54 protein-coding genes (2 of these 54 only partly in view) are annotated in these 57,671 nt (G+C 44.4%); 8 read left to right on the forward strand and 46 right to left on the reverse strand.

The window, feature by feature from the left end; translation table 11 throughout:
- The 12 genes from L1999_RS28585 to L1999_RS28640 all read right to left on the reverse strand — a co-directional run.
- Nucleotides 1–133: the beginning of a GNAT family N-acetyltransferase gene (locus L1999_RS28585; protein WP_235741603.1), read on the reverse strand. It extends 314 nt beyond the left edge of the window; only the first 133 of its 447 coding nucleotides appear in the window; its start codon is at nucleotides 131–133; the stop codon falls past the left edge of the window.
- A gap of 111 nt (nucleotides 134–244) precedes the next feature.
- Nucleotides 245–1,132: a stage II sporulation protein R gene (gene spoIIR, locus L1999_RS28590; RefSeq protein ID WP_235744494.1), complete on the reverse strand. Its 888-nt coding sequence runs from the start codon at nucleotides 1,130–1,132 to the stop codon at nucleotides 245–247.
- 578 nt (nucleotides 1,133–1,710) lie between these two features.
- Nucleotides 1,711–2,667, reverse strand: a complete 957-nt coding sequence (gene prmC, locus L1999_RS28595; RefSeq protein WP_235741604.1) for a peptide chain release factor N(5)-glutamine methyltransferase — start codon at nucleotides 2,665–2,667, stop codon at nucleotides 1,711–1,713.
- Nucleotides 2,660–3,733, reverse strand: coding sequence for a peptide chain release factor 1 (prfA, locus tag L1999_RS28600; protein WP_235741605.1), 1,074 nt, complete (start codon nucleotides 3,731–3,733; stop codon nucleotides 2,660–2,662). Before prfA ends, prmC begins: the two co-directional genes overlap by 8 nt.
- A 148-nt stretch (nucleotides 3,734–3,881) precedes the next feature.
- Complete coding sequence (locus L1999_RS28605; protein WP_235741606.1) at nucleotides 3,882–4,376, reverse strand: hypothetical protein; 495 nt, start codon at nucleotides 4,374–4,376, stop codon at nucleotides 3,882–3,884.
- Between the two features lie 79 nt (nucleotides 4,377–4,455).
- Nucleotides 4,456–4,608, reverse strand: a complete 153-nt coding sequence (locus L1999_RS28610; protein ID WP_235741607.1) for a hypothetical protein — start codon at nucleotides 4,606–4,608, stop codon at nucleotides 4,456–4,458.
- Between the two features lie 159 nt (nucleotides 4,609–4,767).
- Entirely contained in the window at nucleotides 4,768–5,364 is a 597-nt protein-coding gene (locus tag L1999_RS28615) for a thymidine kinase (RefSeq protein ID WP_235741608.1), read from the reverse strand.
- 167 nt (nucleotides 5,365–5,531) lie between these two features.
- Nucleotides 5,532–5,744 carry a 50S ribosomal protein L31 gene (gene rpmE / locus L1999_RS28620; RefSeq protein ID WP_160724203.1) on the reverse strand — a complete coding sequence of 71 codons (213 nt, stop codon included), beginning with the start codon at nucleotides 5,742–5,744 and terminating at the stop codon, nucleotides 5,532–5,534.
- A 207-nt stretch (nucleotides 5,745–5,951) separates the two neighbouring features.
- Complete coding sequence (rho, locus tag L1999_RS28625; protein WP_235741609.1) at nucleotides 5,952–7,214, reverse strand: transcription termination factor Rho; 1,263 nt, start codon at nucleotides 7,212–7,214, stop codon at nucleotides 5,952–5,954.
- Between the two features lie 370 nt (nucleotides 7,215–7,584).
- A complete protein-coding gene (locus tag L1999_RS28630) occupies nucleotides 7,585–8,871 on the reverse strand; it encodes a UDP-N-acetylglucosamine 1-carboxyvinyltransferase (protein ID WP_235741610.1) in 1,287 nt (428 codons plus the stop codon).
- Nucleotides 8,872–9,331: 460 nt separating this feature from the next.
- Nucleotides 9,332–10,186, reverse strand: coding sequence for a class II fructose-bisphosphate aldolase (locus tag L1999_RS28635; protein WP_235741611.1), 855 nt, complete (start codon nucleotides 10,184–10,186; stop codon nucleotides 9,332–9,334).
- A 248-nt stretch (nucleotides 10,187–10,434) separates the two neighbouring features.
- Nucleotides 10,435–10,806 (reverse strand): response regulator, encoded by a 372-nt coding sequence (locus L1999_RS28640; protein WP_215045456.1) that lies wholly within the window; start codon nucleotides 10,804–10,806, stop codon nucleotides 10,435–10,437.
- Between the two features lie 151 nt (nucleotides 10,807–10,957).
- Here L1999_RS28640 and L1999_RS28645 point away from each other — a divergent pair, with 151 nt between their 5' ends.
- A complete protein-coding gene (locus L1999_RS28645) occupies nucleotides 10,958–11,488 on the forward strand; it encodes a DUF2529 domain-containing protein (RefSeq protein WP_235741612.1) in 531 nt (176 codons plus the stop codon).
- Between the two features lie 204 nt (nucleotides 11,489–11,692).
- Here L1999_RS28645 and L1999_RS28650 read toward each other — a convergent pair whose 3' ends face one another.
- The 9 genes from L1999_RS28650 to L1999_RS28690 all read right to left on the reverse strand — a co-directional run bounded on the left by L1999_RS28650 (nucleotide 11,693) and on the right by L1999_RS28690 (nucleotide 26,076).
- Nucleotides 11,693–13,288: a CTP synthase gene (locus L1999_RS28650; protein WP_235741613.1), complete on the reverse strand. Its 1,596-nt coding sequence runs from the start codon at nucleotides 13,286–13,288 to the stop codon at nucleotides 11,693–11,695.
- 321 nt (nucleotides 13,289–13,609) lie between these two features.
- Nucleotides 13,610–14,212 carry a DNA-directed RNA polymerase subunit delta gene (gene rpoE / locus L1999_RS28655; RefSeq protein WP_235744495.1) on the reverse strand — a complete coding sequence of 201 codons (603 nt, stop codon included), beginning with the start codon at nucleotides 14,210–14,212 and terminating at the stop codon, nucleotides 13,610–13,612.
- A 580-nt stretch (nucleotides 14,213–14,792) separates the two neighbouring features.
- A complete protein-coding gene (gene icmF / locus L1999_RS28660) occupies nucleotides 14,793–18,041 on the reverse strand; it encodes a fused isobutyryl-CoA mutase/GTPase IcmF (RefSeq protein ID WP_235741614.1) in 3,249 nt (1,082 codons plus the stop codon).
- A 27-nt stretch (nucleotides 18,042–18,068) separates the two neighbouring features.
- Nucleotides 18,069–18,725, reverse strand: coding sequence for a TetR/AcrR family transcriptional regulator (locus L1999_RS28665; protein ID WP_235741615.1), 657 nt, complete (start codon nucleotides 18,723–18,725; stop codon nucleotides 18,069–18,071).
- Between the two features lie 65 nt (nucleotides 18,726–18,790).
- Nucleotides 18,791–19,930: an acyl-CoA dehydrogenase gene (locus L1999_RS28670; protein ID WP_235741616.1), complete on the reverse strand. Its 1,140-nt coding sequence runs from the start codon at nucleotides 19,928–19,930 to the stop codon at nucleotides 18,791–18,793.
- 123 nt (nucleotides 19,931–20,053) lie between these two features.
- Nucleotides 20,054–21,184: an acyl-CoA dehydrogenase gene (locus L1999_RS28675; protein ID WP_235744496.1), complete on the reverse strand. Its 1,131-nt coding sequence runs from the start codon at nucleotides 21,182–21,184 to the stop codon at nucleotides 20,054–20,056.
- Between the two features lie 264 nt (nucleotides 21,185–21,448).
- Complete coding sequence (locus L1999_RS28680; RefSeq protein WP_235741617.1) at nucleotides 21,449–22,300, reverse strand: 3-hydroxybutyryl-CoA dehydrogenase; 852 nt, start codon at nucleotides 22,298–22,300, stop codon at nucleotides 21,449–21,451.
- A 227-nt stretch (nucleotides 22,301–22,527) separates the two neighbouring features.
- Nucleotides 22,528–23,715: an acetyl-CoA C-acetyltransferase gene (locus L1999_RS28685; protein WP_235741618.1), complete on the reverse strand. Its 1,188-nt coding sequence runs from the start codon at nucleotides 23,713–23,715 to the stop codon at nucleotides 22,528–22,530.
- Nucleotides 23,716–23,964: 249 nt separating this feature from the next.
- Nucleotides 23,965–26,076, reverse strand: coding sequence for a (Fe-S)-binding protein (locus L1999_RS28690; protein ID WP_235741619.1), 2,112 nt, complete (start codon nucleotides 26,074–26,076; stop codon nucleotides 23,965–23,967).
- Between the two features lie 185 nt (nucleotides 26,077–26,261).
- Between L1999_RS28690 and cls the strand changes: the two genes are divergently transcribed.
- Both cls and uvsE read left to right on the forward strand, forming a co-directional pair.
- Entirely contained in the window at nucleotides 26,262–27,464 is a 1,203-nt protein-coding gene (cls, locus tag L1999_RS28695; protein ID WP_235741620.1) for a cardiolipin synthase, read from the forward strand.
- A gap of 15 nt (nucleotides 27,465–27,479) precedes the next feature.
- Nucleotides 27,480–28,436 carry a UV DNA damage repair endonuclease UvsE gene (gene uvsE, locus L1999_RS28700; protein ID WP_235744497.1) on the forward strand — a complete coding sequence of 319 codons (957 nt, stop codon included), beginning with the start codon at nucleotides 27,480–27,482 and terminating at the stop codon, nucleotides 28,434–28,436.
- Nucleotides 28,437–28,467: 31 nt separating this feature from the next.
- Here the strand turns inward: uvsE and L1999_RS28705 are convergent, their stop codons facing one another.
- The 5 genes from L1999_RS28705 to speE form a co-directional block, all read right to left on the reverse strand.
- Entirely contained in the window at nucleotides 28,468–28,647 is a 180-nt protein-coding gene (locus L1999_RS28705; RefSeq protein WP_215045444.1) for an H-type small acid-soluble spore protein, read from the reverse strand.
- A 137-nt stretch (nucleotides 28,648–28,784) separates the two neighbouring features.
- The gene (gene argS, locus L1999_RS28710; protein ID WP_235741621.1) at nucleotides 28,785–30,455 is read right to left on the reverse strand and encodes an arginine--tRNA ligase; all 1,671 of its coding nucleotides are present in this window, start codon (nucleotides 30,453–30,455) and stop codon (nucleotides 28,785–28,787) included.
- A complete protein-coding gene (locus L1999_RS28715; RefSeq protein ID WP_235741622.1) occupies nucleotides 30,452–30,877 on the reverse strand; it encodes a YwiB family protein in 426 nt (141 codons plus the stop codon). The genes argS and L1999_RS28715 overlap by 4 nt, the downstream gene beginning before the upstream one ends.
- 294 nt (nucleotides 30,878–31,171) lie before the next feature.
- Nucleotides 31,172–32,044: an agmatinase gene (gene speB / locus L1999_RS28720; protein ID WP_235741623.1), complete on the reverse strand. Its 873-nt coding sequence runs from the start codon at nucleotides 32,042–32,044 to the stop codon at nucleotides 31,172–31,174.
- Between the two features lie 245 nt (nucleotides 32,045–32,289).
- A complete protein-coding gene (gene speE, locus L1999_RS28725) occupies nucleotides 32,290–33,117 on the reverse strand; it encodes a spermidine synthase (protein WP_235741624.1) in 828 nt (275 codons plus the stop codon).
- A 251-nt stretch (nucleotides 33,118–33,368) separates the two neighbouring features.
- Here speE and L1999_RS28730 point away from each other — a divergent pair, with 251 nt between their 5' ends.
- Nucleotides 33,369–35,435 carry a transglycosylase domain-containing protein gene (locus L1999_RS28730; protein ID WP_235741625.1) on the forward strand — a complete coding sequence of 689 codons (2,067 nt, stop codon included), beginning with the start codon at nucleotides 33,369–33,371 and terminating at the stop codon, nucleotides 35,433–35,435.
- 179 nt (nucleotides 35,436–35,614) lie between these two features.
- Here L1999_RS28730 and L1999_RS28735 read toward each other — a convergent pair whose 3' ends face one another.
- The gene (locus L1999_RS28735) at nucleotides 35,615–36,127 is read right to left on the reverse strand and encodes a YwhD family protein (protein WP_235741626.1); all 513 of its coding nucleotides are present in this window, start codon (nucleotides 36,125–36,127) and stop codon (nucleotides 35,615–35,617) included.
- Nucleotides 36,128–36,141: 14 nt separating this feature from the next.
- Complete coding sequence (locus L1999_RS28740; protein WP_235741627.1) at nucleotides 36,142–36,795, reverse strand: site-2 protease family protein; 654 nt, start codon at nucleotides 36,793–36,795, stop codon at nucleotides 36,142–36,144.
- Between the two features lie 193 nt (nucleotides 36,796–36,988).
- Here L1999_RS28740 and L1999_RS28745 point away from each other — a divergent pair, with 193 nt between their 5' ends.
- A complete protein-coding gene (locus L1999_RS28745; protein WP_235741628.1) occupies nucleotides 36,989–37,174 on the forward strand; it encodes a 2-hydroxymuconate tautomerase in 186 nt (61 codons plus the stop codon).
- A gap of 122 nt (nucleotides 37,175–37,296) precedes the next feature.
- On the opposite strand, the gene L1999_RS28750 is transcribed toward L1999_RS28745, so the two are convergent.
- The 3 genes from L1999_RS28750 to L1999_RS28760 all read right to left on the reverse strand — a co-directional run bounded on the left by L1999_RS28750 (nucleotide 37,297) and on the right by L1999_RS28760 (nucleotide 39,683).
- Nucleotides 37,297–37,800, reverse strand: a complete 504-nt coding sequence (locus tag L1999_RS28750; protein ID WP_235744498.1) for a YwgA family protein — start codon at nucleotides 37,798–37,800, stop codon at nucleotides 37,297–37,299.
- A 104-nt stretch (nucleotides 37,801–37,904) separates the two neighbouring features.
- A complete protein-coding gene (locus L1999_RS28755; protein ID WP_235744499.1) occupies nucleotides 37,905–39,206 on the reverse strand; it encodes an HD domain-containing protein in 1,302 nt (433 codons plus the stop codon).
- 255 nt (nucleotides 39,207–39,461) lie between these two features.
- Nucleotides 39,462–39,683, reverse strand: a complete 222-nt coding sequence (locus tag L1999_RS28760; RefSeq protein WP_040206858.1) for a YuzB family protein — start codon at nucleotides 39,681–39,683, stop codon at nucleotides 39,462–39,464.
- 324 nt (nucleotides 39,684–40,007) lie between these two features.
- Between L1999_RS28760 and L1999_RS28765 the strand changes: the two genes are divergently transcribed.
- Nucleotides 40,008–40,778: an RsfA family transcriptional regulator gene (locus L1999_RS28765; RefSeq protein ID WP_235741629.1), complete on the forward strand. Its 771-nt coding sequence runs from the start codon at nucleotides 40,008–40,010 to the stop codon at nucleotides 40,776–40,778.
- Nucleotides 40,779–41,181: 403 nt separating this feature from the next.
- Here L1999_RS28765 and L1999_RS28770 read toward each other — a convergent pair whose 3' ends face one another.
- On the reverse strand, nucleotides 41,182–42,021 hold the full coding sequence (locus L1999_RS28770) for an octanoyl-[GcvH]:protein N-octanoyltransferase (protein WP_235741630.1): 840 nt from the start codon (nucleotides 42,019–42,021) through the stop codon (nucleotides 41,182–41,184).
- Nucleotides 42,022–42,129: 108 nt separating this feature from the next.
- Nucleotides 42,130–43,101 carry a phosphate acetyltransferase gene (gene pta, locus L1999_RS28775; protein WP_235741631.1) on the reverse strand — a complete coding sequence of 324 codons (972 nt, stop codon included), beginning with the start codon at nucleotides 43,099–43,101 and terminating at the stop codon, nucleotides 42,130–42,132.
- Nucleotides 43,102–43,361: 260 nt separating this feature from the next.
- Between pta and hemQ the strand changes: the two genes are divergently transcribed.
- On the forward strand, nucleotides 43,362–44,105 hold the full coding sequence (gene hemQ, locus L1999_RS28780) for a hydrogen peroxide-dependent heme synthase (protein WP_215045433.1): 744 nt from the start codon (nucleotides 43,362–43,364) through the stop codon (nucleotides 44,103–44,105).
- 264 nt (nucleotides 44,106–44,369) lie between these two features.
- Complete coding sequence (gene gerQ / locus L1999_RS28785; RefSeq protein WP_235741632.1) at nucleotides 44,370–44,849, forward strand: spore coat protein GerQ; 480 nt, start codon at nucleotides 44,370–44,372, stop codon at nucleotides 44,847–44,849.
- 50 nt (nucleotides 44,850–44,899) lie between these two features.
- On the opposite strand, the gene L1999_RS28790 is transcribed toward gerQ, so the two are convergent.
- The 13 genes from L1999_RS28790 to fdhD form a co-directional block, all read right to left on the reverse strand.
- Entirely contained in the window at nucleotides 44,900–45,271 is a 372-nt protein-coding gene (locus L1999_RS28790) for a DUF423 domain-containing protein (RefSeq protein WP_215045431.1), read from the reverse strand.
- A 17-nt stretch (nucleotides 45,272–45,288) separates the two neighbouring features.
- Entirely contained in the window at nucleotides 45,289–45,597 is a 309-nt protein-coding gene (locus tag L1999_RS28795) for a YwdI family protein (protein WP_235741633.1), read from the reverse strand.
- Between the two features lie 212 nt (nucleotides 45,598–45,809).
- Nucleotides 45,810–46,829 (reverse strand): thiazole biosynthesis adenylyltransferase ThiF, encoded by a 1,020-nt coding sequence (locus L1999_RS28800; RefSeq protein ID WP_235741634.1) that lies wholly within the window; start codon nucleotides 46,827–46,829, stop codon nucleotides 45,810–45,812.
- A gap of 68 nt (nucleotides 46,830–46,897) precedes the next feature.
- Nucleotides 46,898–47,131: a molybdopterin converting factor subunit 1 gene (gene moaD, locus L1999_RS28805; protein ID WP_235741635.1), complete on the reverse strand. Its 234-nt coding sequence runs from the start codon at nucleotides 47,129–47,131 to the stop codon at nucleotides 46,898–46,900.
- Nucleotides 47,124–47,591, reverse strand: a complete 468-nt coding sequence (locus tag L1999_RS28810) for a molybdenum cofactor biosynthesis protein MoaE (RefSeq protein WP_235741636.1) — start codon at nucleotides 47,589–47,591, stop codon at nucleotides 47,124–47,126. The genes moaD and L1999_RS28810 overlap by 8 nt, the downstream gene beginning before the upstream one ends.
- Nucleotides 47,588–49,525, reverse strand: a complete 1,938-nt coding sequence (locus tag L1999_RS28815; protein ID WP_235741637.1) for a molybdopterin biosynthesis protein — start codon at nucleotides 49,523–49,525, stop codon at nucleotides 47,588–47,590. Before L1999_RS28815 ends, L1999_RS28810 begins: the two co-directional genes overlap by 4 nt.
- Before the next feature lie 13 nt (nucleotides 49,526–49,538).
- On the reverse strand, nucleotides 49,539–50,771 hold the full coding sequence (locus L1999_RS28820) for a molybdopterin molybdotransferase MoeA (protein ID WP_235741638.1): 1,233 nt from the start codon (nucleotides 50,769–50,771) through the stop codon (nucleotides 49,539–49,541).
- 27 nt (nucleotides 50,772–50,798) lie between these two features.
- Complete coding sequence (gene mobA / locus L1999_RS28825) at nucleotides 50,799–51,407, reverse strand: molybdenum cofactor guanylyltransferase (protein WP_235741639.1); 609 nt, start codon at nucleotides 51,405–51,407, stop codon at nucleotides 50,799–50,801.
- A gap of 16 nt (nucleotides 51,408–51,423) precedes the next feature.
- The gene (locus L1999_RS28830; protein WP_345790869.1) at nucleotides 51,424–52,248 is read right to left on the reverse strand and encodes a formate dehydrogenase accessory protein FdhE; all 825 of its coding nucleotides are present in this window, start codon (nucleotides 52,246–52,248) and stop codon (nucleotides 51,424–51,426) included.
- Between the two features lie 84 nt (nucleotides 52,249–52,332).
- Nucleotides 52,333–53,046, reverse strand: a complete 714-nt coding sequence (locus L1999_RS28835; RefSeq protein WP_235741641.1) for a formate dehydrogenase subunit gamma — start codon at nucleotides 53,044–53,046, stop codon at nucleotides 52,333–52,335.
- On the reverse strand, nucleotides 53,039–53,863 hold the full coding sequence (locus L1999_RS28840; protein ID WP_235741642.1) for a 4Fe-4S dicluster domain-containing protein: 825 nt from the start codon (nucleotides 53,861–53,863) through the stop codon (nucleotides 53,039–53,041). Before L1999_RS28840 ends, L1999_RS28835 begins: the two co-directional genes overlap by 8 nt.
- 2 nt (nucleotides 53,864–53,865) lie before the next feature.
- On the reverse strand, nucleotides 53,866–56,841 hold the full coding sequence (gene fdnG, locus L1999_RS28845; protein ID WP_275677745.1) for a formate dehydrogenase-N subunit alpha: 2,976 nt from the start codon (nucleotides 56,839–56,841) through the stop codon (nucleotides 53,866–53,868).
- A 129-nt stretch (nucleotides 56,842–56,970) separates the two neighbouring features.
- A protein-coding gene (gene fdhD, locus L1999_RS28855; RefSeq protein WP_235741645.1) for a formate dehydrogenase accessory sulfurtransferase FdhD crosses the window boundary here: on the reverse strand, nucleotides 56,971–57,671 show its 3' portion. It continues 76 nt past the right edge of the window; only the last 701 of its 777 coding nucleotides appear in the window; the start codon falls outside the window, past its right edge; the stop codon is at nucleotides 56,971–56,973.

Genomic DNA, 57,671 nt, shown 5'->3' on the forward strand with positions numbered 1-57,671 from the left:
CTTCGTTTTCTAGCAGGAGAAAATAGTCTATGGTTTCTGCGGTTAGTCCATCGGTCCCAAGATTGGCTATTGTCAAAAACGCCTGTAAATTTTCCAAATCCTCTTGATTAGCCTTGCGAATTAATGCCTGCATCCCATCCACCTCGTTTAAAAGATTCTACTCTATTACTATGAAAAACTAGTGATAATAGAACAGCAGGATGGGCGATTTCATCAAAAAAACTAGTCCGGCGCTGGACTAGTTTTAGTTAAACATTTTCTCCCACATTTCTACCACGAAAAACTTAACCTTTACTGGTTCTTCGTCTTTAGCGGTATAGACAGGGGCTTCCTTCTTTACTTTCTTCTTCGCCTTTTTTACTTCTTCAACAGGCTTCTTCGCTATTTGTACGTCTTTATCCAAGTTTTCAGTGTTAACTTCTTCTTCAACTGGTTTCTTTATTTCTTCTACAGATTTTTGGGGTGCTTGAATCACTTTTTTTACGGGCTGTTCTACTTCTTTTACGGTCTTAGATGGTTTTTCTACCGGTTCGCTTACTATGCTTTCCGCTTGTTCTTTTTCTTCCACTGGTACAGGTGCAGGTGTTTCTGCCTCTTCTTCTGTTTGACTTTCATTTTGCTGTTCTTTTTCACTAATGGTTTCTGCTTTTGCTACGTGTTTTTCCTCAAAGCCATCGCTCACTGCAACACCATTTGAAAAATCAAGGAAGCATAATGGCGGGTATAATACGCACCACCAGTTTGCGCCTTCGCCTTTGCCTAATGTAATCAGGATTGCTTGATACTCGCCAGCTGGATATAAGTACTGGCCATATAATTTGGTAGGAAACTGAACTTTTCCAAACTCAACCTTCACCGACTGGTTCGATCCTTGTTCATGAACTACTTTTTCAGCAATGGTCTGGATTTCAGGAAGCTTGCTGTTGATGACCTTTTTTGCTTCGTTCATTGACGTTAAATCTTGTACCCACAGTGTAATTTGTGCATTTACAGCATCACGTACCTGGCGTTTGATTGCTTGATCTTGTTCAAAATCACTGTTTGCCAAAATCCTTAAGCGGATGGCTTCCCCCGGAATGACAATTGATTCCTTTGCTGCGGCTTCGGTCTTTGGCATATATAAATTCAACATTGTCCCCAATGATAAAATGACTAAGTATCCCCAAACGATTAGTTTTCCTCTCAACTTAGCACAACCCCTTTGCCCTTCGATACTTCCATTTTGGACAAAGATGAAGAATCTTAAACTAGTAAATTTGAAAAACTCTATTAAATTTTTCCAAGGTAAAAATTTGTCTTTCTGATAGGAGTGGTCTATTGGACAAAATTAAAGATGGCTTGTGTGTTTTCGTCTAATAGCAGCGGCTCTATTGAACAAAATTCATTTAAAAAACGAGGATTTGTCCATTGGCAGGATTCTATTGGACAATCTTCATTTGCAACCTCTCCAATTTGTCCAATAGAAAGGCTCTATTGGACAAAATTCACTTAAAAAGCGAGGATTTGTCCATTAGAAGGGCTCTATTGGACAATCCTCTATTGCAACCTCTCCAATTTGTCCAATAGAAGTGTCCTATTGGACAAAATCCAACTCCAACCTCTCGAACTTGTCCAATAGCACGTAGTTTATGGATTTCACGAAGCAGCACAAGGTTTGTAATTTTATCATTTCCTGGTAAACGATAAAAAGAGTGTTAAACCAATTCCGGCTTAACACTCTTTAATTTCGGCAAAAACCATCCGATCCCTGCCATTAATATCATTAACAATTTCAACCTTAACCTTTGGGAAGGTTGTTCGGAACAGCTCCGCTACCGCTTCACCCTGCCCCATGCCGATTTCAAAACAGACAAGGGCCGTTGGCGCTAGAACCAGTGGCAATTCCGTCATAAAACGGCGGTAGAAGTCGAGGCCATCATCACCCGCAAACAAGGCACGATGCGGCTCATGCTCCGTCACCACCTCAGACATCGTTTCCCTATCAGCAACCGGAATATAAGGCGGATTTGACACCACCACATCCAGTTTCTCGCCATTCTCGATAAACGGCCCGAGCAAATCCCCCTGCATAAAGCGAACATCCGCCCCAAGCCGGGCAGCATTCTCCCGCGCCACCGCAAGCGACCCCTCCGCAATATCAGTGCCTGTCACCTTTAACACCTGCTTCACAGTGTTATCAGTGCCTGTCACCGTTCCTACCATCTCCGCAGTATTATTGGTGCCTGTCACCTTTTGCACTGTCGTCGGTTGGTATTCTAATTCCAAGGTGATGGCGATGGCACCGCTGCCTGTGCCGATGTCGGCTAAACGGATTTCCTGGTGGCTGGTGAAGATCTTTTTCATGCGCTGGAGTGTCCCGTAGACAAGTTCTTCTGTTTCCGGGCGCGGAATGAGAACCTCCTCATTCACCACAAAGGTCCGGCCATAAAACTCTTCAGAACCGATCAAATATTGGACCGGGACACCTTCTTCGACATGTGCCCGTACTGCCCCTTCAAACGCTTCCCAAACACTCAGCTCTATATCCTCACGCATATTGGCAAACAATTGCGCACGTGACATTCCAGTAAAATGCCGAAGCAAAAGTTCGCCGGCATTGTCATTACGACCTGCTTCAACTAAAAAAGAAGAAGCCCATTTTAGGGCCTCAAATACTTTTTTACTCATTAGATGCCTCTTCTAGTCTTTTTGCCTGTTCATCCATTACCAATGCATCAATAATTTCGTCCAGCTTACCTTCAATAATTTGATCAAGCTTTTGAAGGGTTAAGCCAATGCGATGATCGGTTACCCGATTTTGCGGGAAATTATAGGTGCGAATTCGTTCTGAACGGTCACCTGTTCCAACTGCGGATTTACGAACCTGATCATATTCAGCCTGCGCTTCCTGTTGGAACTTATCATAGACACGTGCACGTAAAACCTTCATCGCTTTATCCCGGTTCTTGTGCTGTGACTTTTCATCCTGGATCGATACCATGATTCCAGTTGGTAAGTGTGTCAACCGAACGGCTGACATTGTCGTGTTAACGGATTGTCCGCCGGCACCACTTGAAGCAAAAGTATCAAAGCGGATATCTTTATCATGGATTTCATATTCAAACTCTTCCGCCTCTGGCAAACACACAACCGTTGCAGTTGAAGTATGAATCCGGCCGCCAGATTCTGTTTCTGGCACACGCTGAACACGGTGGGCGCCGCTTTCAAACTTTAATTTAGAGTATGCACCTTGACCATTAATCATAAAACTGATTTCTTTATAGCCGCCAAGGCCTGTTGGGCTGGCATCAATCAAGTCTGTTTTCCAGCCCTGTGCTTCCGCAAATCGGCTGTACATCCGGTAAAGCGTACCAGCAAACAATGCCGCCTCTTCCCCGCCAGCTGCACCGCGGATTTCAAAGATAACGTTTTTGTCATCGTTTGGATCCTTTGGAACAAGGAGAATTTTCATTTTTGCTTCAAGCTCTTCAATTTGAGCCTCAAGCTCATGAACTTCTTCCTTCACCATTTCACGCATCTCGGCATCAAGCTTCTCTTCAAGCATAGCCTTTGCATCCTGAAGCTGCGCACGAGTCTCTTTATATTGGCGGTAGGTTTGTACAGTTTCTTGTATATCACTTTGTTCTTTTGAATATTCGCGAAGTTTCTTTGAATCATTAATTATTTCTGGGTCGCTTAAAAGTTCGTTCAACTTTTCGTAGCGATCTTCCACGGATTGAAGACGATCAAACACAGTTCATTCACCTCGAGTTTTAGTCCATAACATTCTAATTATAGTATAGGTGAAAACCGCCGTCAAAACCAAATTGAGGGAGAAATATTTTATTTATGCCAAGCCCTTTTTTTCCACACAAAAAAACATGCCCTAAAATCAGAGCATGTTACCTGCGGTCCTCCTGGACGCGGACTTCCATATTATAACGTGGAAGTGCTTTTACCAGTTTCCGGTGAAGGCGCGCTTCCGCTTTGTTTCTTTCTTGATCAGACAGCATTCCTTTTTTATAAACAGTTACCCACATACGATCGCCGTTAATCCAGACAGAATCCGTCCTAAATTCATTCGTTTGGGCAATGACTTGTTTTGCTTTGTTGATATCATTGCCATGATTGGTCGCACCTGCTTCCCCACCGCTGCCCGTCCGTTTTAAATCAAGAAAGTTCGGGTTTTGGTTGGTGATGTCATCTTCGACCATATGCTGCTTGTTCTTACGGCGATCATTGATACTATCAGGTCCACCATTGTTTAGGCTGGACATGTTCGTATGTTGCGGATTATTGTGGCGAAGGTCATTGGCCGAACGATCATTTTGCCCTTGACAGCCGCTGACGATTAACAAAAACATGATACCCATAAGGGACATCCACTTTTTTACCATACTTACACCTCCCATTACTATCATGCCCGGAGCTGAGTTGTAATGAGCTAGTGAAATCTTTCCAAAGCTTCATGTCTAGCTAGGAGTAAAAATGACGAAGATAAGTAATTCCGTGGGTTTCCAACTTATTTCCGCGCATTTTATCAATAATTCCGTGTAAAACGACGATAATTCCGTATAAAAACCTGTTAATCCCGCGCAAAAGCCAGATAATCCCGCGAACCTTTCCCATTTTCCCGCTAACTCCTCAAAAATCCAAACACTGATCCAAATAAACCCACAAAAAAAACTGCCTGAGAACCAACTCCCAGACAGTGTTAACGGTGACAGGCACCATTTATTATATTAGTACATTGCTAACCACGTTTTCGGTGTCAGGCACCATCGCAACTTAGCGCGAGTTGACAGGTGTTGTTTTTGGGACTTCGTGGTGGTGACGGCAGCGCGGTTCGTATGCTTCCGAAGCACCGACCAATATAACCGGGTCATGGTAAGAGGCTGGACGGCCATCAATCAGCCGCTGCGTTCTGCTGGATGGTGAACCGCACACAGTACAAACTGCCTGCAGCTTTGTTACCGACTCTGCTACCGCCATTAACGCCGGCATCTGCCCGAACGGCTCACCGCGGAAATCCATATCAAGCCCGGCGCAGATCACGCGGTGCCCGCTGTCTGCCAGCTGCTGAACAACTCGGACAATTCCTTCATCAAAAAACTGAACTTCATCTATCGCAATAATATCGATATCCGCCTCTACATGATGCAAAATCTCAATAGAATGGGAAATTGGCGTCGCATGAAAAGAAGAGCCATTATGGGATACGACTGACTGCTCACTGTAGCGATTATCAATTTTCGGCTTAAACACAGCTATATTTTGTTTTGCAAACTGAGCCCGCCGAACCCGACGAATCAATTCCTCTGATTTCCCGGAAAACATACTGCCACAGATAACCTCAACCCATCCGCTTTGTTTCATTAAATACATAAACGGCGTCTCCTTCCTATAACGAACCCTAGAACGATTTATAATATATTTTAAGCTGAATTCTCAACTATATTTAAGTATTTTTCCTGCCTATCTATGTCAATCCACTAATTTTTTTCAATAAAAAACAGGCAAGCCATAGGTTCTCTTGCCTGTTCCTTGAGTAATTATTGTTGTTGTGACTTAAGGCCGTATTTTTTGTTGAAACGGTCAACACGTCCGCCAGCTTCAGCGAATTTTTGACGACCAGTATAGAATGGATGACATTCTGAACAAGTTTCAACACGGATCTCATTTTTAACAGAACCTGTTTCAAATGTATTACCGCATGCACAAGTCACCTTTACCATTTTATAATTAGGATGAATTCCTGCTTTCATTTCTTTTCAGCTCCTTCCGCCCTGAATCATTCGAAACAGAGTTATATAAATGCCTGTCTTTACAAACAAGCACCAATTACATAAAAGACACTGCACCCATTATAACAAGGGTATCCTATTTTTGCAAGCTGGGATTTGTTGGCTTCTTTTTAAAAAAGGAACGCAAATGGAACCCCCAACCAATCTAGTCCAAAGCAACATCTTCTACTACCGTCTAGTTTTCAACTCTTCCCCTAATTGGGCGAAAAATTCTTCATTCGACTTTGTTTGGCGTAATTTTTTCAAGAAGCGCTCAGCAAAGTCTGGTGAATCGGACATCGATTTGCGAATCGCCCATAACTTATCCAAATGGTCCTTCGGAATAAGTAATTCTTCTTTACGAGTACCGGAACGGCGAATGTCAAGCGCAGGGAAAATACGGCGCTCCGCCAATTGACGGTCAAGATGCAGTTCCATATTACCTGTCCCTTTAAATTCCTCATAAATAACATCATCCATCCGTGAACCCGTATCAACAAGAGCCGTAGCGAGAATGGTTAAGCTGCCGCCCTCTTCAATATTACGGGCAGCCCCGAAGAAACGCTTCGGACGGTGGAACGCTGCCGGGTCAATACCACCTGAAAGCGTCCGGCCGCTTGGCGGGATGACTAGGTTATAGGCACGCGCCAAACGCGTAATGCTATCCATCAAAATCACGACATCACGCTTGTGCTCAACCAAACGCATTGCCCGGTCAAGCACGAGCTCGGCCACTTTAATATGGTTTTCAGGAACCTCGTCAAACGTCGAGCTGACTACGTCACCTGCAACAGAACGTTCAATATCGGTTACCTCTTCCGGACGTTCGTCGATTAACAACACGATTAACTCGACATCAGGATGGTTCGTCGTAATGCTGTTGGCAATTTCTTTTATCAGCATCGTTTTTCCGGCCTTTGGAGGGGCCACGATCAGACCACGCTGACCAAAACCGACCGGTGCCACAACATCCATAATTCTCGTCGACAGATGTTTTGGTGTTGTTTCGAGCTTCATTTGTCTATCTGGATACAACGGAGTTAAAGCTGGGAAATAAACACGCTCTTTCGCAGATTCTGGGTCTTCCCCGTTGACCGCCTCCACATGGAGCAAACCATAATAGCGTTCGTTTTCTTTTGGAGGTCGAACCTTACCGGACACCTTGTCCCCATTGCGAAGATCAAAACGGCGGATTTGCGAAGCGGAAATATAAATATCCTCTGAGCTTGGCGAATAATTGATTGGCCGTAAAAATCCAAAACCCTCTGATTGTATAATCTCGAGAACACCTTCCATGAAGAAAAAGCCCTGTTGTTCAGCGCGAGATTTTAAGATTGCAAAAATTAATTCTTTTTTCGTTAATTTGCTGTAGTAGGTTACTTTATATTCGCGAGCAAGCTCATAAAGTTCCTTCAGCTTCATATTCTCTAAACTTGAAATAGTTAAGTCCATTTGTACACCACTCTTTAAAATTTTTCCAGCAAATCCGCTAGTTGAAAGCGGGAGATTGTCTAGTTAGATAATAATCAGAAATTAGAGGAATTGAAATAGAAGTAGATAAAAGAAATGAATAGGATTGCAGAATAGATGCATAATAAAAACAATTACTATTTTACCCTCTCTACAAAAAATTAATCAACTAAAAAATAATAATTCCATTATTGGTAATTATTCCTTATCCTTGTGAATTAAACGAAGAGACTAGATGCATTAATCTAGCCTCTTCTGTGTGGTGCCTGACACCATTTGTACTGTCTACGTCTACTTTATTTAATTACTAGATTTTCTTTTGAGGCTGTTTCGGTAAAGACCGCGTTGTTTTTTATGTGTTCTTAAGGTGTTCGAGCTCGTCCTTTGTTAGTGCTTCCCGCCAAACAGTGGCACCGAGTCCGTTTAGTTTTTCAACTAAATTGCTATAACCACGGTCAATATGATCAAGACCGGTCACTTCCGTAATTCCTTCGGCCAACAAGCCAGCAATGACAAGGGCTGCTCCGGCACGGAGATCGCTTGCCTTCACTTTTGCACCTTGGAGCTGGATTGGACCGTTAATAATCGCAGAGCGGCCTTCTACCTTAATATTCGCATTCATTCTTCTTAGTTCATCAATATGTTTAAAACGGGCACCATAAATCGTATCGGTCACCACGGCTGATCCTGAAGCTTTTGTTAAGAGCGTCGTAAATGGCTGCTGCAGGTCGGTTGGGAATCCCGGATAAACAAGGGTTTTGATATCAACCGCTTTCAAGTTGACTGAACCATCAACAAACACTTGGTCATCACTCGTCTCAATCCTCACGCCCATCTCACGGAGTTTAGCAATCAACGATTCTAAATGCTGCGGGATGACGTTATCAACTAAGATTCCTTTGCCGACAGCTGCTCCTATAATCATATAGGTTCCTGCTTCGATTCGGTCTGGAATAATCGTATGACGGCAGCCATGAAGCGTATCGACACCATCAATCCGGATTACGTCGGTTCCAGCTCCCTTTATTTTCGCGCCCATATTGGTTAATAAGGTGGCCACATCAATAATTTCTGGTTCTTTCGCAGCGTTCTCAATGATCGTCCGACCTTTAGCGCGTACGGCAGCCAGCATAATATTAATGGTTGCTCCGACACTGACTACATCCAAGTAAATCCGGGCACCGCGCAATTCATCTGCACGCAAATAAATCGCCCCTTGTTCGTTGGTAATTTGAGCACCCAACGCTTCAAACCCTTTAATATGCTGGTCAATCGGTCTTGGGCCGAGATGACAGCCGCCAGGCAATCCAATCACTGCCTTCTTAAACCGTCCTAGCATCGCACCCATTAAATAATAGGAAGCACGCAGCTTTTTTACCTTACCGTTTGGCAGCGGCATCGAAATCATCGTTGAAGGGTCAACCGTCATTTCCTCATCCGTCATAGCGACTTTCCCGCCGATCTCCTCGAGCAAATCCTTTAAGATTTCCACATCAGAGATATTTGGCAAACCCTCGATCGTTACGGGTGATTCTGCTAAAATGGTGGCTGGTATGAGGGCTACAGCACTGTTTTTAGCACCACTGATGCGAACTGTTCCTTTTAACGGATAACCGCCCGCAATTTTTAGTTTTTCCATTAATTGACTCCCTTCTAAGCCCACGAAAGGTCACGAATGATTGTCAGCGCGTGACTTTTTTTATACACAAGCACCATTAGGGGTGTTTCTGCTTTATTTAAAAAGACCACTGGTACCAAGCGAGGCTATAGGTATATTTTTCCAACACAAAAAGTCAAATTCCGACAGCTTGTCTATCATTAGTTTACACGAAAATCTCAATTTCATGTATTTATAATAAAAAAATTTATCCCAATTTGCAAAGCAGTCGTGAGTGTTTGTTTTCGTCGTGAAAAATGGAGGGGGTTTCCCAATGAAAAATAGGCGTTTCTGCGGTTGTTCCAGTCTTATAAGGGCCTTCAATTCCTTCAGTTTCGACTAAATTTTCAGATATCTCTTTACAGACATAAACCGCCCTTAAAAAAGGACGGTTTTCAGTTTTTATAAAAGTTCCAGATAACTCCAGAACCAACAGATGTTATTAAGCTCTGCCTGCAGAACCGAATTCGCGCATTTTGCCGATTACTGTTTCTTTGATCGCGTCACGAGCTGGGCCTAAGTATTTACGTGGATCGTACTCTTCTGGCTTTGCTGCTAATACTTCACGAACAGTTCTCGCAGAAGCAATTTGGTTTTCAGTGTTTACGTTGATTTTTGCAGTTCCAAGGGAAACAGAACGCTGGATATCTTTTGTTGGGATACCAGTACCACCGTGTAATACTAATGGCATACCAGTAAGGTTACCGATTTCTTCCATTTCTTTGAAACCAAGGTTTGGTTCGCCTTTGTAAGGACCGTGTACAGAACCTAATGCAGGAGCTAAACAATCGATACCTGTGCGTTTTACAAGCTCAACACATTCCTGAGCGTCAGCATAGATAATGCTTCCAGAAACGTCATCTTCTTGTCCGCCAACAGTTCCTAACTCAGCTTCAACAGAAACACCTTTAGAGTGAGCGTAGTCTACTACTTTTTTAGTAATTTCAACGTTCTCTTCAAATGGGTGATGTGAAGCGTCAATCATAACAGATGTAAAGCCTGCATCGATGGCTTCTTTACATTTTTCAAAGCTTGAACCGTGGTCAAGGTGAATTGCCACAGGAACTGTTACGTTTAAGTCCTCCATTAGGCCTTCAACGATTTTTACAACAGTCTTAAAGCCGGACATATAACGAGCAGCACCTTCAGAAACACCAAGGATTACTGGTGACTTTTCTGCTTCTGCAGCCATTAAAATGGCTTGTGTAAACTCCAGGTTATTTAAGTTGAATTGCCCTACAGCGTAGCCTTCCGCTTTCGCTTTGTTAAGCATGTCTTTCATTGATACTAAAGGCATTTCTCTTCCTCCTTAAGTTAGCTTGATATCATTTTAAACAGGGTCTTCCATAACAGGATTTCCCTCTGATTTGTCGATTATGTATAAATCAAAATGATACCCAGCCTGTTAAAAGTTCATATGTATCATATCAAAAGAAATGAGGAAATGCCATTATTCGAGCGCTTTTTTTGAAACTGTCACAATGAAAGCGCACCCACCAAAAGTTGTCTGCTTTTGTGCTTTACTTTTAAAAAAAATACCATTATTTAGTTTGCTTTTTGCGGAATATGTTTGCGGACAGCGGCACGGATATCGTCAATATCGAATGGCTTTGCAAAATGGGTTAGAGCACCAAGGTCTTTGGCTTCTTGAATCATATCCAATTCGCCATAGGCGGTCATGATGATGACGCGAATCTCTGGATCGATAACTTTCATTCGTTTTAAAATTTCTATACCGTCCATACCGGGAATTTTCATATCCAAGAGGACAAGATCCGGATGATGATTTGTCACGATTTCTAGTGCTTGGACTCCATTTGCAGCTTGAAATGTTTGATATCCTTCTTTTTGGAACACTTCATTCAGCAAGATGCGAATGCCAAATTGATCGTCGACAATTAAAATTTTCTCTTTCATAAACGCCACCTCTTTCTTAGCTTTCTCTTTTACTTGTTATATTTCTACCTTGGGAAATAAATATCCTGCTTAAAGTTTTGTTATTTTTACATTTGTTTTTGGGTTACGGCCAAAAAAGACTTATAATGAATGGCGTAAAAGGAGGGTTAAAATGTTAAAAATGTTTACTACCCAGTTAACGGGTGTTTTTAAAAAAATAGCAGAAAAAGAAGAGTTTTCCTTTGAGGATGGCGCCCGCCTGCTCGCCCAGGCCCCTGCCGGTGACGGTTCCATTTATCTTTATGGCACGAAGGAAATGAAAGCCGTGGAATTGGAAGCAGTAGAAGGAGCTGAGCCGTTACAGGCGGCTAAGGTGTTAACCGAGGCTGAGATTGACGAGCTGAGTGATGCTGACCGTGTCCTGTTGTTTTCAAGGTTTTCTACTGACAGGCCGGCACTTGAACTCGCCCAGCTGCTCCGCGAAAAGATGATCCCTTTTGTGGCGGCTTCCACAGTGATTGAGCCCGCTGATCAGGATTTATCACAATTAGCCGATGTCCATATCGATTTGCGGTTAACAAAAGGACTGCTTCCCGATGAGGCAGGAAATCGTTATGGCTTTCCGTCTGCGATGGCGGCATTGTTTGTCTATCACGGCTTAAAATTTACGATTGATGAGATTTTAGCAGAATATGAAGAGTAAAATAGGGCCTTAGCGGGCCCTATTTTTGATTGGCTGATTTTTGGTGATGATTGGCCCATTTTTGGAGGTGATTGGCCATTTTTTACACAACAATGGTCGATTTCGGCGGACCTTTGGCTCTTTTTCCGGCAAGATTGGCTGTTTTTCCTTTTTATTACAAAAATAAAGACCAGTCCGCAAACGGAGACTGGCCAGTAATCAAAATTATTTTTGAATAGAAGCTTTAATAAAGTCACGGAACAACGGCTGTGGACGCGTTGGTCTTGACACGAATTCCGGATGGAACTGTGACGCGACAAACCATGGGTGATCTTTCAACTCAATGATTTCCACTAAACGGCCGTCAGGGCTAGTCCCTGAGAACACAAATCCTTGTGCTTCCATCTCTTGACGATAGAAATTGTTAAACTCATAACGGTGACGGTGGCGCTCATAGACCACTTCATCCTCATAGGCTTCAAACGCCTTTGTCCCTTCTGCAAGTCGGCAAGGATATAGACCTAAACGCAATGTACCGCCCAAATCTTCCACATCCTTCTGCTCAGGAAGCAGGTCGATAATTGGATGTTTCGTTTCAGGAAGGAATTCTGCTGAATGTGCATCAGCATAACCCAATACGTTGCGGGCAAATTCAATCGTTGCCAGCTGCATACCTAGGCAAATACCAAGGAATGGCTTTTTCTGCTCACGGGCATAACGGGTTGCTTCAATCTTCCCTTCAATTCCCCGGTCGCCGAATCCGCCAGGCACTAGCACGCCATCGACATCTTTAAGGAGTTCCGCAACATTTTCACGGTTAACATCTTCGGAATTAATCCACTTGATTTCTACGTCTGTATCAAATGCATAACCGGCATGCTTCATCGCTTCAACAACTGAAATGTAGGCATCCTGAAGTTCTACATACTTACCAACAAGACCAATCCGGACTTTACCAGAAAGGTTTAGAACCCGGTCAACAAGTGCGGTCCACTCGGTCATTTCTGCTGGAGAAGTACCTAATTCCAAGTGATCACAAACGATTTGATCCATGTTTTGCTCTTGCAGCGCGAGCGGAATGGAATAAAGGGTATCCGCGTCACGGCATTCGATCACCGCTTTGGCATCAATATCACAGAACAAGGCCAGTTTATCCTTCATATCCTGAGAAACTGGATATTCTGTTCTGACGACAATAATATTTGGCTGAATTCCTAGGCTGCGCAGTTCCTTTACGCTATGCTGGGTTGGTTTCGTCTTCATTTCACCGGCCGCTTTTATGTAAGGAATCAGCGTACAGTGAATGTACATTACATTTTTGCTGCCAATATCACTCTTAATTTGGCGAATCGCTTCTAGAAATGGCAGTGATTCGATATCCCCAACTGTACCGCCAATTTCCGTAATAACAACATCAGCATTTGTTTCTTTTCCCGCCCGGAAACAGCGCTCTTTGATTTCATTGGTAATGTGCGGAATAACCTGAACAGTTGCCCCTAAGTAGTCACCGCGGCGCTCTTTTCTTAATACCGTTGAATAGATTTTCCCTGTTGTTACGTTGGAGTACTTGTTTAGATTAATGTCAATAAAACGCTCATAGTGGCCAAGATCCAAATCTGTTTCCGCACCATCATCGGTAACAAATACTTCACCATGCTGGTAAGGACTCATGGTTCCTGGGTCCACGTTAATGTACGGATCGAATTTTTGGATCGTTACATTTAAACCTCGATTTTTCAATAAACGCCCTAAGGAAGCAGCGGTAATTCCTTTTCCAAGTGATGACACTACACCACCCGTAACAAAAATATACTTTGTCATAAATAGTCCTCCTCTATTACAGTTTGTGCATTATTCAGGTTGTTTAAGGATATTTTTTTAAAAATTATTTCCCTATTGCTCCAAAAACGAAAAAACTCCTGATATGGGAGTTTTTTAGAAAAGCTTCAGGTGCCAGGCACTCCAGCTTCACATAAAAATAAAAAGCGCTCCACTCGCGGCATTGCGAGGGGAGCGCATATTCGTTATATTCATTCGTCCTTTTAAAAGGAGCCCAAAAAAGATAATACAGGGGCCTGGATAAAAAGTCAAGCTGTTTCCTTCACCCTAAAAAGAGAGAACCGGTGGAACTCGGGATCAAACTTACAAGTCTTCGTCTTCTTCCACTTCGTCGAACTCTTCATCTTCTTCCTCTTCATCAAGCTCTTCATCGAGAACTTCTGCTTCATCAAGTTCGAACTCATCATCATCATCTTCGTCAAGGACATCGTCATCGTCGTCGAATTCATCGACATCATCCAGATCATCATCCAAATCGTCGTCATCATCATCATCATCAAGAAGATCGTCATCATCATCGGCAAAGTCATCCAGATCATCATAATCTTCTTCATCGATTTCATCGAAGTCCTCAAGCTCTTCTTCGTCGACAACCTTTTTCGCCTTTTTCTTCTTCGGTTTAACGGCGGTGATTACCTCTTCTTCAGCTGTATCAACTGGATACCAGAAGCGTAGTCCCCAGCGGTTTTCTCCTAATGAAAGGAAACGGCCGTCGATGTTGATATCCGTATAAAATTGTGCCAGGCGTGTCCGAATTTCTTCGTCCGATATTCCAGCAGCGGCTTTAATCTCTTTCACTAAATCATGAAAGGAGATGGGCTGCTTGCTATTTTTTAAATATTCATAAGCCATTTCCATGAGGGAAAACTCTTGCAATTCCTCTTTTGAGTATTGTGCTAAACTCACTATTGGCACTTCCTTTCTCTATTTAACACTCATAACTTTCCGAGTGGTCCAGGACAGTTAGGATTCTTATGTATGAAAAAATAATTGAATTTTGATAACTGTCTAGCTCCCGTGCGGGTAATATACTTTCCACACTTCTAATTTTTGCATATTCTTCATTATAAACAAATTCTTGGTGTTTATGCTAGTGTAAGTAGATAGTTTGTCTTGAATTTTTGCAGGGATGAATTATTCCCCCTTCTGAGATTTCTCCCTCTTAAGCTTTTTCATCTCTTTAATGGAAACATACAAAAAGAGAATGGCCAAAAGCAGGAACGAAACTGCACCCAGCTGCCGTTGATATAAATAGTTTAATGGCCAGGCGAAAATGATTAAAATAATGATTATGTGAAGACCCTTCATCTGGACACACCTACCTATAAACACATTGAAGTTGAAACGCTAAGATTGATTATATAAGATACAAGATTAATTTGATATCGATAACAACTAACTATTTTAACACAAAAATAGACATTCCGCGAAAAGCACCATGTGAAATCCTCACATGGTGCCTGTCACCGTTTATACTATTTTCGTATTACATATTCCGCCGGTACTGTCCGCCGACTTCGTATAACGCTCTCGTGATTTGCCCGAGGCTGGCGACTTTAACGGTTTCCATCAGTTCGGCGAAGATGTTGCCATTGTTGACCGCTGCAGCCTTCAAGCGAGCTAAGGCAGCTGCTGTTTCGCTTGAATGAGCTTCCTGGAAGGCCTGCAAATGATGAATCTGCCATTCCTTCTCTTCCTTCGTGGCCCGGGCCAATTCCATATTATTGACCTCTTCTTCAGATGGCGGATTCGGATTTACATACGTATTGACGCCAATAATTGGCAATTCTCCGGTGTGCTTTTTCATTTCATAATACATCGATTCGTCCTGAATCTTGCCGCGCTGATACTGGGTCTCCATCGAACCGAGCACCCCGCCGCGGTCATTCAAGCGGTCAAACTCTTGGAGAACCGCCTCTTCCACTAAATCGGTCAGCTCTTCGACAATAAACGAACCTTGAAGAGGATTCTCATTCTTCGTTAACCCATGCTCCTTCGTAATAATCATCTGAATCGCCATCGCCCGGCGCACCGACTCTTCGGTTGGCGTCGTAATCGCCTCATCATAAGCATTTGTATGAAGGGAATTACAGTTATCATGCAAGGCCATTAATGCTTGCAGGGTCGTCCGGATATCATTAAAGTCGATTTCCTGGGCATGCAGCGACCGCCCTGAGGTCTGAACATGATACTTCAGCTTTTGACTGCGCTCATTCGCCCCATATTTATCACGCATCACCGTCGCCCAAATCCTCCGTGCCACCCGGCCAATCACCGTGTACTCAGGATCCAAGCCATTCGAGAAAAAGAACGATAGGTTCGGCGCAAAATCATCAATCTTCATACCGCGGCTCAGATAATATTCCACATACGTAAAGCCATTAGACAGCGTAAACGCGAGCTGCGAAATCGGATTGGCACCGGCTTCGGCAATATGATAACCGCTAATTGATACAGAATAATAATTGCGGACTTGATGGTCAATGAAATACTGTTGAATATCGCCCATCATCCGTAAGGCAAACTCTGTTGAAAAAATACACGTATTCTGGCCTTGGTCTTCTTTTAAAATATCAGCCTGAACGGTCCCGCGTACCGTGCGCAGTGTGTAGGCTCGGACTTTAGCAAACTCTTCAACCGTCAACGTCCGGCCAAGCTCTGCTTCCTTCTCCTGCACCTGCTGATCAATGGCCGTATTCATAAACATTGCTAAAATAATCGGCGCTGGGCCATTAATTGTCATCGAAACCGATGTGGACGGGTGGCATAAATCAAAGTCGGCATACAGCTTTTTCATGTCATCTAAGGTACAAACATTGACCCCGCTTTCGCCAACTTTCCCAAAAATATCGGGACGGTAATCCGGGTCTTCCCCGTACAAAGTCACTGAATCAAAGGCAGTACTTAACCGCTTTGCCGCATCATCCTTTGACAAGTAGTGGAAGCGGCGGTTGGTCCTGTCCGGTGTTCCTTCACCGGCGAACTGGCGCTTCGGATCTTCACCCTCGCGTTTAAAAGGAAACACCCCAGCCGTATAAGGGAATGAACCTGGGACATTCTCGCGGTACACCCAGCGCAAAATCTCACCGTAATCTTTATATTTTGGCAGAACCACTTTCGGAATATCAAGGCCGGATAAACTTTTCGACTTTAAAACGGTGATAATCTCTTTATCTCGAATGCGCGTAACAAATTTTTCACCCGCATACGCTGACTTCGTCTGTTCCCACGACGCTAGGATTTTTTGCGATTCCGTCGTCAGCTGCTCCTCTGTTTCCTGTTTCACTTTCTCTAAAGCAGCCACCACTTCCGGCTGATCCTGAACTGCCTCGATGGCACCCTCAAGCTGAAATAATTTCCGGGCAATATTGGCCTGGGCTTCGGCCTTGCGATGATAGCCGCGCACTGTCTCGGTGATCTCACGTAAATAATAACGGCGGTCTGTCGGAATGATGACATTTTGCTTTTCAACCACGGCTTCCTTACTAAACGACGTCACCCACTCGGTGCCTGCTTTTTCATTAATCACTTCAACTAACGCCGCAAACAACGCATTCGTCCCCTGGTCATTAAACTGGCTGGCAATCGTGCCGTATACCGGCATTTCGTCCAGATCTTTTTCAAACAGCATATGGTTGCGCTGATACTGCTTCTGTACCTGGCGCTTCGCATCCTCCGAGCCCTTGCGTTCAAATTTATTGATGACAATCAAGTCAGCAAAGTCGAGCATATCAATCTTTTCCAGCTGTGATGGCGCTCCAAATTCACTCGTCATCACATACATCGACACATCACAGATCTCGGTGATTTCCGCGTCCCCCTGACCGATGCCGCTCGTTTCGACAATCACTAGGTCAAAGCCTGCCGCCTTGGTAACCGTGACGGCATCCTTAATCGCCAGCGATAATTCATTTTTGGAGGACCGTGTCGCGAGACTGCGCATGTACACATTCGGAGAGAAAATTGCATTCATGCGGATCCGGTCGCCAAGCAGTGCTCCGCCTGTTTTTTGTTTGGTTGGGTCGACAGAAAGAATCGCAACTTTTTTTCCTGGAAATTCATTAATAAAGCGGCGAATTAACTCATCGGTTAACGAACTTTTTCCGGCACCACCCGTTCCGGTAATCCCGACAACTGGAATCCCCTTTTCAAGTGACTTCACCTGTTCAAGCACCTGTTCCGCTGCAGCCGCGGCCTCGTTCCTTTTATCAACATGAAGTTCTGCTATCGTAATCAGCTTGGCAATCGCATTCACATCGCCCGCTGGCAGCTTAGCAAGCTGTTCATTAACATCGGAAGTGACTGTTGAAAAATCACATTCCTCGATCATCCGGTCAATCATCCCTTGCAGTCCAAGCGTCCGCCCGTCCTCCGGTGAAAACAGCCGGGCAATCCCGTAGGCATGCAGTTCATCCATCTCGCGCGGGATAATCACCCCGCCTCCGCCGCCATAAATCCGAATATGCGGTGCACCCTTTTCTTTTAACAAATCATACATATATTTAAAATACTCAACATGCCCGCCTTGGTACGACGAAATCGCAATTCCTTGGACATCTTCCTGAATCGCGGCATTTACAACCTCTTCGACCGAGCGGTTGTGGCCAAGGTGGATGACCTCCGCCCCGCTCGCCTGCAGGATCCGTCTCATTATATTAATGGAGGCATCATGACCGTCAAACAGGCTTGATGCCGTCACAAAGCGAATATGATGCCGTGGCTGATATTTCCCCATCGTGCTCCCCCTTTTGAAAAAATGGACTTACCCTTTCTCCGGAACTGTAACTGCGCCTGAAACTCCGCCTTGAATACCTGATAATAAGACCTCTGTCTGCATCGCAATATATTCCTCGAGCGTAAACAGCTTTCTTAAGGCCCAGCGGCGGAATCCCCACATTTGTCCCTGTACAAAAATATTGTGAGCTACAAGTTCAATTTGTTTTTTCGATAATCGCAGTTCCCCGTTCTCGACACAACGGGTCAACAGCTCCTCAAACATCGCGACCATTTCCATTTCTTTTTTCAGTACATATGGCAGGGCATCTTTGGAAAGTGACTTCACTTCCTGATACATGACCAGCACCTCCGCCTGCATTTCATCCATGACTTGGAAAAAGTCAGCAATTCCGTGCTTTAAGCTTTCCAATGTCCCTTTTTCCACTGCCAAATCCTGCTGAAGCCGTTCACTGACATGGTCATAGATGCTGTCACAGACCAGGTATAGGACGTCCTCTTTCGTGCGAATGTATTCATACAATGTTCCGATGCTGAATCCAGCTGCTTTGGCGATTTCCCTGGTCGTTGTCCGGTGAAACCCCTTTTGTTTAAAAAGTGATACAGCCCCTTTGATCATTTGGTCGCGCCTTTTTTGAACAAGACGCTCATCCTTGACAGAGGCTTGAACTTCTCTTTTTTTCATCCTAGGTACCGCCTTTTTCTAGCACCAACGCCAAGGGGCCCCCGAGCCCCTGTTGGCATGGCTGTTTATTTTGTGATCATTCTCGAAATGACGAGTCGTTGAATTTCTTGTGTTCCTTCATAAATCTGAGTGATTTTGGCATCGCGCATAAACCGTTCAACCGGATAATCTTTTGTATAGCCATACCCGCCAAAGACTTGAACCGCTTCCGTCGTTACCTTCATCGCCGTGTCGCCTGCAAACAGTTTGGACATCGCTGACTCTTTACCGTACGGTAAGCCATTGGACTCGAGCCATGCTGCTTGATAGGTTAGTAGTCTTGCCGCTTCAATATTGGTAGCCATATCCGCCAGTTTAAAGGAGATGCCTTGATTGGCGACAATCGGCTTGCCAAATTGGTGGCGTTCGCGTGCATAGTCGACGGCTGCATCGAGTGCGCCTTGGGCAATGCCGACTGCCTGAGCAGCGATGCCGTTGCGGCCGCCATCGAGCGTCATCATCGCAATTTTAAAGCCATCGCCTTCTTCACCAAGGCGGTTTTTAATTGGAACCTTGCAATCTTCAAAAATAATTTCGGTTGTTGGCGAGGAGCGAATACCGAGTTTCTTTTCCTTTTTACCAACCGAGAAGCCAGGAAAATCGCTTTCGATAATAAACGCTGTCGTTCCTTTTTGCTTACTGGTTGGGTCGGTTAAAGCAAAGACCACATAAATGTCGGCCTCACCGCCATTGGTAATAAAGATTTTTGACCCATTTAGGATATAGTGGTCTCCTTCTAATCGGGCAGTCGTTCTCATCCCGCCCGCATCCGAACCGCTGCCAGGCTCTGTTAACCCGTAAGCGCCGATTTTGCTTCCTTCTGCCATCGGGCGCAGGTAGGTTTGTTTTTGCTCTTCACTGCCGAATTTGTAAATCGGCCAGCCGGCCAGCGAGGTGTGGGCAGACAAGAGGACGCCTGTTGACGCATCCACGCGGGAAAGCTCTTCAACTGCGATACAATAAGCAAGAAAGTCGCTGCCAATGCCGCCGTACTCTTCCGGCCATGGAATTCCCGTTAACCCGAGTTCCGCCATTTTGTCAAAAATCTCACGGTCAAAGCGTTCTTCCTCATCACGCTCTGCCGCGGTCGGCGCGACCTCGTTGCGGGCAAAATCCCGAACCATTTTCCGAATCATTTCATGCTCTTCCGATAATTTAAATTGCATTTTGAGTGCCTCCTCTGCCCATTCGGGGCCCATTCTTTGGCTTTATTAAAAAAATTTTAGATATATTAAAAAAAGTGCGGACATACTAACAAATTTTTAGCTTTATTACCATTTGCACCTAAATCATAGATGCTTACTAATCACAATCCGCTGAATTTCGCTCGTGCCCTCATAAATCTCCGTCACCTTGGCATCACGGAAAAAGCGCTCAACCGGATAATCCTCTGTATAACCGTAGCCGCCAAATACCTGAATCGCTTCTGTTGTCACTTCCACTGCTGTCCTAGTGGTAAACAGCTTTGCCATCGACGCTTCCAACGTGCACTTCAACCCTTTACTCCGCAAATCAGCAGCCTGATAGACTAATAGTTTAGCCGCTTCGACACTTGTCGCCATATCGGCAAGCTTAAAAGCAATCCCCTGCTGAGCAGCAATTGGTTTGCCAAACTGATGGCGCGTCTTCGCGTAGGCTGTTGCCGCTTCATAGGCTGCTTCCGCAATCCCAAGGGCCTGAGTGGCGATGCCAATTCGTCCGACGTCAAGGTTCGCCATTGCGATTCGAAAGCCTTCGCCTTCTTTGCCAAGCATGTTTGCCGTGGGGACATGCAAGTCCTCAAAGGTAAGCTGCACCGTTCTTGATCCGTGCAGCCCCATCTTCTTCTCATCTTTGCCGACGATAAAACCAGGGGTATTTTTTTCAACAATAAAGGCCGCAATTCCTTTTGTTCCAAGAGCTGGGTCCGTCGTTGCAAACACTATATACACATCTGCCTCGCCGCCGTTAGTGATAAACACCTTGGAGCCGTTCAGTACGTAATGATCACCTTTTTTCACCGCCCGTGTTTTTAAACTGGCCGCATCTGAGCCAGAACTTGGTTCGGTTAAGCAAAAGGCCCCTAAATACTCGCCTGATGCCAGCTTTGGAATAAATTTTTGCTTTTGTTCCTCCGTTCCAAAGTACAAAATTGGGTTCGTACAGACGGAGGTGTGGACAGACAGGATTACGCCAACTGTGGCGCTTACTTTTGACAGCTCATGAATCGCAATAATATAAGAGATAAAATCCATCTCCGCCCCGCCGTACTTAGCGGGAACGGGAATTCCCATCAGACCGAGCTCTCCCATTTTGCGAAGAATGCCGCGGGGAAATTCCCCCTTTTCCATTTTTTCAATAAAGGGTGTGATTTCCTTTTGAGCAAAATCACGAACCATTTTTCGCATCATTTCTTGCTCGTCTGTAAATGTCAGATTCATCATATGTCTCCCCTTCCTGAGGATGAATAGTTCAGATGCTGTGTGCCAGGGGAATCTTCGATTATGTAATGACGGCGTAATCCACCTGGTTTAATTAATTGTCGAGCTTGAGCGCCTGTTCAAGGCGCCTCCGCTTTTCTATTTGTCCAGCTCCAGCGCCTAGGGGCTCGGGGTCTTAAGCCATTCCATCAAGAAGGCTAAAGACCCCGAGCCGGCTCGTCTTAAGCCTGTCGCCCCTGTTCGAGGCGCTTCCGCTTTTCTATTTTATTCATAACTGTAAAAACCGCGCCCTGATTTCTTACCGAGCCAGCCGGCTTTCACATATTTACGCAAAAGCGGGCACGGACGATACTTATCATCGCCAAAACCTTCGTGGAGTGTTTCCATAATGTATAAGCATGTATCTAACCCGATAAAATCAGCCAGCGTTAGCGGTCCCATTGGATGATTCATGCCAAGCTTCATCACTTCATCGATGGCTTCTTTGGTGGCAACGCCTTCGTAAAGCGTGTAAATGGCTTCATTGATCATCGGCATGAGGATGCGGTTCGAGACAAAGCCAGGAAAGTCATTTACCTCAACGGGTACTTTGCCCAACGTTTTGGTCATATCTTCAATCACTTGATAGACTTCATCGGCTGTTGCAAGCCCGCGGATTATTTCGACGAGTTTCATAACGGGAACGGGATTCATAAAATGCATGCCGATTACCTTTTCTGGACGGCTGGTGGCAGCGGCAATTTCTGTGATAGGCAATGATGAGGTGTTACTAGCTAGGATGGTATGTGCTGGAGCGATTTTGTCTAGCTGTGAAAAGATATTTGTCTTGATTTCCATATTTTCAACTGCTGCTTCAATGACCAGGTCAACGCTGCTGGCATCGTTGAGATCGGTTGAAGGGGCTAGTCTGGCGAGTATTTCCTGCTTTTGTTCCTCTGTGATTCGGCCTTTATCGACGTTGCGGGTGAGGTTTTTCTGGATGATTCCTAAACCCCGCTCCACGAATTCAGGTTTTAAGTCATTCAATACCACTTCGTAGCCAGCTTGGGCACAAACCTGAGCAATTCCGGAACCCATTTGACCCGCACCAATCACCATAACCTTTGAAACGTTCATTGTTTTCCCTCCGAGTTTCTTTTTTTAAAATAACGCTAGAAAAAAGGCGGCATTCGCCAATTATTTAAGCTTATCCGCCATTAAAAATCTGTTTTCCGCCAGTTATACTATTTTATCTGCCAGTAAATGAGCCTGGCGCCAGATATAGGGTGTTATCCGCCACTAAATGTACTAGTTGCGCCAGTTTTCCCACCCTATCTGCCAGTAACTCTTTTCCAACTTGTTTTTTACGCTTTTGGCACCTCAATCATCACCGCATCGCCTTGGCCGCCGCCTGAGCAAATTGCAGCAATTCCGACACCGCCGCCGCGGCGCTTCAATTCATGCATCAAGGTAATAATAATCCGTGCCCCGCTTGCACCAATCGGATGACCAAGCGCCACCGCACCGCCATTGACATTGACCTTTTCCAGATCAAGCCCGGCAATTTTTGTGCTCGCTAATGCAACCGCTGCAAAGGCTTCATTTATCTCAAACAAATCAATCTCTTCCAAGCTGCGGCCAGTTTTTCTTAACAGCTCATTAATTACCAAGCCCGGAGTCTGCGGAAAATCTTTTGCTTCGACCGCAATCGCTGTATGGCCAAGAATGACGGCCTCTACCTGGCGTCCCTCTCGCTCAGCCCGCTCCTCACTCATCAACACAAGCGCCGCTGCACCGTCATTCACGCCTGGCGCGTTTCCTGCCGTAATTGTGCCGGTTGAATTAAACACCGGGGCCAACTTGGACAAGCGCTCCAACGAAGTATCCTTGCGCGGCCCCTCATCAACCGAAACCAACACCGGATCCCCTTTGCGCTGAGGTACCTCAACCGATACGATCTCCTCCGCCAATTTACCGCTCTCGATAGCGGCGATTGCCTTAACATGGCTTCGCAGCGCCCATTCGTCCTGAGCTTCACGTGAAAGATCCATTTCTGCTGCTGTACTATTTCCATAAGTGCCCATATGAACCCCGGTAAAGCTGCAGGTCAAGCCGTCATGGATCATTAAGTCCTTAACTGTTGAGTCACCCATGCGAAAGCCCCATCTTGCCTTTGGTAAAATATATGGCGCGTTGCTCATCGATTCCATTCCGCCTGCGACAATGACCTCTTCATCGCCTGCACGGATGATTTGGTCTGCCAGCGTCACGCTGCGCATTCCTGAAGCACAAACCTTGTTAATTGTCTCCGTCTTAACTTTCCATGGCAATCCGGCGTGAATAGCTGCCTGCCGCGATGGAATTTGCCCCTGCCCGCCTTGTAACACCGTTCCAAGAATGACTTCCTCTACTTCTTCCGGCTTCACGCCTGAACGAACCAACGCTTCCTTCACGGCAATCCCGCCAAGCTGTGACGCCGTAAAGCTGCTTAAATTTCCCCCTAATTTTCCAAAAGGTGTGCGAACACCGCTTAAAATCACCGTTCTCCCCATGCTAATCTCTCCCTTATTCCCATTTTTCAGCGGTTCTCCCCTTGCCTGTAGCGACTGAACGCTCGCTCAATATGAAACAAAAAATATAACGCAAGCAAGGAACCAAAGATTCCGGCTCACGCTTTTTAAAATAATGTAAGCGTTTAACTATATACCTCTATTTTACATAAAAAAGAGCAAGAGTTGAAATATTTTACACAAAATTTTTAAAATTTTGATTTGTAAAAATCCAAACTCTTGCTCATGGATTTAAGAAGCGACTGCCTGCCCGTCACCACAAACTGCTTTTTCAAGCAGCTCAGCCACATCGTAGGTAGCAACCTTTTCTTCCACTTCTTTTGCCTTCGTTCCATCGGAAAGCATCGTCAAGCAGTACGGGCAGCCCGAGCTGATCACGGATGGATTAACGGCCAGCGCCTGCTCTGTCCGGCTGACGTTGATGCGGTGTCCGGTTTCTTCCTCCATCCACATTAAACCGCCGCCTGCGCCGCAGCACATTCCTTTTTCACGGTTGCGTTCCATTTCGACAAGCTTCACACCCGGAATCGATTTTAAAATCTCCCGCGGCGGATCGTAGACGTCATTGTAACGCCCGAGGTAGCAGGAATCATGGAAGGTAATCTTTTCATTCACTGCATGCTTCGGAACGAGTCTTCCATCACGGACTAGCTGATAAAGGACTTCCGTATGATGGAATACTTCTGCTTCTAACCCGAAATCAGGATATTCATTTTTAAAAATATTATAGGCATGCGGGTCAATCGTAATGATTTTCTTGACCTCTGCCTTTTCAAACTCCTCAATATTCTTGGCCGCAAGCTCTTGGAATAAGAACTCATTTCCTAAACGGCGCGGTGTATCACCAGAGTTCTTTTCCTTATTGCCAAGGATGGCAAACTTCACGCCTGCTTCATTCAGGAGCTTGGCAAACGATAAGGCAATTTTTTGACTGCGGTTATCATAGGAGCCCATTGAGCCAACCCAGAAAAGGTATTCAAATTCTTCGCCGGCCTTATTCATTTCTTTCACGGTTGGAATGAGGACATCCTCGCGGGCCTCACGCCAGTTCTCGCGCTCTTTACGGTTTAAGCCCCACGGGTTGCCTTGACGCTCAATATTGGTCATCGCGCGCTGGGCATCGGCATCCATCTTTCCTTCTGTCAAAACTAAGTAACGGCGCAGGTCGATGATTTTATCCACATGTTCATTCATAACTGGACATTGGTCCTCACAGTTACGGCAGGTGGTACACGCCCAAATCTCCTCTTCGGTAATTACATCACCAATCAAACTAGGGTTGTAAAGAGCGGCAGCCGCCGTTTCCTGTGCACCCTGACCTTGTGCCGCAAGTGCGATTTGATTTCCTTTTGAATTGGCAAATGCAAACGTCGGCACCCATGGCTGCTTAGAGGTCACAGACGCACCATGAAAGGTAAGGTGGTCGCGCATTTTGACGATTAAATCCATTGGTGAGAGCATTTTGCCCGTTCCTGTGGCCGGACACATATTGGTACATCGTCCGCATTCTACGCAGGCATAAAAATCGATCATTTGGTGCTGGGTAAAGTCTTCAATTTTTCCAACACCGAACGATTCTTGTGATTCATCCTCAAAATCAACCTTTTTCAATTTCCCCGGTTTATCCAATCGGTTAAAGTAGACGTTGGCCGGACCGGCAATTAAGTGGGCATGCTTGGACTGCGGCACGTATACTAAGAAGGTTAACAAGAATAATAAATGCGCCCACCATGCTATGTAAAAAACAACAATGGAGGCGGTTTCACTAATCCCTGAAAAAATAACAGAAATCACGGAAGCGATCGGCTCCGTCCATGATGGCTCTTCTCCATGCCAGATGAGGCCCATCCCATTCCCTAGTAAAACAGACACCATTAATCCGCCAATGAATAACAGAACCAGACCTGATTTAAAATTGCGTTTTAAGCGGACTAATTTTTCAACATAGCGTCGATGGAAAGCCCATACTACCGCAACGAGAATCATTAATGTGACAATCTCTTGGAAAAAGGTAAATCCCGCATACAATGGACCCAGCGGCAGATGTGATCCAGGTACAAGCCCCTTCCAAATAAAATCAATGGCGCCAAATTGGACTAAAATAAAGCCATAAAAGAACATGACATGAATGGCACCACTTTTTTTATCTTTTAAGAGTTTCTTCTGGCCAAACACGTTGATCCAAATTTTTTGCAGCCGTTCTTTGACATTGTGATCAAACTCTACTTTCTTTCCCATTTTGATAAATTCAATTCTTGTTTTAACCACATAAACAAACAGACTGATTGCGTAAGCGGTTACAGCAAGAAATGCAATGAGATTGACCCATAAAAGACCATTCAAGTAAAACGCCCCTTTCTTTGTTTCTCCCCGATTGTTTGTAGAAAATAATAAATTTTCAGAATTGTATCTATGTCTATTATAAAAATGAATGAGCATTCAGTCAAATCATTTTTATCAAATTGACCAACTTATAGAAAAGTTCGTACATGGGGACACTAACGAAACCGAATGGGGGAAGATTTTCGATGAAATTTGTAGTCATTTTGAGTGGACTGCTTGTTCTTTTCATTATATGGCTTGTCTTAGATTTTAGCTTAGGCCGAAAGAAGCATCTGCTGATTGCAAACAAAGTGGAGACCGGCATCCTCCACAGCGAGTTTGAGATTTTTACACATGGCAAGGATTTTTTCCGGAGCTATTTTTCTGAGATTCAAAAAGCCCAAAAACATCTCCATATTTTGTATTATATTATAAAGAATGACAGCTTGGGACAAGAATTTTTCACAATTTTAAAAAAGAAGGCACAAGAAGGTGTCGAGGTCCGTCTGCTTATTGACCGGCTTGGCAGTTTAACGATCAAGAAAAAAGAGGTGAAGGACCTTAAGACCGCAGGCATCAGGGTCGCGTTTTGCAATCGGGTCAAACTTCCCTTCCTCTTTTACTCTGCCCAAGTTCGAAACCACCGAAAAATATCGATTATTGATGGAAAGATCGGCTTTATGGGCGGCTTTAATATTGGCAAAGAATACATTGATGAAGACCCGAAGCTTAGTCCATGGCGGGATTACCAGTTAAAGCTAACCGGTGAGGGTGTTCATTTTTTGCAGAGTGCGTTTTTGCAGGATTGGAACGAGTATGCGAGCGAAAAGGTTCACCATGATCCAAGGCTTTTCCCTCCACTGTCCAAAGGCAGCATCCGGCATCAATTAAACCCAACGGAAGCGGGGCTGTTGGAAGGAATTTTTATTGACCTGATGAGGAAGGCCGATCAATCGATTATCATCGGCACCCCCTATTTTATTCCAAGCTCAGCCATTTTTAAGGAATTACTGGCAGCGCGGCGGCGCGGCGTCCAGATTACGCTCATTGTCCCCTATACCTCTGATCATATCCTTGTCCAAGAGGCATCTTACCGTTTTTTACGAAGGCTTTTAAAGGCAGGTGCCCAGGTTTATCAATACCAAAATGGTTTTTATCATGCAAAGACAATCCTGATTGATGATAAAATTTGTGATATTGGCACTGCCAATTTCGATCGGCGCAGTTTATTTTTAAATAAAGAAATAAATTGCTATATCTATGATCCAGCCTTTATTCAGCGATTGAAGAATGTCATCGATCGGGACATCCTTGATTCTAAAAAGCTGTCGTTAACTGTTCTAAATAAACCAAATCTATGGCGATCTGTAAAAGAAACAATAGCTGGGGCTATTTGCTACTTTTTATAAGGGGGAGTGTTGATGATCAAAATTCGGTTTGGCTATGTGTCACATGCAATCAGTTTATGGGATGCATCCCCTGCGAAGGCACTGACTTTTACCCGTTATCAACAGCTTAGCGCCTCGGAGCGCAAGGAAAAGCTGCTCGAGGTGACGGGGTTGAATTTAAAGCATACCTTAAGGATGCTTTACTACAATCTAGCGCACGAAATTGAATTGTACCGGTTCTCAAGCTCGATTGTCCCCTTGGCGACACATCCAGAGGTGCGCTGGGATTTTACCACTCCTTTTTTGAAGGAATGGCGGGAAATTGGCGACTTAGTAAAACGGAATCATTTGCGCGTCAGTTTTCATCCGAATCAATTTACCTTGTTTACTTCTCCTAAAAAGACGATTACCGAAAATGCTGTCATTGATATGACGTACCATTATCAGATGTTTGAAGCAATGGGGATTGCAGACAAAGGGCTGATTAATATCCATATTGGCGGCGCCTATGGCGATAAAGCCGCCGCACTGTCGCGATTTTATGAAAACCTAACCACCTTGCCTAGTCACATTAAAAAGGTCATGACCTTGGAAAACGATGATAAGACTTATACGGCGGAAGAAACTTTAAAGGTGTGTGAAAAAGAAGAGATCCGGTTAGTGTTTGATTATCATCATCATATGGCCAATCTTAGTGAAGCCCCGCTCGAGGAGCTGCTGCCGCGAATATTTGGGACCTGGTCTAAGGGTGAAGTGGTGCCAAAAGTCCATATTTCTTCTCCAAAAAATGAAAAGGAATTCCGCTCCCATGCGGATTTGGTCGATCCGGATTTCATTATGCCGTTTGTAAATTTACTGCGTGAGCTCGGGCAGGATGTTGATTTTATGATTGAGGCCAAGGCAAAGGATCAGGCGGCCTTAAAATTAGTCGAGGATTTAAGTAAATTGCGGGGATTTAAGCGGATAAGCGGGGCCAGCATTGAAATAAAATGAAAGAGTCTCCGTTTACGCAGGAGACTCTTTTCTATTCTTCGATTAGATTGAGGACGGGAACATCTTGTTCATTCTCCGGATCCTTTCGGGTATAGATCCGCGCCATTTTCGTGGTTTCGTCAACATGTTGAATAATGACAGGGGTCCCATCATAGGTCACATTAATCATATCCGCTGATTCAAGTATTTCTTTTGCTCTTCCAATATTCATTTGGACGGTTCACTCCTACTCAATTTCTATCTTTACTATCTGCATTTTTTTGGAAGATATTCATATTAAAAATAAAAATTACCCACAAAAAAAGCCTCAAGGCTTCGTTTCCTAACCAAGAGGCTTTCATTTATGTTTTACATTTTTTCTGGAGCTGAAACGCCAATTAAAGCAAGCGCATTTTTAAGTGTGATCTGCACGGATTTTACCAGGGCAAGGCGTGCTTTCGTGCGGTCTAGATTGTCGATATCAAGCACCTTGTCCGCATTATAAAAGCTATGAAACGCTGCCGCTAATTCCAAGATATAATTCGTAATGCGGTGCGGGACACGCTTCTGTGCGGCCTCGCCAACAGCCGCCGGAAACTCGCCAATTTTCTTTAATAGGTCAATTTCTTTTTCAGAGCCAATAAATGAAAAATCAGCATCTGACTCGACGTGAATTCCTTGGTCTTCGCCTGAACGAAGGATACTGGAAATTCGGGCATGGGCATATTGTGCATAATAAACTGGGTTTTCATTGGATTCCGATACGGCTAAATCCAAGTCAAAGTCCATATGCGTGTCTGAACTGCGCATCGCAAAGAAATAACGCGTCGCATCGAGGCCGACCTCATCGACTAAATCACGCATCGTTACGGCCTTTCCGGTCCGCTTGCTCATTTTCATCTTTTCACCGTTTTTATAAAGGTGCACTAACTGAATGATTTCAACCTCGAGCGCCTCGCGGTCATAGCCGAGGGCCTGAATAGCTGCCTTCATCCGTGGAATATAGCCATGGTGGTCAGCACCCCAAATATTGATTAATTTTTCAAAACCACGCTCAAGCTTGTCCTTGTGGTAGGCAATATCCGGTGTTAAATATGTGTAAGAGCCGTCTTGCTTAATGAGAACGCGGTCCTTATCATCGCCGAAATCAGTTGAACGCAGCCAAGTTGCTCCGTCCTGCTCATAGATATAGCCTGTTTTACGGAGTGCAGCGAGTGCCTCATCGATTTTGCCATTTTTATAAAGGGAGGTTTCTGAGTACCATACGTCAAAGCCAACACGGAAATCTTCAAGGTCCTTTTTCAGCTTGGCCATTTCATATTTCAAGCCATACTCACGGAAAAATTCGAAACGCTCTTCATCCGTAACATTCACATACTTATCGCCGAACTCTTCTGCTAAAGTCTTACCGATTCCGATAATATCGGCACCATGATAGCCATCTTCCGGCATGTCTTTCTCCAAGCCAAGTGCTTGGAAATAGCGGGCTTCTACGGACAACGCTAGATTATTAATCTGGTTGCCGGCATCATTAATATAGTATTCCCGCGATACATCATAGCCTGCTTTGGCAAGGATATTGCTAAGCGAGTCGCCAACGGCCGCACCGCGTGCATGTCCAAGGTGAAGGTCCCCGGTTGGGTTCGCCGAAACAAATTCAACCTGGACCTTTTGGCGGTTGCCTGTTGTTGTTTCACCGTAGTGTTCCCCAGCTTGAAGAACGGTAGGAATTAAATCTGTTAAATAAGCATTGTTCATGTAAAAGTTAATAAAGCCTGGGCCCGCTAGTTCAATTTTTTCAATCGAAGCCTTTGTACGGTCAAAATTGGCAACCAAGGCTTCTGCAATCATCCGCGGTGCCTTTTTTGCAACTCGCGCAAGCTGCATCGCCATGTTGGTTGAATAATCACCGTGAGCCTTTTCCTTTGGGGTCTCGAGAATGACATCGGGAATCTGTTCTTCTGAAGCTAGGCCTGCCTTCAGCACTGCCGCTTTGATCTCTTCTTTTAGTTTTGTTTGTACCTGTTCTACTATATTCATCTTTCTTCCTCCTGAAAGGTTATCTCCATATGGAATGTACCGGCAGGTGAGCCCTGCATCGTGAAATCATATAGAATATCAATCAGACCCTTTGTGTGTTCGAGTCTTCTTGTCATTGTCATTGTTTCAAATACCCCAAACGGCATCTCGTAGCTGCCTCTTAATTTCTTATGTAACTTGAAGGGCAGGCGCATCTTCACGGCTCCGCCTCGGAGGATTAGTGCCTCATCTGGCGCAACCTTCACAATTGTCCGGACCGTACCTTCTTCCAGCACTTCCTCGTATTTAAGGAATGAAGCCCCGTCTTTTTCAAAATAGCGGCCAAATACCTGCAGCTCTATGGTTTCTGAGCCTTCTTGCTGATGAATCGTTGTTTTCACATTAATCTTCATGGGAATCTCTGTAGTAGACAAACTTGACAACTGTAACACTTCCTTTATTAAAAGGAATTTATCATCCTCTTTAGATCGTTCTCTAGTATCATAATTGACCTAAGTGCATTAAAGCATACTTTTTCTATTATAAACTTAGATCACCAACAAATCAAAAAAACGCCCGCCCCACACCGGGACAGGCACCCATTTCTTTCATGGTGTCAGGCACCATTAACCATCAGGGCACTGTGGCTATACAACTAATGGTGACAAACTAATGGTGACAGGCACCGTTACCTAGCGAAGCACTGTGGCTATACATCTAATGGTGTCAGGCACCGTTTATTTTACCCAGCCTAGGATCATTTCGCGGATTAGTTTGCTGGCGGTGTTGGCTGTTTGTTCAGATGGGTCATAGATTGGCGCCACTTCAACAAGGTCGCCGCCGACTACGTTAACTTCGGAACGGGCAATTGCATGGATAGAAGCGAGCAGCTCTTTTGATGTGATGCCGCCTGCATCAACCGTTCCTGTACCAGGTGCATGTGCAGGGTCAAGCACATCAATATCGATGGTGACATATACTGGACGTCCTGCAAGAGTTGGCAGAATTTCTTTTAATGGCTCCAACACTTCAAATTTAGAAATATGCATGCCGTTCTCTTTTGCCCACTGTAACTCTTCCTTCATGCCGGAACGGATTCCAAAAGAGTAAACATTTTTTGGTCCGATGTGTTCGGCAATTTTACGGATTGGGGTGGAGTGTGATAATGGCTCACCCTCGTATTCCTCGCGCAAATCCGTGTGGGCATCAAAATGGATAATCGCTAAATCCGGATACTTTTTATACATAGCCTTCATAACCGGCCATGAAACAAGGTGCTCACCGCCCATACCAAGCGGGAACTTGCCAGCCTCTAAAATCTGATCAACAAATTCTTCAATCATATCAAGGCTGCGCTGTGCATTACCAAATGGTAGTGGAATGTCACCGGCGTCAAAATATTTTACCTCTTCAAGCTCACGGTCAAGGTAGAAGCTATACTCCTCTAGACCAACAGATACCTCACGAATACGGGCAGGGCCGAAACGTGACCCTGGGCGATAGCTCACTGTCCAATCCATTGGCATTCCATATAATACAACCTGACTATCTTCAAAATTCGGGTGGCTCTTAATATAAACATTACCCGAGTATGCCTCATCAAAACGCATTCTATTATCCCTCTCTTTTATGTATTACCAGCCACAAACGATTTTTGTGACCGTTTTGTTTGTATTATGAACCCAAATGGGCGCAATTTTTCCTTTTTGTGACCGTAGGACCACTTTTCTCGACACTTTGGTCACAAAAAACTATTTTTTTTACCTTCATTTCACTTTTCCTAACCCCAGCGGGCACAAAAAATCACTTTTTTGACCGTTCCGCCGCACAGCCACGGGGTATGGGCACAATTCCGCTACTTCAATAAATCGTCAACAAACTTTGGCAAAACAAATGCTGCTTTATGGAGTTCTTTTGTATAATATTTGGTCTCAATCTCATGGAAGCGCTCTTCGCTAACCTCCAAGGGATCATATTTTTTCGAACCAATCGTAAATGCCCATAACCCGCTTGGGTATGTTGGAATATTGGCCACATACAGACGAGTAATCGGGAAAATCTCTCTCACATCGCGTTGAACATCTCGGATTAACTCCGCTTTAAACCAGGGGTTATCTGACTGCGCCACGAAGATGCCATCTTCTTTTAATGCTTTAGAAATCCCCGCATAAAAACCTTTCGTAAACAGGTTCACCGCAGGACCTACTGGTTCAGTTGAATCTACCATTATCACGTCATACTCATTGTCACTTTTGGCAATGTGCATAAATCCGTCGTCGACGCGGACATCGACACGCGGATCATCGAGCTTGCCGGCTATTTCAGGTAGGAACTTCTTAGAGTACTCGATTACCTTTCCATCAATATCCACCAGGGTGGCCTTCTTCACGCTTGGGTGCTTTAGTACTTCACGGATCACACCGCCGTCGCCGCCGCCAACCACAAGTACGTTTTCCGGGTTTGGATGGGTGAATAATGGTACGTGTGCAACCATTTCATGGTAAACAAATTCATCACGGACCGATGTCATCACCATATCGTCTAACAACAGCATATTGCCCCACTCTTCTGTTTCAATCATATCTAGCTTTTGAAATTCAGTTTGCTCTGTATGTAAGGTTTGGTTGACTTTCATGGTAATCCCAAAGTTTTTTGTCTGCTTTTCTGTAAACCAAATTGACATGCCCAACTTCCTTCCATTTCGCATATAGTCTAGCGGCGCTTCCGCTTTTCTAATATGCTACCCAACCTATTGAATTACAAACATAAGAAAAAGTCTAGTAAAATTTAAAGAATTTTTCCATGAATGTTTAAAATGACTCTATTTTTTCAATACTATTACTATCTAAATTTTAAAAGTGTCAATCTTAGGAAAATCTAGCCGCAGCGCTTGGGCTGACCAAAGCGCTTCCGCTTAATAGAGAGGTGAAAACAATGGAAATCATGACTGATCAGGGGTTTCGAAAGACAATCAAATACCTAAGGGCATTTATCATCATCAGTTTGATCGGCATGATTTGTATGCTCATCCTCTTTGCCGGTGTTCTTGGCTATGCAAAAATACTTGGGGCACCGCCGCTGGCTGTCCCGCAATCGACATTATTTTTCGCCGATAATGGAACTTTAATCGGTGAAAGCAACAGCGGTCAAAAACGCTACTGGGTCGGGATGAAGGACATATCGCCAGATCTAGTCAATGCAACCGTCTCCGTTGAGGATAAAAACTTCTATCATCATCACGGCTTTGATTTTAAACGAATTGCCGGCGCAGTCGTTGCTGACGTTCAAGCCTTTGCCAAAGTGCAGGGCGCAAGTACCATTACGCAGCAATATGCACGGAATCTGTTTCTTGAGCACGATAAAACCTGGAAGCGGAAACTAACCGAGGCGTTCTATACGATACGCCTTGAAATGAACTATTCCAAAAAAGATATTCTGGAAGGCTATTTAAATACCATCTATTACGGCAACGGCGCTTATGGTGTGGAAGCAGCCAGCCAATATTATTTTGGAAAAAAGGCTTCCGAATTAACCCTTGCCGAGGCCAGCATGCTTGCAGGCATACCGAAGGGTCCGGGTATCTACTCGCCGCTCGCCAATATCGGAAAAGCCAAAACCCGTCAGGCAGTTATTTTAAAAACAATGGTGGAAAACGGCTATATTACCAAAAAGGCTGCCCAAGCGGCCGCAGCTGCCCCGCTTAGGTTAGAAGGCGTTCACAGCACACATAAAGTGAAAGTGGCCCCTTATTTTCAGGATGCCGTTCGGAATGCACTCAAAAACCAGCTTCATTTAGATGACCGCACGATCGCCTTAGGCGGTTTAAAGGTCTATACAACTCTTAATTTAAAACAGCAAGAAGCAGCCGAAAGCCAAATAAAAAAATATGTGGCCAGCTCCTCCGACATTCAAGTCGGTCTTGTCGCCATGGACCCGAAAACGGGTGATGTCAAAGCCATGGTCGGCGGCCGGGATTATGAAAAAAGTCCGTTTAACCGCGCCGTCCAAGCGATCCGGCAGCCAGGCTCAACGATCAAGCCGCTGTTGTATTATGCCGCCCTTGAGCATGGCTTTACCCCATCATCAACGATGCGAAGTGAGTATACGACGTTCCATTTTGATGATGGCCAGCCAGATTATACACCGCATAACTTCAATAATAAATATGCCAATGGTGAAATCACGCTTGCCCAGGCGATTGCTGTCTCTGACAATATTTTTGCTGTCAAAACTCATTTATTTTTAGGCGAAGATACCTTAATTGAATCAGCAAAAAAATTTGGTTTGTCTACAAAGATGACGGAGGTGCCATCACTAGCTTTAGGAACTTCCGGCGTCCGCGTAATTGAAATGGCCAACGCCTACAGCATGTTTGCGAATGGCGGAAAAAGAGTTCATCCGGAGTTAATTACACGAGTGGAAGACTATAATGGCAATGTCATTTTTGAAAAAGAAGATCATCATGAAAGAGTACTGAATGCAGCACGAGCGTACGTTATGACGCAAATGTTAACAGGGGTATTCGATTCGAAGTTAAACGGATATGCCAAGGTAACTGGAAGCACGGTTAGTAAAGATATCACCCGACCCTATGCCGGAAAGTCCGGTTCAACGGAAACGGACAGCTGGATGATTGGCTACTCTCCGCAGTTGGTTACAGCGGTGTGGGCGGGCTATGATGTCGGAAAGCCGATTGAAATGGTTGCCGAAAAAACGTACGCCAAAAAGATTTGGGCTCATTTTATGGAAGATGCTTTAAAAGGAAAACCAGTTAAGGCATTCAAACCGCCAAAAGAAGGTGTAATCGGTCTATATGTGAATCCGGAAAACGGAAAACTAGCAACAAAGGATTGCCCTGTCCGCCGCTTCACTTACTTTGTCAAAGGTACTGAGCCAACGGAATATTGCACCGATCACCTAAAGAATGCTCATCATCCTGCCAAAAAGAAAATAGAGGAGAAACAGGTTCCTTGGTATAAGAAAATTATGCCTTGGAATTAAAAATAGCAAAAAGCGGCGAACTCCAGCCGCTGGTATTTGGGACAATAAACAATTAGAAAAGCTCCGGATTACTCCGGAGCTTTTCTTGTCCTAGTCTTACAGTGTGTTCACACTGAATATAGTTTACCTTATTTTTCGAAAAAAGGACAAGAATTAAACTTGTTTATTTTTCTAAAAAATTATTCAGCTAACAGTCCTTTTTTCAATTCTTCAGTAGAATTCTCCCATAACACCGCGTTGTGAGCACGTAAGAAATCAGCTAATACTTTTTTAGAAGAATCATCCATCACATCAACGATAATATGGCGCTTAAGTGATTTGTCCATGCGGTTGACATGCTCCGGCAAGGATTTGTAGCCGCGGCGAATTTCACGGTCCACAGTCATATAGCAGGCCGTCACACCGGCATAATAAGGGCCTTCCTCATTGCGGTCAATTGTCACCCAAACCAGCCAATACGGCTTGCCGTTTGGTACTTCTTCTTGATTGGCCAAAAATTTAATTCCTTTTTCCACAGCACTGCGGGCATGCATGGCGCCGATATCAATCTCCGCCTCGCCCGCCTCAATATCAATAAACACTGGCGAGACATTATCAAGGCTCAAAGCCCCTTTTCCAAATCCTTTATGTCCGGCCATCGGGTCCGTCTTTTTAATAATATTAAAACCAAGCTTTTTCTTATTTTCTTCCATTGAAACAAAACCTCCTAAAAAAACAGTGTGTAATAGAAATTGCTTAATCCTTCCCTTACCCAAGGGACGACGATACTAAAAATTGGCTGAATCGTAAATCGATCAAGCGGGGTGATCACGAGAATTAAAAAGATTAGCATTCCGTATTGTTCATATTGTGTCATTTTCGCACGAACATGATGAGGGGCAAGGTCCTCTACTATTCTGTAGCCATCGAGCGGCGGGAGCGGTATCAGATTAAAGATGAACAAAACAATGTTTAAATTAATAAAAATCATTAGGAATTCATCAAAATAAGCAGAAGATCCCACACTGAAACGCATAAGTCCATAGCCGACAATAAAACCGAGCGAGGCTAGGATCAGATTCGAAAGGGGGCCTGCTGCGGAAACAAGGATACCGGCAAGACGCGGTTTTTTAAAGTAAAAGCGGTTAACCGGTACTGGGCGGGCCCAGCCAAATCCAGCAATAAAAATGAGAATCGTTCCGATCGGGTCAAGATGCTGGAGCGGATTTAGGGTCAAGCGGCCTTGCTTTTTGGCGGTATTGTCACCAAATTTATAGGCGACGTAGGCATGGGCAAATTCATGGAATGTGAAGGCAAAAATAAGGGTAATCGCCACATAGGGAATTAACCGCAGTGGGTAGGCCAAGTGGAATCCTTCCATTTCATTTCTCCTTCCTTATGATAAACCGTTAGATGAATGGCTAAACCGTCATTCATTTGGACCATTACTTCGTATTCCTTTAAGTATACCTGATACCGCTTGAAAAATGAAAATCAAATGTTCACTCTATATTGCACTTTTAGTTTGTTTGTGGAACACTACTAGTAGTTCAGTTAATAAGGAGGAAAGTAAAATGCCATACGTAACAGTTAAGATGCTTGAGGGCCGCAGCGAAGACCAGAAGCGCGCATTAGTCGAAAAAGTAACGGATGCCGTTAGCGAAACAACCGGCGCCCCAAAAGAAAAAATCACCGTGTTCATCGAAGAAATGAGCAAAAACAACTACGCCGTAGCCGGCGTACGCGCAAGCGATAAATAATAAAAAAGGTAACATCAACAGGTGGCAGGCACCATTTCTTACCTGGTAATAGTAGAAATGGTGCCTGTCACCACTAAAAAAACCGCCTGGGATGGTTATGGGTCTCCCGGCGGTTTTTGATCTTATTGGATTTTCGTTTTTAAGGTTTCAATGTATTGATAGGCTTCATCCACTTCAGCCATTGTATAGCGCTGGCTGCTTTTTAAGGTGAACACCTTGTCCGCTACTTCCTCTTTTGGGAGATTATCAAAATATAAAACCGTGGAAACCAGCTCGAGGAATCTAGCATTCTGCTCATTCATATCATTAAAGCAATCCTCTAAATACGGCATTTCAACTTGGTTTAGGCTTAAAAACTCTTTCCCCGAGTCTGTCAGCGTATAGCAATATTGGTAGTATCCGCCCTTCTTCTCTTTCACTTCATTTAAAAACCCCATATTACATAGCTCTTCTACTCTCGTCGTTAACTCCTCTGAATAGGGGCCGTAAAAATGAAACTGAAACCGCTCATGAAAAGGGAATTCTACCTTCTTCGCAATATAAATCATCTTCTGCAGCTTTTTTCTCCCAGTAATCTCACCAGAAACCATAATGGCCTGCATTAGCTTAGCATGATCTTTTAACAACATTCGTCATCTCCTACTCCATCTAAACAGATCTCGATTGGTGTCAGGCACCAATTCTCCTATTTCAACAATGTTAAGATCTCTAATGGTGTCAGGCACCATTTCTATTCCAAAAGGGAACGTATTTGCTTTTTTAGTTCACTGTGGCTAGAGTCAGCGTCGTCTTCGAGGAAATCAGCCGGGTAATAGAGTTTGTGGTCCGTTCTCCGCTTTCCTGAAATCGCATCAACGATTTCAGATTCACGGGAAAGTTCCCGTAATTCCCCATTCTTCATTAACAAATGAATCGGCAGCCGTTCTTCCTCCTCGCCAGGCCGGTAAAAGTCATATGGCAAGTCCGACGATGAATCCACCACCAAATAATATTCCGGGTCAATCCCTGCTTTCGCAAATAGAACTGTCAGTTCTGCAAGCTTTTTATATTCCTTAGCAGGATCAAATTCAGCGTATTTAAACAGATTGCGATTAACGAAACGCCTGCAAAGGTCGCTTATAATTGGATCTTTCTCTTCCTGCCAAATTTGAAAATAATAAAAACACACAGACTCATCCAATTTTAAATAGTCTTCTAATGTCACTTCCTCTTTAAACAGAGAGGTAAAGTGGATTGGTTCAAGCTTAAATGAATAGTTATTCTCATATAGGTACTTAGCACGGTGAAGGATTTTCGTTAAAATTACTTCAGCGCTGCGGGAGACAGGGTGAAAGTATACCTGCCAGTACATTTGATAACGGCTCATAATATAATCCTCAACCGCATGCATGCCGCTCTTTTTAATGACAACCTGGTCTTCCCTAGGTCTCATTACCCGTAAAATCCGTTCCATATCAAATTGACCGTAGCTGACACCCGTAAAATAGGCATCCCTCTGCAAATAATCCATCCGATCGGCATCAATCTGACTGGAAATCATGCTGACAACCAGCTTTTTCGCACTTGTTTTGGCGATTACCTCAGCAACCTGCGCTGGGAAATCAGCCCCTACCTTTAGAAGCACTTTGTTGACTTCTGTATTTCCTAATATAATCGCCCGGGTTAAGTCTTCGTGGTCAAAATCAAATACTTTTTCAAAGGAGTGAGAAAATGGGCCATGCCCTAGGTCGTGGAGAAGCGCTGCACATAGTGTGAGCAGGCGTTCGTCATCGTTCCATTCCGGTCTGCCTGCAAAGACATCATCGATGATGCGGCGGACGATCTCATAAACTCCGAGAGAGTGGTTGAATCTGCTGTGTTCTGCACCGTGAAAGGTTAAAAAAGTAGTGCCGAGCTGTTTAATCCGGCGCAGCCGCTGAAACTCTTTTGTTCCAATTAGATCCCAAATCACTCGATCTCGGACATGAACATAGCGATGAACGGGGTCTTTAAAAACTTTTTCTTCGGTTAACTTTTCAGCCGAATATCGCAATTGCATGGAATACCCCTTTCCTCTTAACATACCTAACATACCTACTGCCAATCGGCCAGTATACTCATTATTCCTATTATATACCAAAAACCAACAAAATTCCGCAGGATTTTTCGACACCATGCAGAGTGACAGGCACCATTTATAACACACCGAGATGAGAAATGGTGACAGGCACCACAAACAAAAAGAAAAATCACCCGGGTCTTGGGGACGTAGGTGATTGTCTTATGAGGTCTATTTTCAGCCGGAGCTTTACTTAACTTTCTTATTGACCTTCTCCATTAATTCCTCTTCTGTTAACGCAGCCACAGGGCGGTTATTAACGAAGGCAAAGGTCTTCTTCCGGCCGGGACCGCAATAGGATTGGCAGCCAATTTTAATTTCCGCATCCGGATCTATTTCTTTCAAACGAGGGATCAATGTCTTTAAATTCACGGCCTGGCAATCATCGCAAACTCGAAATTCATTCGACATTCCATCCACCCCTTTCTATCGACAATCTATTATCTACTCACTATTTTATCCAATTAACACCATATATAATTTGCCAAATTCAATTATCTTAGAAACCGTCTAACTCCATAGGTCATTTTACAGGTTCTTTTTTTCCAATGCAAGTTGAAATCATTAGCAACTCTTGTCAATCCCCCTTAAATCTTTTAGTTAAAAAATCTACTATCCTTGTATTCATTTTGGTATAAACCTTGAAAAACTTGTCCATCCTAAGACTAGAACTTTAAAAACAAGTCAGTCAATGGAACTGACAAATTGGTAAATTAATTTAGGGAGTTGAATAATATGAAAGTTCGTCAAGATGCATGGACAGATGAAAATGACTTACTTTTAGCTGAAACCGTCCTTCGTCATGTAAGAGAAGGCAGTACCCAGCTTAACGCTTTCGAGGAGGTTGGAGACAAACTTAACCGCACGTCGGCCGCCTGTGGATTTAGATGGAATGCCGTCGTCCGCCACACCTATGAAAAAGCGCTGCAATTAGCGAAAAAACAACGAAAACAAAGACAGCGAGTGTTAGGCAAGGATCAAGGCGGCAAGAAAAAGCTGCTCTACAATCCGCCGGTTCCAGCTACCGATGAATTAGAAACACTAGCACCGCTTACGATTGAAATGCCAATGGAACCAATCGAAACATTTGAAACAATCGAAGAGATTCCGGATATGCAGACCGAAATCGCAGCCGAAACATATGTGAAACCAGCAGCAGCCGTACAATCCTACCGAAACGCGGCACCAACTGGTGGACAACTTTCACTTGATTCTGTTATCTCCTATTTACAAAACTTTCATCATGCCAATCTGCAAAATGAAGCATTAAAAAGTGAGAATGAAAGATTGAAAAGAGAAATACTCGAGTTAAGAAGGCAGAATGAGGAAATGGCAGCGAAGATTGAAGGGCTGGAGCAGAATACCGAAACCATACAGGAAGATTACGAGACGCTGATGAAAATCATGAATCGGGCCCGTAAACTTGTCTTATTTGAAGAAGAGGAAAGACCTGCCACTAAATTCAAAATGGACCGAAACGGCAACCTCGAAAAAGTAGCCGAGTAAGCATCTTTTAAAAGCGTTTAAGGGAGAAGAGGCAAAGCGCAGCAGCACTCAATATAGAAGAAGGTGTCCCAAAAGTTTAACTTTTAGGATACCTTCTTTTTTCATATAAACTAGTCTGTTGATTTCCGCTCCAAGCGGCTTCGCTTTCCGCGGGCGTGCCGGGAAGCCTCCTCGGCGCTGCAGCGCCTGCGGGTCTTCCCCTGCCCCGTACTCCCGCAGGACTTTGAATTTGCATCCTCGAATCCGCCCACGCACGAAGGAAATGCGATAGCATTTTCGAGGAGTCTTCGCCGCCTTCCGCTCCAATCAACAGAGTGTGAAAAAATTATTCATCAACCCTCTTTTGGGTCAGCCTCTTTCTGTTATTGAATCCCTGAACCACCCAACCACCACAGCTGCTTACTTAACGATTGACCATCTCATCAATTTTTTCATTGCGGTCAACGACACGTTGATAGTAGCCTGGAAACAAACCAAGCTCGAACTCATTCAACTGCCCCGCATACAAATGGTCACTATTGGCCTTTAACTGCTTCAGTAGCCGCAGCATCACATCGGCAATTGTCAGTTCAACACCGAGCAATTCCGCTAGCGAGGCCATTACCGCAGGAACCACCTCTGGATAAACAAATTTCGTTTGCTCCTCTTTTTTTGCCAGCTGATAAAATCCCCGTACTAACTCAGCCCGCCTTGAGCCGCTCCCATTTACGCATAAATAAATCTGAACAGCTACGCCTCGTCTTAAACGCCGCTGCGAGATTCCCGCAAACTTTTTCCCGCCGATACTTAGGTCATAACTTCCCGGGCAATACGAGCCGACAATTTCGCGCGCTTCAATCATCTGAGGAAAATCAGCAAACATCTGTTGAATTAGCTGCCACATGACATCATAGCCGCGATTAATATCAATCCCTTTTTCCACCTCTGGAAAAACTAACGAGATATTGAGGACACCCTCATCGAGGACCACAGCTAACCCGCCGGAATTCCGGACAATCGGCTGATAGCCCTGCTCGGTCAAATAGTGAATGCCCTCCTGTAAAAATGGCAATCTCGTATCCTGGATCCCTAACACGACCGTATTATGATGGACCCATGTCCGGGCCGTCGCAGGTGCCTCACCTGCCCCGACAGAGGCACATAATGTATCATCCGTCCCAAAAGATTGTAATGCTTGAAAATGTATTCCAACCGCCGACTGGTCGATGATCCGCCACTCTGGCTGGTGCAGTAAACCGTCCATACTTGTAACTCCTTACTGGTTTAATACGCTTATTTTATCAAAAAGAAGCAAACTTAAACAGCCACGCAAAAAAAGAGCCAGTCCCTTCTCGGACCAGCCCATTTCATCTTATAATCCTTGTGCCGCAGTAATCAACGCAAGCTTGTACACATCTTCTTCGTTACAGCCGCGTGATAGGTCATTTACTGGTGCATTTAACCCTTGTAAAATCGGACCAACTGCTTCAAATCCGCCTAAACGCTGAGCAATTTTATAGCCGATGTTTCCTGCTTCAAGGCTTGGGAAAATAAACACGTTGGCATCGCCCTGCAATACAGAACCAGGCGCCTTACTTTTCGCAACAGAAGGAACAAATGCAGCATCAAATTGGAATTCTCCGTCCAAGACAAGCGATGCATCGCGGCGTTTTGCTTCCTCGACAGCCTCTGCAACACGCTCCGTTTCCGGTGATTTAGCCGAACCTTTTGTTGAAAAACTCAACATGGCAATCCGCGGCTCAATATCAAACATTTCCGCTGTCTTCGCACTCTCAATCGCGATTTCCGCTAAATCATTGCTGTCCGGTGCAATATTGATCGCACAATCGGCAAATACATATTTCTCATCTTCACGGACCATGATGAACACGCCTGACGTCTTCTTCACGCCAGCTTTCGTTTTGATGATTTGCAGGGCTGGACGAACCGTATCAGCCGTTGAGTGGGCCGCACCGCTGACAAGACCATGTGCTTTATTTAAATATACGAGCATCGTACCGAAATAATTTTCATCCAACAAAATTTTGCGGGCATCTTCTTCCGTTGCCTTGCCTTTGCGGCGGTCCACAAATGCTGCTACTAATTCTTCCATGCCTGCATATGTAGCAGGGTCATAAATTTCTGCAGACTCCAAAGAAACGCCAACCTCGTTAGCCTTTGTTTGTACTTGCTCAATATTTCCAACTAAAATCGGTGTGATTAAATTCTCCTCAGCCAAACGGCTGGCTGCACGAATAATCCGCTCATCCAACCCTTCAGGAAACACAATTCGTAAGTTACGTCCAGAAATCTTCTCTTTTAATCCTTCAAATAAATCGCTCACTACACTAATCCTCCCTTAAAAAAGCTACCTCTTCTAGCATACTTTACCAAGATAAAATTTCAAGCAATGTAAGTCACAGGCAGCGGTTTCACGAAAAAGTTTTTGTTTTCAAAAAATTACACTCTCATTCTTACTATTTACCCTTTTTTATTAAAATATCCACTTCTCTGAATATAGAGTTTTATTAAGGCGGCATTTGGTCAAACTATGATATAGTTAAGATTGGTAACAAGCAGAATGATTATTTAGGAGTGATTATAATGAGTGAAGCAGCACAGACGCTTGATGGCTGGTATTGCCTTCATGATTTCCGTACCGTTGATTGGACAACTTGGAAAATGCTTTCAAGTGATGAGCGCGAGGCCGCGATTCACGAGTTTTTAAGTCTTGTTGAAAAATGGAATGAGACACAGGCACGCAAAGAAGGCAGCCATGCTTTATATACAATCGTCGGTCAGAAAGCCGATTTTATGATGATGATCCTTCGTCCAACGATGGAGGAGTTAAACGAAATTGAAACTCAATTCAATAAAACAAAATTAGCGGAATTCACCCTTCCAGCTCATTCCTATGTATCGGTAGTGGAGCTCAGCAACTATCTGCCAGCAGGTGAAGATCCTTACCAAAATCCGCAAATCCTTGCACGCCTTTACCCAACATTGCCAAAAGCTAAGCATGTCTGCTTCTATCCAATGGACAAGCGTCGTCAAGGCAATGATAACTGGTACATGCTGCCGATGGAAGAGCGCCGCAGTATGATGCGCAGCCATGGTATGATTGGCCGTACATATGCCGGGAAAGTAAAACAAATCATCACTGGTTCGGTTGGCTTCGATGACTACGAATGGGGTGTTACCTTATTCGCAGAAGATGTGCTTCAATTTAAAAAGCTCGTCTATGAAATGCGTTTTGATGAAGTCAGCGCGCGCTATGGTGAATTTGGCGCCTTCTTCGTCGGCAATCTGCTAGAAGAAGAAACTGTACCACGCTTCCTCCACGTATAATTATTTAAAAAGTTCTCGAGCTCTTGTTTCGAGAACTTTTTTCTATTTTATCCGCCTGTTCATTCAGTCATATTTGATTCCTTTTCCTCATACTATTTTAACAGCGAGTCTAAAATGAAGCTCCGAAAGTCTCATCAAAAAGAGGTGAGAAACGAGCCGAAAAAAACAGTCACCATTTTAGGTTCAATGAAATATGAATACAAATGTTAGGTCATTCGTCTATTTGTACTTATTATTTATGAATTTTTTATAGGAGGGAAAAAGATGAGTCAATATTACAATCCTCAAGGATTTCAGCCTTATACAGGTGCAGCCGGCCAGCAGGGTGCACAACCGATCGCAGGCGGGCAAGGTTTTATGCCTGGCCAGCAAGGTTTCCAACAACCCTTTCCGCAGCCTGGAGTTGGAGGCATGCCAACAACACCACCTGCGCAAGGAGCTGGAGCAGCTCCTGGGATGCTTCCAATCGAGCAGTCCTACATTGAAAATATTCTTCGCTTGAACAAAGGAAAATTAGTAAGCGTATTTGCCACCTTTGAAGGTAATAATCAGTGGAATGCCAAGGAATTTAAAGGGATTATTGAAGCAGCCGGTCGGGACCACGTCATCTTAAGTGACCCTCAGGTCGGCACTCGCTACCTCATTCCGATGGTTGCGGTTGACTATATTACCTTCTCCGAAGAAATTGAGTATGAATATCCATTTGGCAGCGGCCCATCATTAGGTACTTACCCGCCTCGATAAATAAGAGTAAAAAAAAGGCATCGGGTCTCTCCCAATGCCTTTTTTTGCTGTTAAAAATTCTTTACTGCTCCCACAATCATTAATACCCAGGCTGCCAAAAAGCAAACTCCGCCGATTGGGGTAATCGCGCCTAACACGCCCACCTTCGTTAAGCTCAAAAGATACAAGCTGCCGCTGAAGAAAATGATCCCAACCAGCATGAGCCAACCGGACCAATTAAAAAGAGAGCTCATTGGTACTTTACCAAGAAGCATACCAATAATTAGAATTCCAGTCGCATGAAACATCTGATAAGTTACACCCGTTTTCCAAATCTCTAAATAGTGGGCATCGAGTCTGTCCTTAAGTCCATGTGCGCCAAACGCTCCTAGTGCCACCGCTAAAAAGGCGTTAATCGCCCCAACAATAATAAATACTTTCATGGCTAATTTCCCCCATCTTAAAAATCAAATAGTGAATCCCCATTTGCTTCATCTTCCATATCGAGCTTTTTCGGCTGCTGTAATGACGAGCCTTGCTGAAATACTTGTTGATTCATTAATGGCTGTTGATAGACCTGCTGGGTGACGGCCGGCTGAATCGCTGCTGCAGCAGGCTTCACACTAGCTTGCTTTTCATCTAGGATGAGTTCGCATAATATTTTAATAGAGTAAATCTTTTCTCTTAAGGTTTCTTCCTTTGAACTCGTTTTAGCTAGTTTCAATTCATTCTCTATTTTGGCCAGTAATTTCTCAACCGATATATTCATGTGTGACACCTCTACATTCAATCTCTTATTTATTCTACATGATTATCGTCGATTTTACGAAAAAATAGACCTGTTTCGTTTTTCGACATGTTTCACGTGGAACATGTCGATTCGTAAGATGGGCACTGACTTAATGAGAGGGATAGGGATTTTTGTAAAACCCCCAAAACAGGACATAAAAAAAACCGAACCAATCGTGGTCCGGATCCCCTTTAACCTAGTATTCGTTGATAAATTGACTTGGCGTGAGTCAAATCTTTCGTACCATGGATGAGCGCACGGCCATCTTGAAAAATAACCATCCGCTCCGCCCCCATTTCGACGGATATCAAGTAAGGATTTCCTTTCACTTGGTAACCTAACGAGCTCAGTTGTCCCGCGAGCTTTTCCAGGGAAACATCGCCATAGCTTGACGGACGGATCTGGACGGTATCGCGGCCGCACAGGACACTTGTCTTTGTCCTGTTTTCTTGGTCCAAATAAGGATAGGTCCGCTCCTCACCGCAAGACAAGCAGCCGGCATACTTCGCCTTCGACATTTTTAAACTTGTGTATTGATTTCGCCATAAATCAAAGCTGACAAACGTTGTCCGGACTGCCTCCCAATCCTCGACCAGCATCTTCAAGGCTTCAGCCGTTTGATGGGCAATCACCATTTGCACAGCGGGTGAAATAATGCCGCCCGTGTCACAGGTCATCCCCTGGAGCGGAATGGTCCGGAGCAAACAATTTAAACATGGCGTTTTCCCGGGAATAATAGAAAAACTCATTCCGAAGCTGCCGACACAGGCTCCATAAATCCAGGGAATTTGATATTTCTGCGCCACATCATTCATTAACATTCGGGTTTCAAAATTATCTGTCGCATCCATCATTAAATCAACATCCAAAACCAATTCTTCCAGCATTTCCGGAGTCGCATCACCGATGATCGCCCGTATCTCTACATCTGAATTAATAGCCCGCAGCCGTTTTTCCGCGGCAGCCGCTTTTGGCAGCTTTTCGGCCACATCCTCTTCTGTATAGAGCTGCTGACGCTGAAGATTACTCGCCTCTACGTAATCTCTATCGACAATGGTTACTTTTCCAACTCCGGCCCTCGTCAGGATCTCAGCACTCCCAGACCCTAACGCTCCGGCCCCAATGATAAGGACATGCTTTTTTCCAATCCTTGCTTGTCCTTCCCGGCCGATTCCTGAGAAAAGGACTTGTCGTGAATAGCGTTCGTTCATATCTATTCCCCCTTGATAAGAAAAACTCGCCACCCATGGCGAGCTTCTACTAGATCAACCTGTCTAAATCAACCGCCGCTCACCGGTGGAATGAAGGCAATTTCATCCCCTTCACGAATTACCTCATCATTGGAGGCAAACTCTTCATTGATGGCGGTCATAACCGTATCCATCTGCGGTAAATCATATTTAGCAGCCAGATCTGTCTTCAATTCAGCAACAGTTTTACCGGCAGCCTTAAGTGACAAGAACTCCTCACCGACCGCATCACGCAAGTGCGCAAAAAACAAGACCTTATTCATCTAAATCACCTGCCTCAGGTTTACCACTAGGATAAGCAACCGTTTCAAGCTGGTTTCCCATCCAGGCTTCGCCATCTTCCCAATGTTCCTTCTTCCAGATCGGGACGATTTCTTTAATTCGTTCAATCGCATAGCGGTTGGCTTCATAGGCATCCGCACGGTGCGGCGTCGAAACAGCAATGACGACTGCCACATCGGTAATATCTAACCGGCCGACGCGGTGCGTGATCGCCGCCTTTGACCCTTCCCAGCGCTCTTCAATTTCCCGGCCAATTTGCTCCAGTTTTTTTACGGCCATCGCTTCATAAGCTTCATAGATTAAAAACAACGTTTTCTTACCGTTTGTTAATTCCCGTACGGTCCCAATAAAGGTGGTAATCGCACCAGCTTCCCGTTGGACTACTTTATCAATTACCGCTTGTATATCAATCGGATCCTTTGAGATTTCATACATTTTCATTCTTCCACCTCTTCTGTCAACCGCTTTGGCACGGCGTTCTCTACGACTTGATAGCCGCCAATTTTTTCAACCTGCTCTTTAAAGGCAGGTGATTGGATGATGTCAATGAGCTGCCGGCCGCTGTCACTTTCATAAAACTCGCGTTTCATGACTAAATCATATTCTTCATCGGCGACGGGAATAAAATCGAGCCCCATTGCCTTTGCCGCCGGATAAATTCCCAGGCCTGCACCACGCCGGTCATCTTTCACTTCTGCCGCTACCGCTAAATGAGAGAACATCTCTCGGTCATAACCGGTAATCTCCTCTGCGCTAAGGCCTGCTTCCTCTAATAGTAAATCAAACAAGATGCGGGTGCCTGCTCCTTTTTGCCGGTTTACAAAGTTTGCGTCAGTACGGACTAAGTCTGTAACCGTTTTGATTTCAAGAGGATTGCCTTGTGGCAAAATCCAGCCTTGCATCCTTTTTAAAAAGGGATATAAAACGACATCTTGGCCTGCTAAAAGTTTATTTACGTATGATCTATTGTACTGTTTTGTATTAGGGTCTAGCAAATGAATGCCCGCTACATGGGCCTCGCCTTTTCGAATCGCCATTATACCAGCCATGCTGCCGACATGGGAAGAGACGATTTTCAGCTCTGTCCGTGCCCGTTTCAGCTGGGATGATAACAGATCGATGGTTAGGTCGTGGCTGCCGCTAAAGACGATTGCATGTTTGATTTCTTCCAGCGGTCGTAATAGTTCAACTTCCGCCATATCGCCTTGTTCATAGCCGCTGATGTTTGGCGGGATGATCAACATAGCGTCTGCCCTAACATAGGACATCGTTACCCCTGCTGCCCGGGTAAGCGGGTTGGCCACAAATTGTCCATTCACATAGCCGATATTCATTCGGATAAAATCCTCTGCTCCCATCGAAGAGACGATGCGGCGGCCAAGTTTAACTGTGATGGTTTGCCGTCTCGGAACAGGAATCCCTAAATACTTACAGATTAATGGCTGAACAAACCATTCCAGTGCCAAGTAAGCAGACACGGGATAGCCAGGAACACCGACGACAATTTTGCCGTTTATTTTTCCTAAGATAACAGGCTTACCCGGCCGCGCGGCGACCCCATGAGTAAACACCTCGCCAATTTCGGAAATGATATGGACAGTAAAGTCTTTTCGGCCTGCGGAAGAGCCGGCATTGATCACAATTATATCGGAGGTTTCCGCTGCCTCTAAAAGCACTTCTTTAATTTTCTCCGGTTCGTCCTTAACAATGCGGTGCAGGTGCGGCTCGCCGCCCCAATCCTTAATAAACCCGGAAAAGACTGTTCCGTTAAACTCAATTATTTTTCCAGGTGATAAATCAGAATGGGCTTCCACTAATTCATTGCCCGTTGGAATAATGGTAACCACAGGTTTCTTTACAACAGGTACTGTTAGCTGCTGTGCCGCCAACAGCACGCCTAAGTCTGCAGGTCTGAGCGTATGTCCCTGTGGAAACAACATCTCTTCTTGAACAATATCCTCACCAATTGGACGGATATGCTGCCAAGGAGTGGCCGGTTCAATTATTTCCATTGTTTCATCGTCAACGATATGGACATGCTCAATCATAATCACGGCATTAAAAGGCGCGGGAATAGCATTTCCGGTATCAACGAAGCAAAATTGTTCACCTATCTTAAGTAATAGCGGGTTTTGTTCGTGTGCCTGGTATGTACTTTCGGCAATAACAGCAATTCCATCCATCGCAGAAGCATGGTAATGCGGCATGGAGACATGGGCAAAGATTGGCTCAGCGGTCACTCGGTCTAAGGCATCTGACACATTCATCCAGTCTATTTCAGGGGTCTGTTGAAAGGCCTTAAGAATTTCCTCTCTTGCTTGCGCACGGGGTTTATCTTCTAAATAAATTTTTCGTTTATACTGATTTTGTTCCATTGACTTTGACCCCTTACCTTGATGGAATCACAGGAACCCATTCGCCCTGTGAAATTCCTTCTTTTTCTGAACTAATCTCGACAATACCATCGCTTTTAACCAATGTAGTAATCAATCCCGACTTACCAATAATGGGCTCAGCCCACCATTCGCCGTTCTTTTCGAAGAGACGGACGCGGATATAATCAGCCCGGCCCATCGAGGATGGAATATTTTTCGTTATTTTTGCAAGAATACGATCCGGTTTGCGCTCACTTGTTTCTCCTTTTAATTTGCGAAGAACACGCTCGCCGAATAGTTTAAAGATAATCATCGCGCTGGCAGGATGTCCCGGCAGACCAATGACGGGCTTTCCATTCGCTAAAGCTAGAATCGTAGGTTTTCCCGGCTTGATGCTGATCCCGTGGACGAACACGCCCGGTTCGCCTAATGATTGGATAACATCTGTTGTATAGTCTTTTGCTCCAACCGAGCTGCCGCCTGAAAGGATTAAACAATCGACCTCCTCATAAAGGGCATGGGCACGCTCGCGAAATTCAGCAAAGTCATCACGGACGATCCCGCCGTATACCACATCAACATTCCATTCCTGGGCAAGTCCTGCAATGGTTAAATAGTTGATATCACGGATCTGCCCTTCCTGCAATGTTTCTGTTTGGTATGGGACGATTTCATCACCTGAAGACAGATAACCGACCTTTACTTTCCTAAAAACCGTTACATGGGTCACTCCTAATGAAGCGAGTGCCCCTAATTCCTGAGGCCGAAGCTTTGTTCCGCTTGTAAGAAGAATTTCTCCCCTTTTAATATCTTCTCCGGCACGAATCACATTTTCTAAAGGAGCGATCTGCTTGTACGTATTGAGAAGTGAATCCACATCCTCGCAGTGTTCAATCATGATAACGCTGTCACTTCCCTTGGGGAGCATACCGCCTGTCGGGACATAAACAGCGCTGCCCTTCGTTACTTCTACCGTCGGAACTTCACCCATTTTTACTTCACCCGCAACAGTTAAAAAGCCGGGCATGGATTCAGAGGAACCATACGTATCTTTGGCGCGGACAGCATAACCATCAACAGTTGAGCGGTCAAAGCTCGGTACATTTTCCTTAGCAGCCACCGGACTCGCGAGAATATAATGGAGGGCGCTTGAGAGCTCCCTAACCTCTGTATCCACAGTCGCTGATATTTTTTCATCTATTAAGGTAAATGTTTCTTCAACTGTCTTGACTTTGAAAAATTGCATGGTTCCCTTACTCCCCCTTAGATCTTTCTACATGTTTAAAAAATCAGACTCAGCTTTCTTTTTGGCCTCTTCATATTCTTCTGGGTGATTCATATTAAAAAAGACTTGATCTAACCCCATTTGACTATAGGTTTCCAGCTCTTTTTCCGTTAGGTAGAGCACGTTCAAGTGGTCGAGCAACTGTTTCATTCGCAGCTGTCCTGCATGAATCTGTTCCTCTATAACAGCAGCAGATTGCTTTTTAAAAACAGAAAATAGCGGCTGCTGTTTGCCGTGGATGACGGGTATGACCGCATCATAGTGCAGGGCATTGGTAACCAGGGCCTGAGCCAGCTCGTTCGACAGAAACGGCATATCACAGGCCACAATCAAATTGAGATCGTAGTCTGACGCCGTAAGGCCTGCGTGCACTCCCGCAAGCGGCCCTCGGCCGGGATAGTGGTCCGGGACCATCCGTACATTTAAAAATTCATATTGTTCAGAATCATTCGTTACTAGAATTATATCATCAAAAAGAAGTTTTAGCTTATCTGCTATTCTTTCAATATTCGTTTTTTCATTGATTTTAAGCAGGGCTTTGTTTGTGCCCATCCGGCTGGATTTCCCGCCTGCTAAAATAATGGCTGCAGCTTTCATTTATAAAAGCACCTTCTTAATTTGTCTCTTTCTTTTCCCCGACGGAATGATACCCATTTTCCTGAGCGGCCATATCGAGATGAATGGAATTAAGGTCCAATAATGCCACCGACGGTTTTGTAATATATTGTCTGCTATCAATTATTTTAATATAGCCGTTACATTCCTCGCAAACTTGAATTTTCGACGTTACATCATCTTCAATTTCTAAAAAATAAATACTGTGATGATCTTCATTGCCGCAGTGTGAGCACTCCAAGCGTCTTGCAGACCAATGAGCAAAACAGCGCGGGCAGTGGATGATCTTTTTTCCCTCTTCATTGATGGCTGCTAGTCTAACAGGTTCACCGCAAACAGGGCAGCCCGCACCTGGGACAGCATGGTCAATTGCAGGCTGAACCTTTTCTGCCATTAGCTGCAGGTATGGCCGCAGGGCGGTTTCGGCAAGGAAATGGGGGATCCATTCTTCAAGCCCATTTTCCTCTGCATAGGCTGTAAAATAGACATGATTAAAAGCAAAGGCTTCTTCAATCCAGCGAATGGCTGTTTCCTCAGTAAGCAAGGAACAGATACCAGAAAGCTTCGGCTCTAACTCAGGATTATTGTTTACAAGTAGGTCGGTAACTTCCTCTATCCACTGTAAAAATAGTGAAATTTCAAAATCAATAGCCGTTAAAGCGGCAGCAGGAACCCCTGCCTCCATGGCTGCTTTATCAAGGTTTGGTCTGATGGTTTCCGGATCAAGCTGCAGCTTCCACTGTTCTTGAAGCTTGACGATCTCTTTTTGCAGTTCCTGGTATTCCTTTGAAACAACGGATTTAATCATGTTCTCACACCTCATATTTGTGATAAGAAATGGCTGTCCTATTTTCGACAGCCATCCCTTTTTTAAAAATATAAAATTTATTCGAATGGTTGTATTATATTAGGCACCCTTTTTACGTTTCGGATCATCTAAGTTAGGGAAGTTGCCTTTTTTCACTTCTTCGTCATACCAGTCCTCATAGTGGCCTTTTGCCCACCATGCTGGAACCTTGCCTGTTACAACACCTGAATAACCTGGTCTAGAGTGTTTGTGCACAACAGAAAGATAAATATGGCCGACAATAACGGCAATTCCTAAGCCAAACCCAACATTATGAAGGACATAACCCCACTGAACAAGTGCTCTTGGAAAAAATTCAGGGAACCACATCGTGAAGCCTGAAACAATCACCAAGATGGCGCAAAAGATCTGAAGAATGGAGTTAATTTTTTCACCCGCGTTAAAGAATGTCTGTTTTACATGATCAAACCTTAAACCAAACAACTCTTTCACAAAATTACCGAAAAACTGGAGATCCCGCTTTTTCCACGTGATTAATTCTTTCGTCCAGAGAAAAAGGAACTTAGGACTAAAGATCAGCAAGACGAATGTAGGTGTAATAAATACTACAGCAAAAATTCTGTGTAACAGCCGAGCATTTGCCGGACCGCCAAAAACTGGATATAGCCAGTCAAAGAATTCGGTATACATGGGCAGGGCTGTGATGTAAAGGGCAAAGAAGGCTATTCCATTGATCGCATGTGCCCAAACAAATGCCTTAGGAAAGCGGCGAATTTGTTCATTAGCCTTTGGATGCTTTTGATGATTACTCATGGCTATCCCCTCCATCTTCCTGACCTTGTGTTCTTTTACTAATAATATTATTGGTAATAAATGCTCCGACAAGCGCCATCGTTGTGGCACCAAGCATCATTTTGCCGATTGGCTGTGCGTAATCTTTCCAAACGACTGCAGATGTTGGAACCTTAGGATTTTCCGGAAGACCATAAACACTCGGCCGTTCAGCCAGCAGGTAGATGGTGTGTGTACCGCCGACCCCTTCTGGATTATAGATGTTCGCATTAGGGAAACGATCTTTAATCTCAGCTAAACGTTTCCGGGCTCTTGCCAGCATTTCATCTTTTTTGCCAAACTGCATCGCATCGGTATGGCAAGTCGTCACGCAGGCAGGCTGTAAGCCTTCTTCGAGACGATCCGTACACATCGTACACTTTTGAGATTTTTTGTATTCTTTACCGTTCTTATCTTTGTAAGTCTTTAATGAAATCACTTCAAATGGACAGTTTTGTACGCAATAGCCGCAGCCTACGCACTTATCATGGTCAATCACAACAGAGCCAAATTTTGAGTAGCTGATGGCATTCTCAGGACAAACCTTTTCACAGGCAGCCGTATCACAATGGAAGCAGGATGAGTGACGGAAAAGGTATTCTAAATCGCCTTTTCCGTTTTCATGCTCGACATATTGAAGAACATTCCATGTATCAGCACTTGTTTTTGGATGTGATTGGGCACTTCCTTGGAATGCCGTTACTTCTGCCGGAAGGTCATTCCAGTTTTTACAGGCCACCATACAGGCTTTACAGCCGTCACATCTGGTAACGTCAACGTATTTTACGTATTCAGCCATCACTAAGCCCTCCTTATGTCACATAGGAATGCTTTATATTCCGGAATCATCGTGTTGGCATCCCCAATATGTGGAGTCAGGCGGTTTGCTGTTGCTCCTGTTGCGTACCCTTTGTATCCAAAATTCCAAGGCATTCCGATTTGGTGCACTATTTTACCTTTAACGGTAAACGGTTTGTAGCGTTTTGTTACCATTGCATAGGCTTCAATTTTGCCGCGGGCAGAGGTGACAATAATTTTGTCTTTATTTTTGATTCCTTTTTCTTTGGCAAGTTCTTCACTTAATTCAACATACATATATCTAGCAATCTCGGAAAGCCACTCTTGGTTACGCGTCATCGAACCTGATTGCCAGTGAGCTTCCGTTCGATAGGTGGTTGCAACAATCGGATAGTCCACCTTGTAGCCTTTTTTGTTAAAGTCACCATCGTTAATGACAACGGCAGGGTTTAAATTTACGGATGAGAATGCGTTAACTACTGGACTCTCAAATGGCTCATAGTGTTCTGGGAACGGGCCGTCATTCATCGTTGGTGCAAATAATAAAGCAACTCCGTCTTTGTTCATCATAAAGGCACCTGTGCCGCCTGGATCGGTAGGCGCTATGACTGCTTTAAAGTCTGGGACATCATTTCCGATCCATTTCTTCTGGGCAGCATCCCACCAAATCACTGCTTTTTCCTGGCTCCATGGCTTACCGCTTGGGTCTGCCGAAGCACGGTTGTATAGAATCCGACGGTTTGCCGGCCAAGCAAAGGACCAATTCAAGAAATTTCCGCCGCCTGTATCTTTATTATCACGGCGCTGCGATAGATTTTTTCCTTCTTCAGGATAGAAGCCCGAATAAATCCAGTTACCGCTGGAAGTGGTGCCATCATCTTTTAAATCGCCAAAGGTTTTTACTAATTTACCTGTTTTAAGGTCATAACCGTTAATTTCCTTGGCAATGCTGTCTAAATTTGGTGCTTCACCGGTGCCATAATTCCAATCAAGGGCTAAGAATGGCTGATCGGCTGATTTTAGACTGTTTGCATATAGCTTTTTAAGCTTCATTGCCAGTTCATGAACGATATCAAGGTCCGGACGGGACTCACCCTTCGGCTCAATTGCTTTCCAGCGGTACTGCATCCAGCGTGAGCTGTTTGAAATACTCCCTTCTTTTTCATACGAAGAACAAGCCGGAAGAAGGAAGACTTCTGTTTTAATGCTGGCTGAATCATTACCTGCTTCTTTTTGCCAAAAGGCTGACGTTTCTGTTTCCCAAAGGTCAACAGCAACAAGCCATTTTAAGTTACCAAGGGCTTCTTTTTCTTTACCGGCGTTAGGTCCGCCGACAACTGGGTTTGTACCCCAAAGGAATGCACCCTCAAGCTCCTTGTTGAACATCGCTTTAAATAAGTTAATATGCGAGTAGTTTTTATTGCCTTTTGGTAAAAACTGATAGCCGAACTCGTTATTTTTGGTCGCATTTGCTCCGTACCAAGATTTCAATAAGCTGACCACAAATTTTGGTTTGTTGCTCCAATAACCAGATGGTGGTGTTTCTTTTTTCAAGTATCCATCCAATGTAGCATGCTCCGGAAACGTTGCTTTTGGTGCAGCAAGGTAACCCGTTAAGTTATCCCATAACAAGCCAAAGTCCGTTGAGCCTTGAACGTTGGATTCACCGCGCATCGCATTGATTCCTCCGCCCGGCAGCCCAATATTACCTAATAGAAGCTGCAGGATTGCAAAAATCCGAACGTTTTGTGAGCCAACCGTATGCTGGGTTGTCCCCATTGCATAAAGGATGGTACCTGATTTACCTACTTTTCCTGTTTCACAGAAGGCTTTACAAACCTTTAAGTAATCTTCTTTTGGTGTTCCTGTTACGGACGTTACCGTATCCACATCATAGCGGGAATAGTGTTTTTTCATTAATTGAAAGACCGAACGAGGATGTGCTAAGGTTTCATCCTTCACTGGTTTTCCATCCGGAGTGGTTTCAATCCCCCACTTCGTTTTATCGTAAACTCGTTTTGCTTCATCATATCCAGAGAAAAGGCCATCTTTAAAATCGTAGCCTTCTTTCACGATAAAGGAAGCATTTGTATATTTCACAACATAGTCTTTGTGAATGAGATTATTTTCAATAGCATATTTAATCATACCGCCGACAAACGGAATATCCGTTCCAGAACGAAGCGGGGCATAGAGATCAGACACGGCAGATGTCCGTGTATAACGCGGATCGACGCTGATAATTTTTCCGCCCTTTTCCTTCGCTTTTGTCAGCCATCTAAAACTGATTGGATGATTTTCAGCAGGATTGGCTCCCATAATGAGGGCACAATCTGTCCACTGTAGGTCATTCCAGTGATTTGTCATTGCTCCACGACCAAATGTAGGTGCCAGACCGGCAACCGTAGAACTATGTCATATTCGTGCCTGGTGCTCTAAGTATGTGACACCAAGCCCTCTCATTAATTTTGATACCAAATAGGTTTCTTCATTATCCAATGCCGCGCCGCCAAGGCTGGCAATCTTTTCTGTTTTATTTACGGTAATGCCTGCTTCTTTCTCTACGAATGAAGCATCACGTGTTTCCTTCGTACGTTTGGCGATGGTGTCAAGCATCCATTCCCAATCTTTTTCTTCCCACTTATTGCTGCCAGGAGCGCGATACAGTGGTTTTGTTACTCGTTTTTCAGATGTATAAATTTGTCGTAATGTTGTTCCTTTACTGCATAGTTTACCTTCGTTAATCGGGTTATCCGGATCCCCTTCCGTATAAACCACGGTATTATTTTTGGTGTGGACGAGTATTCCGCATCCTACACCACAAAAGCAGCAAATGGTTGGTGTTACAGTAGCTTTGGCAATCTTGAAATTTTTTGTATTCGCATAGGCTTTTTTATCATTAAAGCCTAGTTCAACAACTGCAAGAGTTGCGGCCGTTGCACCTGATAGCTTTAAGAATTGCCGGCGGTTTAAGTTCATTTCAACCATCACTATTCTCCTTCCCAAAAATGATTAGAACATCCCTCTGAAAGCAGCCGTACCTTTCCTATTGGTATTACGGACATGCTTTTTTCTCTCTATTTAGTTACTGCGGTTTTAACTCTGTTTTTAATTCCCCCCTTCAATGCTTCTCTCCAAGTCTATTTCTTGTGAAAGATCATTTTTGACTCTTCCTGTAGAGGTATAGACCGTAGCCATTTTCCCTCTTAAATAGCCGATTACCTCAATATTTAAGAACTTTGCCAGCTGAACAGCCTGTTTGGTGGCGGCAGTACGGGACCCGATAACAGGAAAGCCAAATTTTGCTGCTTTTGAGAGCATTTCATATGAAACCCTTCCAGTTGTCAGTAAAATTAACCGTTCAGGAGGTAAACCCTGTCGTAGTGCGTGACCAATAATTTTATCAACTGCATTATGGCGGCCAATATCTTCACGGAGAGTGATGGTGCCGTCTTCCTCGACAATGCAAGCTCCATGCATTCCGCCTGTTTCCAGATAAAGGCTAGAGGCTAAAGCAAACTCACTTCTCTTTTTTAATAAGTAACTTAATAGATATTTTTGGCATGCAGCCACCTTGGCAAAGTTTTTAACATCGGTCATTGAGAAGAAGGTTACCCCTCTGCCACAACCGGCCGTATAGTGTTTCTTTTTCAAAAAAAACTGTTCCTCATCAAACTGCGAATAAAGGGAAACATGGATTGCTCCCATCTCTTCATCTATTGTTATGGTTTCAATATCGTTTGCATCCTGGATGAATCCTTCAGAGAACAAATACCCATATGTCCAATCGTCTAGATTGTATTTCGTCA

It is taken from the genome of Neobacillus drentensis (assembly GCF_021560175.1).
Classification (GTDB): domain Bacteria; phylum Bacillota; class Bacilli; order Bacillales; family Cytobacillaceae; genus Neobacillus; species Neobacillus drentensis_A.

Bases quoted from the DNA above. Each gene is read 5' to 3' on its own strand.
- L1999_RS28640 (WP_215045456.1), bottom strand. From the start codon at position 10,806: ATGAAAGAGAAAATTTTAATTGTCGACGATCAATTTGGCATTCGCATC.
- mobA (WP_235741639.1), bottom strand. From the start codon at position 51,407: ATGAAAGCTGCAGCCATTATTTTAGCAGGCGGGAAATCCAGCCGGATG.
- L1999_RS28615 (WP_235741608.1), bottom strand. From the start codon at position 5,364: ATGTATTTAATGAAACAAAGCGGATGGGTTGAGGTTATCTGTGGCAGT.
- L1999_RS28790 (WP_215045431.1), bottom strand. From the start codon at position 45,271: ATGAAAGTATTTATTATTGTTGGGGCGATTAACGCCTTTTTAGCGGTG.
- L1999_RS28830 (WP_345790869.1), bottom strand. From the start codon at position 52,248: ATGAGGTGTGAGAACATGATTAAATCCGTTGTTTCAAAGGAATACCAG.
- L1999_RS28650 (WP_235741613.1), bottom strand. From the start codon at position 13,288: ATGACAAAGTATATTTTTGTTACGGGTGGTGTAGTGTCATCACTTGGA.
- L1999_RS28810 (WP_235741636.1), bottom strand. From the start codon at position 47,591: ATGAAAATGTATGAAATCTCAAAGGATCCGATTGATATACAAGCGGTA.
- L1999_RS28820 (WP_235741638.1), bottom strand. From the start codon at position 50,771: ATGCAATTTTTCAAAGTCAAGACAGTTGAAGAAACATTTACCTTAATA.
- L1999_RS28735 (WP_235741626.1), bottom strand. From the start codon at position 36,127: ATGGAAGAAAATAAGAAAAAGCTTGGTTTTAATATTATTAAAAAGACG.
- L1999_RS28745 (WP_235741628.1), top strand. From the start codon at position 36,989: ATGCCATACGTAACAGTTAAGATGCTTGAGGGCCGCAGCGAAGACCAG.
- spoIIR (WP_235744494.1), bottom strand. From the start codon at position 1,132: ATGTTGAATTTATATATGCCAAAGACCGAAGCCGCAGCAAAGGAATCA.
- L1999_RS28670 (WP_235741616.1), bottom strand. From the start codon at position 19,930: ATGCAATTTAAATTATCGGAAGAGCATGAAATGATTCGGAAAATGGTT.
- L1999_RS28665 (WP_235741615.1), bottom strand. From the start codon at position 18,725: ATGAAAAAAAGAGAAGTTCAAGCCTCTGTCAAGGATGAGCGTCTTGTT.
- L1999_RS28675 (WP_235744496.1), bottom strand. From the start codon at position 21,184: ATGAATCTGACATTTACAGACGAGCAAGAAATGATGCGAAAAATGGTT.
- L1999_RS28705 (WP_215045444.1), bottom strand. From the start codon at position 28,647: ATGAATATTGGAAGAGCAAAAGAAATACTTGAATCAGCGGATATGATT.
- L1999_RS28630 (WP_235741610.1), bottom strand. From the start codon at position 8,871: ATGGAAAAACTAAAAATTGCGGGCGGTTATCCGTTAAAAGGAACAGTT.
- L1999_RS28760 (WP_040206858.1), bottom strand. From the start codon at position 39,683: ATGTCGAATGAATTTCGAGTTTGCGATGATTGCCAGGCCGTGAATTTA.
- rpmE (WP_160724203.1), bottom strand. From the start codon at position 5,744: ATGAAAGCAGGAATTCATCCTAATTATAAAATGGTAAAGGTGACTTGT.
- L1999_RS28765 (WP_235741629.1), top strand. From the start codon at position 40,008: ATGAAAGTTCGTCAAGATGCATGGACAGATGAAAATGACTTACTTTTA.
- L1999_RS28835 (WP_235741641.1), bottom strand. From the start codon at position 53,046: ATGAGTAATCATCAAAAGCATCCAAAGGCTAATGAACAAATTCGCCGC.
- L1999_RS28840 (WP_235741642.1), bottom strand. From the start codon at position 53,863: ATGGCTGAATACGTAAAATACGTTGACGTTACCAGATGTGACGGCTGT.
- icmF (WP_235741614.1), bottom strand. From the start codon at position 18,041: ATGGGGAAATATCAGCCACGGCATCATATTCGCTTTGTGACGGCATCA.
- L1999_RS28685 (WP_235741618.1), bottom strand. From the start codon at position 23,715: ATGGGGAGAACGGTGATTTTAAGCGGTGTTCGCACACCTTTTGGAAAA.
- L1999_RS28605 (WP_235741606.1), bottom strand. From the start codon at position 4,376: ATGGTAAAAAAGTGGATGTCCCTTATGGGTATCATGTTTTTGTTAATC.
- L1999_RS28610 (WP_235741607.1), bottom strand. From the start codon at position 4,608: ATGGGAAAGGTTCGCGGGATTATCTGGCTTTTGCGCGGGATTAACAGG.
- L1999_RS28800 (WP_235741634.1), bottom strand. From the start codon at position 46,829: ATGAACGAACGCTATTCACGACAAGTCCTTTTCTCAGGAATCGGCCGG.
- L1999_RS28730 (WP_235741625.1), top strand. From the start codon at position 33,369: ATGGAAATCATGACTGATCAGGGGTTTCGAAAGACAATCAAATACCTA.
- moaD (WP_235741635.1), bottom strand. From the start codon at position 47,131: ATGAATAAGGTCTTGTTTTTTGCGCACTTGCGTGATGCGGTCGGTGAG.
- prmC (WP_235741604.1), bottom strand. From the start codon at position 2,667: ATGAGTAAAAAAGTATTTGAGGCCCTAAAATGGGCTTCTTCTTTTTTA.
- L1999_RS28740 (WP_235741627.1), bottom strand. From the start codon at position 36,795: ATGGAAGGATTCCACTTGGCCTACCCACTGCGGTTAATTCCCTATGTG.
- L1999_RS28645 (WP_235741612.1), top strand. From the start codon at position 10,958: ATGTTAAAAATGTTTACTACCCAGTTAACGGGTGTTTTTAAAAAAATA.
- argS (WP_235741621.1), bottom strand. From the start codon at position 30,455: ATGAATATAGTAGAACAGGTACAAACAAAACTAAAAGAAGAGATCAAA.
- rho (WP_235741609.1), bottom strand. From the start codon at position 7,214: ATGGACTTAACTATTTCAAGTTTAGAGAATATGAAGCTGAAGGAACTT.
- gerQ (WP_235741632.1), top strand. From the start codon at position 44,370: ATGAGTCAATATTACAATCCTCAAGGATTTCAGCCTTATACAGGTGCA.
- speE (WP_235741624.1), bottom strand. From the start codon at position 33,117: ATGTCAATTTGGTTTACAGAAAAGCAGACAAAAAACTTTGGGATTACC.
- L1999_RS28815 (WP_235741637.1), bottom strand. From the start codon at position 49,525: ATGGAACAAAATCAGTATAAACGAAAAATTTATTTAGAAGATAAACCC.
- L1999_RS28635 (WP_235741611.1), bottom strand. From the start codon at position 10,186: ATGCCTTTAGTATCAATGAAAGACATGCTTAACAAAGCGAAAGCGGAA.
- cls (WP_235741620.1), top strand. From the start codon at position 26,262: ATGAAATTTGTAGTCATTTTGAGTGGACTGCTTGTTCTTTTCATTATA.
- L1999_RS28680 (WP_235741617.1), bottom strand. From the start codon at position 22,300: ATGAACGTTTCAAAGGTTATGGTGATTGGTGCGGGTCAAATGGGTTCC.
- speB (WP_235741623.1), bottom strand. From the start codon at position 32,044: ATGCGTTTTGATGAGGCATACTCGGGTAATGTTTATATTAAGAGCCAC.
- hemQ (WP_215045433.1), top strand. From the start codon at position 43,362: ATGAGTGAAGCAGCACAGACGCTTGATGGCTGGTATTGCCTTCATGAT.
- L1999_RS28770 (WP_235741630.1), bottom strand. From the start codon at position 42,021: ATGGACGGTTTACTGCACCAGCCAGAGTGGCGGATCATCGACCAGTCG.
- L1999_RS28795 (WP_235741633.1), bottom strand. From the start codon at position 45,597: ATGAATATATCGGTTGAGAAATTACTGGCCAAAATAGAGAATGAATTG.